This window comes from Mesorhizobium sp. M1088 (assembly GCF_040318575.1).
Taxonomy (GTDB): Bacteria; Pseudomonadota; Alphaproteobacteria; order Rhizobiales; family Rhizobiaceae; genus Mesorhizobium.
The window spans coordinates 163,018-219,523 of record NZ_JAMYMO010000001.1 but is presented as its reverse complement, the minus strand read 5'-3'; the positions used below and the strand labels follow the sequence as shown (position 1 = coordinate 219,523).

The 56,506-nt window shown below is 63.2% G+C and carries 54 protein-coding genes and 1 riboswitch (2 of these 55 running past the window's edge); of the genes, 30 read left to right on the top strand and 24 right to left on the bottom strand.

Annotation, left to right across the window (positions count from 1 at the left end):
- The 3 genes from NKH49_RS01200 to NKH49_RS01190 form a co-directional block, all read left to right on the top strand.
- A protein-coding gene (locus NKH49_RS01200; protein WP_352612271.1) for a bifunctional aldolase/short-chain dehydrogenase crosses the window boundary here: on the top strand, nucleotides 1-1,732 show its 3' portion. 323 nt of this gene lie to the left of the window's left edge; 1,732 of the gene's 2,055 nt are visible here — the last part of the coding sequence; its start codon lies beyond the left edge, outside the window; it ends in the stop codon at nucleotides 1,730-1,732.
- Between the two features lie 72 nt (nucleotides 1,733-1,804).
- Nucleotides 1,805-2,062, top strand: a complete 258-nt coding sequence (locus NKH49_RS01195) for a type II toxin-antitoxin system RelB/DinJ family antitoxin (RefSeq protein ID WP_352472285.1) — start codon at nucleotides 1,805-1,807, stop codon at nucleotides 2,060-2,062.
- 1 nt (nucleotide 2,063) lies between these two features.
- Nucleotides 2,064-2,336 (top strand): type II toxin-antitoxin system YafQ family toxin, encoded by a 273-nt coding sequence (locus NKH49_RS01190; RefSeq protein ID WP_352502059.1) that lies wholly within the window; start codon nucleotides 2,064-2,066, stop codon nucleotides 2,334-2,336.
- An 18-nt stretch (nucleotides 2,337-2,354) separates the two neighbouring features.
- Here the strand turns inward: NKH49_RS01190 and NKH49_RS01185 are convergent, their stop codons facing one another.
- From NKH49_RS01185 to NKH49_RS01160, 6 genes are all read right to left on the bottom strand, one after another.
- Entirely contained in the window at nucleotides 2,355-2,804 is a 450-nt protein-coding gene (locus NKH49_RS01185) for a GNAT family N-acetyltransferase (RefSeq protein WP_352612268.1), read from the bottom strand.
- The gene (locus tag NKH49_RS01180) at nucleotides 2,801-3,076 is read right to left on the bottom strand and encodes a DUF4440 domain-containing protein (protein ID WP_352472318.1); all 276 of its coding nucleotides are present in this window, start codon (nucleotides 3,074-3,076) and stop codon (nucleotides 2,801-2,803) included. Before NKH49_RS01180 ends, NKH49_RS01185 begins: the two co-directional genes overlap by 4 nt.
- 10 nt (nucleotides 3,077-3,086) lie before the next feature.
- Entirely contained in the window at nucleotides 3,087-3,233 is a 147-nt protein-coding gene (locus tag NKH49_RS01175; protein ID WP_352472319.1) for a hypothetical protein, read from the bottom strand.
- A 240-nt stretch (nucleotides 3,234-3,473) separates the two neighbouring features.
- Entirely contained in the window at nucleotides 3,474-4,529 is a 1,056-nt protein-coding gene (locus tag NKH49_RS01170; protein ID WP_352472282.1) for a substrate-binding domain-containing protein, read from the bottom strand.
- Nucleotides 4,530-4,575: 46 nt separating this feature from the next.
- Complete coding sequence (locus NKH49_RS01165) at nucleotides 4,576-5,571, bottom strand: ABC transporter permease (RefSeq protein WP_352472281.1); 996 nt, start codon at nucleotides 5,569-5,571, stop codon at nucleotides 4,576-4,578.
- Between the two features lie 83 nt (nucleotides 5,572-5,654).
- Nucleotides 5,655-7,166: a sugar ABC transporter ATP-binding protein gene (locus NKH49_RS01160; RefSeq protein ID WP_352472280.1), complete on the bottom strand. Its 1,512-nt coding sequence runs from the start codon at nucleotides 7,164-7,166 to the stop codon at nucleotides 5,655-5,657.
- Between the two features lie 135 nt (nucleotides 7,167-7,301).
- On the opposite strand from NKH49_RS01160, the gene mtnK reads away from it, so the two are divergent.
- The 10 genes from mtnK (at nucleotide 7,302) to dhaL (ending at nucleotide 18,001) form a co-directional block, all read left to right on the top strand.
- Nucleotides 7,302-8,573 carry an S-methyl-5-thioribose kinase gene (gene mtnK, locus NKH49_RS01155; protein ID WP_352472279.1) on the top strand — a complete coding sequence of 424 codons (1,272 nt, stop codon included), beginning with the start codon at nucleotides 7,302-7,304 and terminating at the stop codon, nucleotides 8,571-8,573.
- A complete protein-coding gene (gene mtnA / locus NKH49_RS01150; protein WP_352612266.1) occupies nucleotides 8,570-9,664 on the top strand; it encodes an S-methyl-5-thioribose-1-phosphate isomerase in 1,095 nt (364 codons plus the stop codon). Before mtnK ends, mtnA begins: the two co-directional genes overlap by 4 nt.
- A 181-nt stretch (nucleotides 9,665-9,845) precedes the next feature.
- Complete coding sequence (locus tag NKH49_RS01145) at nucleotides 9,846-10,730, top strand: helix-turn-helix domain-containing protein (protein ID WP_352612264.1); 885 nt, start codon at nucleotides 9,846-9,848, stop codon at nucleotides 10,728-10,730.
- Between the two features lie 130 nt (nucleotides 10,731-10,860).
- Entirely contained in the window at nucleotides 10,861-11,523 is a 663-nt protein-coding gene (locus tag NKH49_RS01140) for a 2Fe-2S iron-sulfur cluster-binding protein (RefSeq protein WP_352612262.1), read from the top strand.
- A gap of 3 nt (nucleotides 11,524-11,526) precedes the next feature.
- Nucleotides 11,527-12,513 carry an FAD binding domain-containing protein gene (locus NKH49_RS01135; protein WP_352612260.1) on the top strand — a complete coding sequence of 329 codons (987 nt, stop codon included), beginning with the start codon at nucleotides 11,527-11,529 and terminating at the stop codon, nucleotides 12,511-12,513.
- A 71-nt stretch (nucleotides 12,514-12,584) separates the two neighbouring features.
- A complete protein-coding gene (locus NKH49_RS01130) occupies nucleotides 12,585-13,055 on the top strand; it encodes a nuclear transport factor 2 family protein (protein WP_352503006.1) in 471 nt (156 codons plus the stop codon).
- 98 nt (nucleotides 13,056-13,153) lie between these two features.
- Nucleotides 13,154-15,463: a xanthine dehydrogenase family protein molybdopterin-binding subunit gene (locus tag NKH49_RS01125; protein ID WP_352612256.1), complete on the top strand. Its 2,310-nt coding sequence runs from the start codon at nucleotides 13,154-13,156 to the stop codon at nucleotides 15,461-15,463.
- Between the two features lie 116 nt (nucleotides 15,464-15,579).
- Nucleotides 15,580-15,726: riboswitch (FMN riboswitch) on the top strand.
- Between the two features lie 77 nt (nucleotides 15,727-15,803).
- On the top strand, nucleotides 15,804-16,277 hold the full coding sequence (locus tag NKH49_RS01120; protein ID WP_352612254.1) for a 6,7-dimethyl-8-ribityllumazine synthase: 474 nt from the start codon (nucleotides 15,804-15,806) through the stop codon (nucleotides 16,275-16,277).
- Between the two features lie 68 nt (nucleotides 16,278-16,345).
- Nucleotides 16,346-17,353 carry a dihydroxyacetone kinase subunit DhaK gene (locus tag NKH49_RS01115; RefSeq protein ID WP_352612252.1) on the top strand — a complete coding sequence of 336 codons (1,008 nt, stop codon included), beginning with the start codon at nucleotides 16,346-16,348 and terminating at the stop codon, nucleotides 17,351-17,353.
- Between the two features lie 9 nt (nucleotides 17,354-17,362).
- A complete protein-coding gene (dhaL, locus tag NKH49_RS01110) occupies nucleotides 17,363-18,001 on the top strand; it encodes a dihydroxyacetone kinase subunit DhaL (RefSeq protein ID WP_352472272.1) in 639 nt (212 codons plus the stop codon).
- Here the strand turns inward: dhaL and derI are convergent.
- The 3 genes from derI to NKH49_RS01095 are packed head-to-tail and all read right to left on the bottom strand — an operon-like array spanning nucleotide 17,998 to nucleotide 20,001.
- Nucleotides 17,998-18,441: a D-erythrulose-4-phosphate isomerase gene (derI, locus tag NKH49_RS01105; RefSeq protein ID WP_023676015.1), complete on the bottom strand. Its 444-nt coding sequence runs from the start codon at nucleotides 18,439-18,441 to the stop codon at nucleotides 17,998-18,000. The genes dhaL and derI overlap by 4 nt on opposite strands.
- A gap of 26 nt (nucleotides 18,442-18,467) precedes the next feature.
- Nucleotides 18,468-19,226, bottom strand: coding sequence for a triose-phosphate isomerase (locus NKH49_RS01100; protein WP_352472271.1), 759 nt, complete (start codon nucleotides 19,224-19,226; stop codon nucleotides 18,468-18,470).
- Nucleotides 19,227-19,236: 10 nt separating this feature from the next.
- Nucleotides 19,237-20,001, bottom strand: coding sequence for a DeoR/GlpR family DNA-binding transcription regulator (locus NKH49_RS01095; protein ID WP_023676017.1), 765 nt, complete (start codon nucleotides 19,999-20,001; stop codon nucleotides 19,237-19,239).
- A gap of 255 nt (nucleotides 20,002-20,256) precedes the next feature.
- Between NKH49_RS01095 and fba the strand changes: the two genes are divergently transcribed.
- Nucleotides 20,257-21,321: a class II fructose-bisphosphate aldolase gene (fba, locus tag NKH49_RS01090; protein WP_352612250.1), complete on the top strand. Its 1,065-nt coding sequence runs from the start codon at nucleotides 20,257-20,259 to the stop codon at nucleotides 21,319-21,321.
- Between the two features lie 47 nt (nucleotides 21,322-21,368).
- Here the strand turns inward: fba and NKH49_RS01085 are convergent, their stop codons facing one another.
- The 10 genes from NKH49_RS01085 to NKH49_RS01040 form a co-directional block, all read right to left on the bottom strand.
- Nucleotides 21,369-22,307 (bottom strand): sugar phosphate isomerase/epimerase family protein, encoded by a 939-nt coding sequence (locus NKH49_RS01085; RefSeq protein ID WP_352472317.1) that lies wholly within the window; start codon nucleotides 22,305-22,307, stop codon nucleotides 21,369-21,371.
- The gene (locus NKH49_RS01080; RefSeq protein ID WP_352872105.1) at nucleotides 22,307-23,824 is read right to left on the bottom strand and encodes a glycerol-3-phosphate dehydrogenase; all 1,518 of its coding nucleotides are present in this window, start codon (nucleotides 23,822-23,824) and stop codon (nucleotides 22,307-22,309) included. The genes NKH49_RS01085 and NKH49_RS01080 overlap by 1 nt, the downstream gene beginning before the upstream one ends.
- Before the next feature lie 19 nt (nucleotides 23,825-23,843).
- Complete coding sequence (locus NKH49_RS01075; RefSeq protein ID WP_352612246.1) at nucleotides 23,844-24,884, bottom strand: 2-hydroxyacid dehydrogenase; 1,041 nt, start codon at nucleotides 24,882-24,884, stop codon at nucleotides 23,844-23,846.
- Between the two features lie 7 nt (nucleotides 24,885-24,891).
- The gene (locus NKH49_RS01070; protein ID WP_352612244.1) at nucleotides 24,892-26,454 is read right to left on the bottom strand and encodes an FGGY-family carbohydrate kinase; all 1,563 of its coding nucleotides are present in this window, start codon (nucleotides 26,452-26,454) and stop codon (nucleotides 24,892-24,894) included.
- A complete protein-coding gene (locus NKH49_RS01065; RefSeq protein WP_352612242.1) occupies nucleotides 26,454-27,578 on the bottom strand; it encodes an ABC transporter ATP-binding protein in 1,125 nt (374 codons plus the stop codon). The genes NKH49_RS01070 and NKH49_RS01065 overlap by 1 nt, the downstream gene beginning before the upstream one ends.
- Complete coding sequence (locus NKH49_RS01060; RefSeq protein ID WP_352612240.1) at nucleotides 27,575-28,693, bottom strand: ABC transporter ATP-binding protein; 1,119 nt, start codon at nucleotides 28,691-28,693, stop codon at nucleotides 27,575-27,577. Before NKH49_RS01060 ends, NKH49_RS01065 begins: the two co-directional genes overlap by 4 nt.
- 4 nt (nucleotides 28,694-28,697) lie before the next feature.
- Nucleotides 28,698-29,555, bottom strand: coding sequence for a carbohydrate ABC transporter permease (locus NKH49_RS01055; RefSeq protein WP_023676025.1), 858 nt, complete (start codon nucleotides 29,553-29,555; stop codon nucleotides 28,698-28,700).
- A 9-nt stretch (nucleotides 29,556-29,564) separates the two neighbouring features.
- Nucleotides 29,565-30,488, bottom strand: a complete 924-nt coding sequence (locus NKH49_RS01050) for a carbohydrate ABC transporter permease (RefSeq protein WP_352452414.1) — start codon at nucleotides 30,486-30,488, stop codon at nucleotides 29,565-29,567.
- Between the two features lie 152 nt (nucleotides 30,489-30,640).
- Entirely contained in the window at nucleotides 30,641-32,086 is a 1,446-nt protein-coding gene (locus NKH49_RS01045) for an ABC transporter substrate-binding protein (RefSeq protein ID WP_352472259.1), read from the bottom strand.
- Between the two features lie 44 nt (nucleotides 32,087-32,130).
- A complete protein-coding gene (locus tag NKH49_RS01040) occupies nucleotides 32,131-33,105 on the bottom strand; it encodes a sugar-binding transcriptional regulator (protein WP_023676028.1) in 975 nt (324 codons plus the stop codon).
- Between the two features lie 226 nt (nucleotides 33,106-33,331).
- On the opposite strand from NKH49_RS01040, the gene NKH49_RS01035 reads away from it, so the two are divergent.
- The 7 genes from NKH49_RS01035 (at nucleotide 33,332) to NKH49_RS01005 (ending at nucleotide 41,812) form a co-directional block, all read left to right on the top strand.
- On the top strand, nucleotides 33,332-34,375 hold the full coding sequence (locus NKH49_RS01035; RefSeq protein ID WP_352612238.1) for a substrate-binding domain-containing protein: 1,044 nt from the start codon (nucleotides 33,332-33,334) through the stop codon (nucleotides 34,373-34,375).
- Nucleotides 34,376-34,411: 36 nt separating this feature from the next.
- Nucleotides 34,412-35,680, top strand: coding sequence for an ABC transporter substrate-binding protein (locus NKH49_RS01030; protein WP_352612236.1), 1,269 nt, complete (start codon nucleotides 34,412-34,414; stop codon nucleotides 35,678-35,680).
- A gap of 75 nt (nucleotides 35,681-35,755) precedes the next feature.
- Nucleotides 35,756-36,601, top strand: a complete 846-nt coding sequence (locus tag NKH49_RS01025) for a carbohydrate ABC transporter permease (RefSeq protein WP_352612234.1) — start codon at nucleotides 35,756-35,758, stop codon at nucleotides 36,599-36,601.
- A complete protein-coding gene (locus NKH49_RS01020) occupies nucleotides 36,598-37,440 on the top strand; it encodes a carbohydrate ABC transporter permease (RefSeq protein WP_352612232.1) in 843 nt (280 codons plus the stop codon). Before NKH49_RS01025 ends, NKH49_RS01020 begins: the two co-directional genes overlap by 4 nt.
- Before the next feature lie 21 nt (nucleotides 37,441-37,461).
- The gene (locus NKH49_RS01015; protein WP_352455248.1) at nucleotides 37,462-38,502 is read left to right on the top strand and encodes an ABC transporter ATP-binding protein; all 1,041 of its coding nucleotides are present in this window, start codon (nucleotides 37,462-37,464) and stop codon (nucleotides 38,500-38,502) included.
- 32 nt (nucleotides 38,503-38,534) lie between these two features.
- Complete coding sequence (locus NKH49_RS01010; protein WP_352612230.1) at nucleotides 38,535-39,815, top strand: amylo-alpha-1,6-glucosidase; 1,281 nt, start codon at nucleotides 38,535-38,537, stop codon at nucleotides 39,813-39,815.
- 605 nt (nucleotides 39,816-40,420) lie between these two features.
- Nucleotides 40,421-41,812 carry an FAD-binding oxidoreductase gene (locus NKH49_RS01005; RefSeq protein WP_352612228.1) on the top strand — a complete coding sequence of 464 codons (1,392 nt, stop codon included), beginning with the start codon at nucleotides 40,421-40,423 and terminating at the stop codon, nucleotides 41,810-41,812.
- A 35-nt stretch (nucleotides 41,813-41,847) separates the two neighbouring features.
- Here NKH49_RS01005 and NKH49_RS01000 read toward each other — a convergent pair whose 3' ends face one another.
- The 3 genes from NKH49_RS01000 to NKH49_RS00990 form a co-directional block, all read right to left on the bottom strand.
- The gene (locus NKH49_RS01000) at nucleotides 41,848-42,777 is read right to left on the bottom strand and encodes a pseudouridine-5'-phosphate glycosidase (protein WP_352502990.1); all 930 of its coding nucleotides are present in this window, start codon (nucleotides 42,775-42,777) and stop codon (nucleotides 41,848-41,850) included.
- A gap of 12 nt (nucleotides 42,778-42,789) precedes the next feature.
- Nucleotides 42,790-43,899, bottom strand: coding sequence for a carbohydrate kinase (locus NKH49_RS00995; protein WP_352502989.1), 1,110 nt, complete (start codon nucleotides 43,897-43,899; stop codon nucleotides 42,790-42,792).
- Between the two features lie 212 nt (nucleotides 43,900-44,111).
- The gene (locus tag NKH49_RS00990) at nucleotides 44,112-44,960 is read right to left on the bottom strand and encodes a MurR/RpiR family transcriptional regulator (protein ID WP_352472245.1); all 849 of its coding nucleotides are present in this window, start codon (nucleotides 44,958-44,960) and stop codon (nucleotides 44,112-44,114) included.
- A gap of 187 nt (nucleotides 44,961-45,147) precedes the next feature.
- Here NKH49_RS00990 and murA point away from each other — a divergent pair, with 187 nt between their 5' ends.
- The 9 genes from murA to NKH49_RS00945 all read left to right on the top strand — a co-directional run bounded on the left by murA (nucleotide 45,148) and on the right by NKH49_RS00945 (nucleotide 55,801).
- Nucleotides 45,148-46,404 (top strand): UDP-N-acetylglucosamine 1-carboxyvinyltransferase, encoded by a 1,257-nt coding sequence (murA, locus tag NKH49_RS00985; RefSeq protein WP_352612225.1) that lies wholly within the window; start codon nucleotides 45,148-45,150, stop codon nucleotides 46,402-46,404.
- Nucleotides 46,401-47,291, top strand: a complete 891-nt coding sequence (locus tag NKH49_RS00980; protein ID WP_352472242.1) for a glucosamine kinase nucleotide-binding domain-containing protein — start codon at nucleotides 46,401-46,403, stop codon at nucleotides 47,289-47,291. The genes murA and NKH49_RS00980 overlap by 4 nt, the downstream gene beginning before the upstream one ends.
- Nucleotides 47,292-47,474: 183 nt before the next feature.
- On the top strand, nucleotides 47,475-48,398 hold the full coding sequence (gene murQ / locus NKH49_RS00975) for an N-acetylmuramic acid 6-phosphate etherase (RefSeq protein WP_352542256.1): 924 nt from the start codon (nucleotides 47,475-47,477) through the stop codon (nucleotides 48,396-48,398).
- A gap of 99 nt (nucleotides 48,399-48,497) precedes the next feature.
- Nucleotides 48,498-50,018, top strand: a complete 1,521-nt coding sequence (locus tag NKH49_RS00970; RefSeq protein ID WP_352472241.1) for an ABC transporter substrate-binding protein — start codon at nucleotides 48,498-48,500, stop codon at nucleotides 50,016-50,018.
- Nucleotides 50,019-50,050: 32 nt separating this feature from the next.
- Nucleotides 50,051-51,010 (top strand): ABC transporter permease, encoded by a 960-nt coding sequence (locus tag NKH49_RS00965; RefSeq protein ID WP_352472240.1) that lies wholly within the window; start codon nucleotides 50,051-50,053, stop codon nucleotides 51,008-51,010.
- Entirely contained in the window at nucleotides 51,010-51,849 is an 840-nt protein-coding gene (locus NKH49_RS00960) for an ABC transporter permease (RefSeq protein WP_352472238.1), read from the top strand. Before NKH49_RS00965 ends, NKH49_RS00960 begins: the two co-directional genes overlap by 1 nt.
- The gene (locus tag NKH49_RS00955) at nucleotides 51,846-53,594 is read left to right on the top strand and encodes an ABC transporter ATP-binding protein (RefSeq protein WP_352472237.1); all 1,749 of its coding nucleotides are present in this window, start codon (nucleotides 51,846-51,848) and stop codon (nucleotides 53,592-53,594) included. The genes NKH49_RS00960 and NKH49_RS00955 overlap by 4 nt, the downstream gene beginning before the upstream one ends.
- A 69-nt stretch (nucleotides 53,595-53,663) precedes the next feature.
- Complete coding sequence (locus tag NKH49_RS00950) at nucleotides 53,664-54,665, top strand: serine hydrolase domain-containing protein (protein WP_352612221.1); 1,002 nt, start codon at nucleotides 53,664-53,666, stop codon at nucleotides 54,663-54,665.
- 5 nt (nucleotides 54,666-54,670) lie between these two features.
- Nucleotides 54,671-55,801: an anhydro-N-acetylmuramic acid kinase gene (locus NKH49_RS00945; RefSeq protein ID WP_352612219.1), complete on the top strand. Its 1,131-nt coding sequence runs from the start codon at nucleotides 54,671-54,673 to the stop codon at nucleotides 55,799-55,801.
- Here NKH49_RS00945 and NKH49_RS00940 read toward each other — a convergent pair whose 3' ends face one another.
- A complete protein-coding gene (locus NKH49_RS00940) occupies nucleotides 55,802-56,230 on the bottom strand; it encodes a GNAT family N-acetyltransferase (protein ID WP_352612217.1) in 429 nt (142 codons plus the stop codon).
- Nucleotides 56,231-56,279: 49 nt separating this feature from the next.
- Nucleotides 56,280-56,506, bottom strand: the end of a protein-coding gene (locus NKH49_RS00935) for an MFS transporter (RefSeq protein ID WP_352612215.1). Its footprint extends 955 nt past the window's final position; 227 of the gene's 1,182 nt are visible here — the last part of the coding sequence; its start codon lies beyond the right edge, outside the window; the stop codon is at nucleotides 56,280-56,282.

Here is a 56,506-nt window from a genome sequence, read left to right as displayed (position 1 = left end):
GCTGCAGCGGGCGAACCTCATCGACCCGTCCTCGCCCAACCCTTCGGTCGAGACGCTGCTGCACGCCTTCCTGCCGCACAAATTCGTCGACCACACCCATTCGACGGCGATCCTGGCCATCGTCGACCAGGAGGACAGCGAGGCGCTGAGCCGGAAGGTGTTCGGCGAGAAAATGGGATTCGTGCCTTACATCATGCCGGGCTTCGATCTGGCCAAGGCGGCCGCCGATGTATTCGACGCCGATCCGACGGTCGAAGGCCTGATCCTCGACAAGCACGGCATCTTCACCTTCGGCGACGATGCCAGGCAGGCCTATGACAGGATGATCCATTATGTGAACGTCGCCGAGGATTTCATCGCTGGGAACGGCAAGCCGCGCACCGAAAAGGTGGCACTGCCGGCCAGGCTGGCGAAGCCCGCGGAGATTGCGCCGATGCTGCGCGGCGCAGCGGCGGTGGCACGCGGCGAAGGCCGCTTCGACCGCATGATCAGCGATTTCCGCACCTCGGATGCGATCGTCGATTTCACCAATTCGGCAAAAATTGCCGACTATGCCGGACGCGGCGTGTCGACACCCGACCTGTCGATCCGCATCAAGACCGGACCGATGGCACTGCCGGCGCCCAACGCGGACAAGGTCGGCGACTACAAATCCGTCATCCGCCAGCATGTCGAGAAATTCGCCAAGGACTATCGCGCCTATTTCGAAACCAATGATGCACTCGACGACGTGAAGCGCACCATGCTCGACCCGATGCCGCGGCTGACGCTGGTGCCCGGCCTCGGCATGTTCGGCCACGGTCGCACGCTCAAGGATGCGAAGATCGCCTCCGACGTCGGCGAAATGTGGATCGAGGCGGTACGCGGCGCCGAAGCCGTCGGCGATTTCCGCCCGCTCTCCAAAGCCGACCTGTTCCCGCTCGAATACTGGTCGCTGGAACAGGCCAAGCTCGCCGCCAACAAGCCGAAGCCGCTGACCGGCCAGGTGATGCTGGTCACCGGCGGCGCCGGCGCGATCGGTGCTGCCACGGCAAAGCTGTTCGCCGACAACGGTGCCCATGCCGTCGTCGTCGATCTCGATGGGTCAAGGGCTGCCGAGGCGGCAAAAAAGGCCGGTAACGGTTCGATCGGCATTGGCGCCGACATCACCGATCCGGTGCAGATGCGCGCCGCCTTCGACAAAGCGGTCGACGTCTACGGCGGCCTCGACATTCTCGTCTCCAATGCCGGTGCTGCCTGGGAGGGCCGGATCGGCGAACTCGACGACGCCACCTTGCGCAAGAGTTTCGAACTCAATTTCTTCGCCCACCAGTCGGCGGCGCAGAATGCCGTGCGCATCATGCTGGAACAGGGCACCGGCGGCGTGCTGTTGTTCAATACCTCCAAGCAGGCGGTCAATCCGGGGCCGAAATTCGGCGCCTATGGCATTCCCAAGGCGGCAACGCTGTTTTTGTCCAGGCAATATGCCCTCGACTACGGCGCGCATGGCATCCGCTCCAATGCCGTCAACGCCGACCGCATCCGTTCGGGGCTGTTGACCGACGCCATGATCGCCAGCCGCTCGGGCGCGCGCGGCGTGTCGGAGAAGGAGTACATGTCGGGCAACCTGCTCGGGCAGGAAGTGACGGCAGAAGACGTGGCCCAGGCCTTCCTGCATCAGGCGCTGGCCGAGCGGACCACCGCCGATGTGACGACGGTCGATGGCGGCAACATCGCGGCGGCGTTGAGGTAGGCGCGATCGGGGATCACACTTGCGTAATTGGTATTTTGTAGCTACATTGTGGCTCTCTTAAGGAGTCACAACATGGCAACGGATACCGTGGTCCGCGCTCGGATCGATACGGCGACAAAGGATCAGGCAACGGAGGCCTTGGCGGCAATGGGATTGTCCGTTTCCGACGCCATTCGCCTGCTGCTGGTCCGCGTCGCCGCCGACAAGGAATTTCCCTTCCCGGTGAAAGTGCCGAACGCAACGACTCGAAAGGCCATGACCGAATTGGAACGTGGCAAGGGCAAGCCTTTCGCCTCGGCCGATGAGTTGTTCAAGGATTTGGGAATGTGACGTGCTGACGCCCGTTCGCTCTGGGCAATTCCGTCGCGACGTGAAACGTGCGGAGAAGCGGGGCAAAGATCTTGGCAAGTTGCGCGAACTGCTAGGCCTCCTGCTCGCCGGAGATGAGCTACCGGCGAGCTATAAGGACCACTCGCTGAAAGGCGATTGGAAAGGCTTTCGTGACGCTCACATAGAACCGGACTGGCTCTTGATCTACCGAGTTGCCGGCGATGAACTCCAGCTAGCTCGCACCGGCTCCCATTCCGATCTGTTCAACGAATAGCCGAAGCTGTCGCGAAACTTAGGAATTCTGCGACTGGAAAGGGAACGAGAAGCGATACACGTTGCTCTCCCGCCGCTCGAAACCAAGTTTCTGATATAAGGCGTTGGCAGCCTTTCGCGACGGGCGGGAAGTTAAGTCCACTGTTCTTGCGCCAGCCTCTTGTGCCTGCCTCAGCGCTTCTCGTGTCAGGGCTTCCGCGAAGCCCTGACCTCGATGACCAGCGTCAACAACGACATCTTCAATTATAGCCCTGATCCCCGTAGGGATTTCGAAGAGCACGAGCGTCAACATGCCAACGTAGGCACCCTCTTCCGAACGGGCTACGAGAAGAATAGTAGCAGGCGATTTTACGACCCTAGTGATGCTGTCGAATGTTGGGGTGGCTGCCTTCGTTGATAGTTGAGACACCAATTGGGAGATCGCTTCCGTCACGGTCGGAGTTGCCTCTGTCAAAACCTCAATCTTCACAAGCTACCTCTCCGAGGTTCGCAAATATCCGAAACTGACGACACATACGGAACAATCGTTCCTTGATGGAAGAGCATCTGCCATCGCCCATCAAAAAGCTTCCAGATCGAACTCCGAAGAGTCCTCCTCTCAGGCGTCCCCCCATCTGATCGGCGGATACTACGATATAGAACCAAGACAGCATCCGCCGCGATGGGCTTGACGGCGAAATCACGGATTTCAGGTAGAGTGGCTCTGCCCGAGTGCGTTTCTTGGAACAGAGAATCAATCACTACAGCTTTGTCATAAACCCGCCAGAACTGCCAAAATCCAAGAAATTTCCCCCAAAAATGGGGAGACGGCGTCCCGGGAAGAACGAACCTCTGGCCAGTGCAATTGCTGTTCGATCTGCTTAAAGACTTCAACATCAATCTCATTCGCTGACATCATCAGCCTTTCGCAAAACTCCCGATAAACCGATACTTTCGCGCATGATTTTTGCAACGTTGCAAAATCGGAACTGGCGACAATTAAATCCGGCAAACCCGCGGTGAAAACATCTTCGGCAAGACAAGAAGAGCCGCCTGCAACACCCTGCAGCAGGCGGCTCTTGGTTCCGAGTACGCGTCTAGTTCCACATGTCCGCCAAAGGCTTATAGCCTTGTCCGCTCTTTCCTTTTGCTTGAAACGCTACTTCGCGTTCGGGTTCGGCATCCAGGTCGGCATCGCGACATCGGCATGGGCGAATTGCGGCAGCTTGGCCGAGAGGTCCTCCATGTTCTTGATGTCCTTGTCGAGCAGATCCTTCTGGGTGATCAGCGTCGGCGGCACGATGACGTTGTGGCCGGGATCCTCGCCGGCCAGGAGCTGCGCCAGCGCACGCACCGAGACCTGGCCGACGACGGCCGGGTTGGTGGCGGCGGTTGCCGCCCAGGCGCTGTCCGGCTCGCGCATCGCGGCGATATCCGAGGTCGAGATGTCGGCCGAATAGATCTTGATGTCCTTGTTCAGCCCGGCCTCGTCGACCGCGATCTTCACGCCCTTGGCGAATTCGTCATAGGGCGCGAACATCACCTTGATGTCGGGATGGGCCGATAGCACCGAACGGGCCTGGTTGGCGACCGAATTGGCGATCGGATTGTCGAGCGTGCCGAACATGGCGGCTTCGTTGATGCCCGAATATTTCTTCTTGAATTCGACCCAGGTCTCGTTGCGGCGGTCGAGCGGCGCGATGCCGGCGACATAGACATAGCCGGCCTTCCAGCTCTCGCCATTGTCCTTGACCGCCTGTTCGAGCGCCAGGCGCGCGAGGTCGCGGTCGGACTGTTCGATCTGCGGGATCTTGGGGTTTTCGACATTGACGTCGAAGGCGACAACCTTGATGCCGGCGTCGACCGCACGCTGGGCGGCGTCCTTCATCGATTCCGTCAGTCCGTGCTGGATGATGATGCCCTGGACGCCGAGCGCGATAGCCTGGTCGACCATGTCCGCCTGAAGCGCCGCGTCCTGGCGGCTATCGAGCACGCGCAGGTCGACACCGAGCGCCTTGGCCTGCGCCTCGACGCCGGAAAGGTAGGCCTGGAAGAAGTCGCCGGTCGAGAGATAGCGGACCAGCGCTATCTTGACGGCACCCGGCTTGTCGAACGGCGCCGGCCTGTCCTGCGCTATTGCCGGCATCTGCATCAGCAATGTTGCGCCGGCAAGCCCGAGCGCTGCCTTCCCCAAAAGCCTTCTTGTGATGTTCACGTCGTTTCCTCCACTTGTTGAACCCAAAATATGACCCGGTCGAACCCTATCTCCTGCCCCTGCCGGAAAGGGCGAAGGTAAAGACAAGGGCGACCACGAGAACCACGCCCTTGACGAAATCCTGCGTGTAGTAAGGCGCGTTCATCATCGTCAGGCCTTGCAGCAGCACGCCGACAAACACCGCGCCGACAGCCGTGCCGAAGGCGTTCGGCTTGGCGGCGCCGAGAACCGCGTAACCGATGAGTGCCGCAGCCACCGCGTCGAGCAACAGATTATTACCCGAGGCGATGTCGCCGCGTCCAAGCCGGGCAGCGAGCAAAATGCCGCCGATCGAGGCAAAAACTCCCGAAATAACGTAGGCCCAGATTTTGTATGCCTTGACAGGCGCGCCGGCGAGTTCTGCGGCGCGTTCGTTGCTGCCGACCGCATACATCATGCGCCCGAAACGCGTGTATTCGAGAAAAAACCAGATCAGCACCGCCAGCACGAGCAGAACGACGACCGACACCGGAATGAGGTTCGGGATGAAGAAATCGAAGCGATGGCGGCCAAGCGCCAGGAACGCGGCGCCGAAGCTGCCGTTGGCGACCGAGCCGTCGGGCATGGTCATGCCGGTGGCGATCGAACGGCCTTCGGTCGGGATGCGCTGCAGGCCGACAAGCAGGAACATCATGCCGAGCGTCGCCAAAAGGTCCGGAACCCGCATATAGACGATCAGCCAGCCATTGATCAGGCCGACGACGGCGCCGATCACAAGACAGACGACGACCGCCACGACGGCGTTCTGCCCCAGCACCACCATGACATAGGCAGCCGCCATCATGGCGCTGGTGGCGACAGAGCCGATCGACAGGTCGAAGCCGCCGACGACCAGCGTGGCGGTGACGCCGAGCGCCAGAACGCCGGTGATGGCGACCGACTGGAAGATGAAGACAGCACTTTGCGGCGAGACGAAACCATCGGCAGCGACGGCGAAATAGCCGATCAGCCCGAACAACAGAACGATGAAGCCGTAGCGAATAGCATTGTCGCGCAGGATCATTCAGCGCTCCCGCACGCCGGCACCGTCTTTATCCAACCCGAATTCATGCCCTCTCCATTCCAATTCTCATCGTCATCCCGCCGTCAGGCTGCGCTGTGCAACGGCCCGCCCGCCACTTCGGCCAGCAGACGCTCGAGATCGACATCGGTATTGCGGTGCTCGCCGACGATCGTCTGCTCCGACATCACCAGGATGCGATCGGCCGTCTCCAGGGCTTCGTCGAGTTCGGTGACGAACAGCAGCGTCGCGCGGCCGTGGGCGCTGGCCCGCAGCTTGGCGGCGATGTCGCGCCTAGCCGAAATGTCGACGCCCTGAAAGGGCTCGTCGAGGATGAAAAGCCTTGCCGCCTGCGACATCCAGCGGGCGACCATCACCTTCTGCTGATTGCCGCCGGAAAGCGACGCCATCTCGTCCCTCTCCGAGCGGCAGACGATGCCGAGCTCCTGGATCTGCTGGCGGGCAATGGCGCGTTCGATACGGCGTTTGAGAACACCGAGACGCGACATGCGGCTGTGGAACGGCAGGCTGATATTCTCCTGGATGTTGAAGTCGCCGACGATGCCGTTTTCGCCTCGGTCCTTGGCGACGAGAAACACACCGGCGGCAATCGCTTCGCCGGTCGATGCCGGAGCATAAGGTTTCCCGTTCAGCACCATGGTCCCGGCCAGCGGCTGGCGCAGGCCGAACAGCGTCTCGGCGAGCACGGTCTTGCCGACACCGACAAGGCCGGTGATGGCAACGACCTCGCCATCGCCGAGGGTCAGCGAGATCGGCCTGGCGCCTTCAGCAATCCGCAGCGCGTCGGCAGTGAAAATTGCTTTGGCCGAATTCCTGGCGACGATCCGCTCGAGCTGGATCTTGCGGCCGAGCATGGCGTTGACCGCACCTTCGTAATCCAGCGGCTTCTTGTCGAAGATACCTGAGATAACCCCATCGCGCATCGAAATGATGCGATCGGCAAGCCGTCTGATATCCGACATACGGTGCGAGATGTAGAGGATGGCCACGCCTTGCTGGCGAAGCCGGTCGAGCAGCGCGAATAGCCGGTCGGCTTCGGCGCTGGACAGCGAGGAGGTCGGCTCGTCGAGGATCAGCACTTTCGGCCGATGCGCCATGGCGCGGGCGATCGCCACCATCTGGCGGTCGGCCAGAGAGAGATCGCTGATCCGGGCCTTGAGGTCGATGGCCAGTCCCATGCGGTGGGCCACCGCCTTTGCCTCGCGACGCACCCGGCCTGGATTGAACAGGGTCGGCACGCCGCTGCCGCTCAACCTGTCGAGGGTAAGGTTGGTGGCGACGTCGAGGTCGGCGACGACACCGTCATTGATGTTCTGGTGGACGGTAACGACGCCGGCGCGGATCGCCTCCGCCGGCGTTTTCGGGTCGAACACGTGACCGGCAAGCGACATCGTGCCGCCGCCATGGTCGTAGACACCACTGATGATCTTGACGAGGGTGGATTTGCCGGCGCCGTTGGCGCCCATCAGCACGGTCACTTCGCCGGCACGCAATTCGAGCGAGACGCCGCCAAGCACCTCGATATGGCCAAAGGATTTCCTCAGGCCGTCGACGCGGAACACGGCATCATTGCCCATTCGTTCCTCCCTGAACATGACGCTATGGGCTATATCGGCAATTGTCAACACGATTGACAATTGCCAGCAGGCTTCCTAGCTTGGCCCGACCGCGTTGGCTCCGCTATCATCGGAGCACATGAGCGGGAGGTGAGGATGACTGGGAAATCGCCGTTCGAAGCACTGTCGGTCGAGACACTGGCGGGCCGTCTCGGTGCCAACGAGGCCCTGTGTTCGCAGATCGGCAAGGATACGAGCCAGTGGAAGGTTCGTGAAGTCGGCGACGGCAATCTGAACCTGGTGTTCATCGTCGAGGGTGCTGAGGGTGCGGCCGTCGTCAAGCAGGCCCTGCCCTACGTCCGGCTGGTCGGCGACAGCTGGCCGCTGCCGCTAAAACGCTCCTTCTTCGAATACCATGCGCTGACGCGGCAACAGGCGCGGGCGCCGGGTTCGGTGCCCTATATCTATCACTTCGACGAAGGCCAGGCGCTGATCATCATGGAGTATCTGTCGCCGCACATTATCCTGCGGCGGGCGCTGATCGAAGGCCGGCAATTGCCCAACATCGCGACAGACATCGGCTTGTTCATGGCCCGCACGCTGTTTCGCGGCTCCGACCTGCATATGGCGACCAAGGACCGCAAGGCCGATCTGGCGCTGTTCGCCGACAATGTCGAACTCTGCGACATCACCGAGAACCTGGTTTTCTCGGATCCATATTTCGATGCCAAGATGAACCGGCACACCAGCCCGCAGCTCGACGGCATTGTCGCCGAGCTGCGCGCCGACCGCGACCTCAAGGTCGAGGCGCAGCGCATGAAGCACATCTTCGCTGCCAATGCCGAGACGCTGCTGCATGGCGACCTGCATTCCGGCTCGATCATGGTCACCGACACCGAAACGAGGATGATCGACCCCGAATTCGCCTTCTACGGGCCGATCGCCTTCGACGTCGGCATGCTGCTCGCCAACTTCTGGATGGCGTTCTTCTCGCAGCGCGGCCATGAACAGGACGGAAGCCGCGACGCCATGCGTGACTATCTGATCGGCGTTACGGTCGAGACATGGTCGGTGTTTCGCGCCGAGTTCTCGCATCTGTGGCGAACCGAGCGTACCGGCATGCTCTACCAGAAGAGCCTGTTCGAAGATCAGGGCGACAGGCTTGGCGCCGAGCAGGCGCTAGACCACATGCTGCATTCGATCTGGACCGATCTGCTCGGCTTTGCCGGCGTCGAGGTTCACCGGCGAATTCTCGGCCTTGCCCACAATGCCGATTTCGAGACCATTGCCGATCCGGATCTGCGCGCCAGATGTGAGGCAAAGGCGCTGAAATTCGGCCGTCATCTCGCCGTCAACCGGCGCCAGATCCACAGCATCGACGAGGTCAACCGGTTGGCCGCGCTGATCGAACGGGAGAGCAGGATTTGAACGTCGGCGACCGCCACTACCGCACCATCTGGCCGAGTGACGACGGGCGTTCGGTGGAGATCATCGACCAGCGCTGGCTGCCGCATGATTTCCGTATCGAAAAGATCGATACCGTCGCCGGCATCGCCACGGCAATCCGCGACATGTGGGTTCGCGGGGCGCCGCTGATCGGCGTCACCGCGGCCTATGGCGTCGCCATGCAGATGGCCGACGATCCGTCGGATGCAGCACTCGACGCCGTCTGGGCAACCTTGCACGAAACGCGCCCGACGGCGATCAATTTGCGCTGGGCGCTGAACGAAATGCAGCGCTTCCTGCTGACGCTTCCCCTGGCAGAACGTGCCGCGGCTGCCTATCGGCGTGCCGGCGAGATCGCCGACGAGGATGTCGGCCTCAACCGCGCCATCGGCGCCCATGGGCTCGAAATCATCAAGGCGATCGCGGCGCGCAAGCAGCCGGGCGAACCAGTCAATATCCTGACCCACTGCAATGCCGGCTGGCTGGCCACCGTCGACTACGGCACCGCCACCGCGCCGATCTATCTGGCGACGGAAGCCGGTATTCCAGTCCATGTCTATGTCGACGAAACGCGACCCCGCAACCAGGGTGCCCAATTGACCGCCTGGGAGATGGCCGGCCACGGCGTGCCGCATACGCTCATCGTCGACAACGCCGGCGGCCATCTGATGCAGCGCGGCCAGATCGACATGGTCGTCGTCGGCACCGACAGGACCACCGCCGACGGCGATGTGTGCAACAAGATCGGTACCTATCTCAAGGCACTGGCCGCCGCCGACAACGACGTGCCGTTCTATGTCGCGCTGCCGTCGCCGACGATCGACTGGACCGTGGGCGACGGGCTGGCCGACATCCCGATCGAACAGCGCTCGCCCGACGAGGTCTCACTGGTCTGGGGCAAGACCGCTTCCGGCGAGATCGCCCAGGTCCGCGTATCCCCGGAAGGCACGCCGGCGGCCAATCCGGCCTTCGACGTGACGCCGGCGCGGCTGGTCACCGGCTTGATCACCGAACGCGGTGTCGCTACGGCCTCGCGCGAAGGCCTGAGGGTGATGTTTCCCGAGCGCGGATGATCGGCTTTTCCGGGAGGGCGCTCCGGATTTGCCTAATCTCACGATTTCTTGAACACGGCACGGTTAAAAACGCCCGTTGCCTGTCCCACATGGACGGCCGTATGCGTAGCGGCGGGGCGGCGCCCAACGCTCGAAGCCGGGGCTGCCCACGGCTCGGCGAGTGAACCAGCGGGATACCGCGATGTCATTCAGACCGTTGCTTGGTGACGGACGGGTTCGGAGCCAGGACGAGAAGTCGGAGCCCCTGCAAACCGCGTCATGGGTCAGCTCCTCGATCATCTTCGACAACCGGCGGTGGGCGTGCCGGGAGGCGGAGCTCCGCTGGACAGCCCCTCATCATCTGATCGTGCTGACCGAAGAAGGCGGCACGTCCCATACATCCATCCGGCACGAGGCACGATCCCTTTACGACGGAATGGACCGTCCCGGAGCCCTCACCTTCGTCCCGGCAGGCGCGGAACGACAGGGCTTCTATCGCGATGTAAACCTCTCCTATTCAGCCCTGTGGATCGATCCCGATATCGGGCTTCCCGGATGCGAACGCCTGAGGAACCTGCCTATATTGGTAAACAAGAAAGACGCGGTCGTCGCCACGCTCTTGAGTTCGCTTCGTGACGAGATGGCACTCGGCCACAAGCCAGACACTGCCTATGTCGAGCATCTGGTCGCCCTCGTCAGTCTCCGCGTGGCCAACCTGAGCGGGGAGCAACCGCGGTTTGTACGTCACGGCTGTCTCAGCCGCCGGGCGCTTGGTCGCGTTCGGGATTACATCGATGCGCATATGAATTCCGACATTTCGCTAAGCGAGCTGGCAGCCGCCGCGGGCATGGCCGTCGACAGTTTTGCGCGTCGCTTCAAGGCGACGACCGGCCTTGCACCCTACGCCTATGTGATCGAGGAACGGGTGCGGCGAGCGGAGGCGCTGCTGCGCGAAACGGGTTTGTCGATCGGTGTCATTGCCTTTCGGCTCGGCTTCTCAAGCCAGAGCCACTTCACCACGACCTTCCGACGTCTGAGGGGCATGACGCCTCGTGCCTATCGGGTGAATTCTTCTCCAGAATCCTGATAGTGCCGCCGGTTTCTTGAAAGAAAGCCGCCGCCCGCACTCCCACCTCCAGTGTCGTTGGGTGACAGAACTCGAGGGTTCGCTCGGGTCAAGTTGCCGTCTGGGCTTCATTGCGACTGGGAGATCATGCATGGCCAAAACGGACAACAGGAGCGGGCCGACGCGTCGGATGGTATTGGAAGGCGGTGTTGCGACCGGGGTGCTCCTGGCTACCGGACTACCGGTTGACGCCGAGCCGGCCGAGACCGTCACGGCTGCGTCGTCCTCGTCCTCACCGCTACCGACGATGACGATGTCGTTACGGATCAACGCGAAGGATCTTGCCATCGAGCTCGACCCGCGGACGACGCTGCTCGACGCCCTGCGCAACCATCTCGGCCTCACCGGCTCGAAGAAGGGCTGCGACCACGGCCAGTGCGGCGCATGCACGGTGCTCGTCGATGGGCGCCGGATCAATTCCTGCCTGACGCTTGCCGCAATGCATGAAGGCGACGAGATCACCACGGTCGAGGGCCTTGCCGAGGGTGACCGGCTGCATCCGGTCCAGGCCGCCTTCGTCGCCCGCGACGGTTTCCAGTGCGGCTACTGTACGCCAGGCCAGATCTGCTCGGCGGTTGGCATGCTGGGCGAGGCGCGGGCCGGCTGGCCAAGCCATGCGAGCGCCGACGTGGCAGCGGCTTCCGTCGCTCCCACCGATGCCGAGATCCGCGAGCGGATGAGCGGCAACATCTGCCGTTGCGCCGCCTATCCGAACATTGTCGCTGCAATCCGCGACGCGGCAGAGGAGGCATGAGCAATGCAGTCCTTCACTTATGAACGTGCGGCGAGTGCTGAGCAGGCGGCGGCCGCGGTTGCGGCCCGGCCGGACGCCAAGTTCATCAGCGGCGGCACCAACCTGCTCGACCTGATGAAGCTCGAGATCGAGCGCCCAGCGCATCTCGTCGACATCAGCCGGCTGCCGCTTGATCGGATCGAGCAGACGGCGGAAGGCGGGCTTCGGATCGGTGCCCAGGTCCGCAATAGCGATCTTGCCGCCGACCCGCGGGTAAGGTCGCGTTATCCGATGCTCACGCAAGCGCTGCTGGCGGGAGCGTCCGGACAGATACGCAACAAGGCCTCGACCAGCGGCAATCTCCTGCAGCGCACGCGCTGTCCCTATTTCTACGACCGCAACATGCCCTGCAACAAGCGCCAGCCGGGTTCGGGCTGCGCGGCACTTCAGGGCTTCAATCGCATGCACGCCGTACTCGGCGCGAGCGAAGCCTGCATTGCGGTCCATCCCTCCGACATGGCGGTCGCCATGTCCGGGCTCGACGCCAGGATTGAGACCGTCTCGCCCGGCGGCGAGACCCGCACGATCCCGATCGGCGATTTCCATCGGTTGCCCGAGGCGACGCCCCAGGTGGAGACCGTGCTCGGCCACGGCGAAATAGTCGTCTCGGTTGCCCTGCCGCCGCCGCCACCCGGCCGACAGGTTTACCGCAAGGTGCGCGACCGTGCTTCCTACGCCTTCGCGCTGGTGTCGGTGGCAGCAATCGTCGAGAAAAGCGGCGACCGTATCCGAAGCACTCGGATCGCCATGGGCGGCGTGGCAGCGAAACCCTGGCGCGCGACGGAGGCGGAGCGCGCGCTGGCAGGCGCGGCGGCATCCGACGGTGCCTTTAGCGACGCGGCCGAAGCCGCGCTCGCCGGAGCCGTCGGTCATGGCGCCAATGGTTTCAAGATCCCGCTGGCGAAACGGACGATACGGCACACGCTGGCTGCTGCCGCCGAGAGTGCATGAGGCGATGCGATGACAGAGACGACGACCCCGAACCGCTGTTCCCAGATGCCGGCGCCGAGCAGGAGATCGATATGAAACTCACGCGACGCGCCGTTGCCGCCGCGGGTGGCGGCCTTCTCGTCTCTGCCGCCACAGCCTGGGGCGCCACATCCGACCCGGGAGCTCGTCACGGGCTCGAGGCCGCCGTAGACGCCTTCTTTGCCGGCTGGGCCTCTGGCGACTGGACGGCATTCCTTGACTGTTGCGATGAGACGATGACCTTCCAATTCCCTGTCGGCGAGCAACGAGGCCGACACGGACCGCCAGAGGGCAAACGGGCACTCGCAGCCTGGACCGCCGCGCATCAAGCGCAGGGGAACAGGATCACGAAATCGACCGTCGATCTCAAGCTCTTCGCCGCCGACTGGGTCATCGTCTGCGATCGCGGGAGCGGGACAATCGGTGGCGCGCCCTACACTGGCCTGCATGCGATCTTCATGCGAGCCGGCCCAACAGGGAGGCTGGTCGAGTTTCGCGAGTATTTCGGCGAGATCGCCGCGTGAGCTCCGGCCGCCGCGCGACGAACATAAAGGTGCGAGGAAGCGGCGTCGTCGCGGCCTCGATGTTTCCGAACTCCAGATGAAAAATCTTTAGGTGACTTATGAACGAGACCATACCCGGACTGCCCGGCTCCGCCACCCATTCAAGGGTGAAACCTCGTGCCGATGCTGGCATCATCGGGAGGCCGATCGACCGCATCGACGGTCCGCTCAAAGTGACGGGCGGCGCCACATACGCTTACGAGAATGAGCTGGATGGTACAGCCTATGGCTACATTCTCGGCGCCTCCGTCGCCAAGGGCCGCATCGCCGAGATCGACACGACCGAAGCCGAACGGGCGCCGGCAGTGCTGCTCGTCATGACGCACCGCAATGCGCCGGCCCAGCCGGATTTCGGCCCAACGGTCACGCCAACGGTGCCGGAGGTCTTCACGCGCCCCCGGCCCGCGCTCAACAGCGATCGGGTACGGTATTACGACGAGCCGGTCGCGCTGGTCGTTGCGGAGACGTTCGAGGCGGCGCGCGCTGCTGCGGGCCTCATCAGAGTACGTTACGACGAGGAGCCGGGCCTCTACGATCTACCGGGACATATCGCCGACGCCTACGCGCCAAAGCGGACCAATGCCGGCTTCGAGACCGACAGCGTGGTCGGCGACTTCGAGCGCGCCTTTGCGACGGCGCCGATCAAGATCGATTCCACTTACGGGACCCCCTTCGAACATCACAATCCGATGGAGCCGCATGCGACGCTTGCTGCCTGGTCAGGCAACGAGCTGACGATCCGTACATCGGCGCAGACCCTCGCGAACTTCCGGGCCGGGGTCGCCAGCACGCTTCGCATCCCGCTCGAGCGAGTGCGCATCGTCAGTCCCTTCATCGGCGGAGGCTTCGGCTCCAAGCTGATTGCCCATGCCGACACGATCCTGGCCGCACTTGCAGCGCAGGTGCTGCAGCGCCCCGTGAAGATCGCGCTGACGCGACAACAGATGTTCGCCAATGCCGGTCATCGCGCGGAGATGGTCCAACAGGTACGTCTCGGCGCGGACACTGACGGGCGGCTCACCGGGATCGCACACGATGTCTGGTCGGCAACGTCCAGCTTCGAGGAGTACTGCGAACAAACGGCAGTTTTTGCGCGCTCGCTCTACGCGGCGCCGAACCGTCTCACCCGCCATCGCCTGGTTCCGCTGGACATCAACCGCGGCGAATGGATGCGCTCGCCCGGCGAAGCGCCCGGCATGCTGGCTTTCGAATGCGCCATGGATGAGCTCGCCGAGCGCGCCGGTCTGGACCCGATCGAACTCAGGATCCGCAACGAACCGGCACAGGATCCCGAGCGCGGCGTGCCGTTCTCCACCCGCAATCTCGTCGCCTGCATGGAGGAAGGCGCCCGCCGTTTCGGCTGGGAGCGGAGAAACCCGACACCGGGCCGAACTCGGGAGGGCCGCAAGCTTATCGGCCACGGCATGGCGGCGGCGATCCGTCCGAACTATATCGGCGCGGCGACGGCGCGGGTTGCGATCGACCGGGACGGTCGGGTGACGGCGCGGCTCGACATGACCGATATTGGGACCGGCACCTATACGATCCTGACCCAGATTGCCGCCGAGAGCCTCGGCCTGCCGATCTCGTCCGTCAAGGTGGAGCTCGGTGACAGCCGCTTCCCGCGTACCGCCGGCTCCGGCGGGTCCTGGGGCGCAGCAAGCGCGGGTTCGGCCTTGTATAATGCGTGCAACGTCCTCAAGGAACGGATCCTGGAGGCGGCGCAGTCGAACGAAGCCTCGCCGTTGCGCGGCGCGAACGCCACCGAGGCAAGCTTTGCCGACGGCGAGGTCAGGGTCGGCCAGCGATCGGCGAGCCTGACCGATCTTATCCGAGGGATCTCTCCCGATGGACTCGAAGCCGAAGGCTCCGTAGCCGCGGGCGCCACCACCCAGTCATACAAGACCTATTCGCAGCATTCCTATGGCGCGCATTTCGCAGAGGTCGCTGTCGATTGCGATACCGGTGAAATCCGCATGCGCCGGATGCTGGCTGTGATCGGCGCGGGCCGTATCCTCAACGCCAAGACCGCGCGCTCGCAAATCATCGGCGGCATGACCTGGGGGATCGGTGCAGCGCTGATGGAGCAGACGGTGCTCGACCCGCGCTACGGCCACTTCGTCAATCACGATCTTGCCGAGTATCATGTGCCGGTCAATGGCGATGTCCCCGATATGGAGGTCGCCTTCCTCGAGGAAGACGACGACAAGGCCAACCCGCTTGGCGCAAAGGGTCTCGGCGAGCTCGGCGTGTGCGGTGCGGGGGCTGCTGTCGCCAACGCCGTTTACAACGCGGCCGGCGTGCGAGTGCGTGAATTTCCCATCACCTTGGACAAGGTGCTGCCTGCCTTACCTGTGATCGCTATTTGACGCTCTCCTCCCTCGCCCTCAACGGTGACCAGGTCGAAACGGATCGCTATTTCTGCGCCATCGACGACGACGACGGTGGTTGACAGCGCTTTCCGACCCTTCCATACAAACGCCGTCAATGTTCTCAGGGCGGGGTGAAAGTCCCCACCGGCGGTAAGGGTCTCGGCCCAAGCCCGCGAGCGCTTTCCGGTTAGCCGGAGAGGTCAGCAGATCCGGTGTGATTCCGGAGCCGACGGTCACAGTCCGGATGGAAGAGAACGAAATGGAAGACGGTCCGCTTTCGCGGTTCGGACTCCGTATCGTGCGTCCTGATTCTGGTTCGAAACGGAAGGATGGACCCATGAATCAGCATTCCCACAACGACTATGAAGCGATCCGCGTTGCCGTCATTCGCGCGCGTTGGCATGCCGATATCGTCGACCAATGCGTTGAAGCATTCGAGGCGGAACTGGCGGTTCTCGGAGAGAAACGCTTTGCCGTCGATGTCTTCGATGTGCCTGGCGCTTATGAGATTCCCCTGCATGCAAAGACGCTTGCCGTGACCGGCCGCTATGCCGCTATCCTCGGCGCCGCGTTCGTCGTCAATGGCGGCATCTACCGGCACGAGTTTGTTGCAAGCGCGGTCATCGACGGCATGATGAATGTGCAATTGTCGACTGGCGTGCCGGTGCTTTCGGCGGTGCTGACGCCGCACAACTATCATGACAGCGCGGACCATCACCGCTTCTTCTTCGAGCATTTCAGGGTCAAAGGCAAAGAGGCGGCCAGTGCCTGCGTGCAACTGCTGGCAGCACGCGAACGCATCGCGGCGTGAAATCTCCGTCGCGGGTGGAAATCCCGGTAAGGCGCTGTAGTATCTCACGAAAACCAGGGAGGATGCCGGTGCAGACCAAGAAGATCATCAATGACGGTAACCGCTCCGTCGATGAGATGCTGGAGGGCATCCTGGCCGCGCATCCGCGCCATCTCAGAAGTGCGGACGGCAGCCGGCGCTCCATCATCGCCCGCGACGGCCCACGCCCAGGCAAGGTCGGTCTCGTCATCGGTGGCGGCTCGGGCCACGAGCCGACCTTCCTCGGCTTCGTCGGCAAGGGGCTGGCCGACGCCGCCGCGATCGGCAATGTCTTCGCCTCGCCGCCGCCGGACCCGATCCTCGAATGCGCCAAGGCGGCCAGCGGTGGCGCCGGCGTGCTGTTCATGTACGGCAACTATGCCGGCGACGTGATGAACTTCGACATGGCCGCCGAAATGGCGGCAATGGACGACATCGAGGTGCGCACCGTGCTGACCACCGACGATGTCGCCTCGGCGCCGCGCGACCAGAGGCAGAAGCGGCGCGGCGTCGCCGGCAATTTCTTCATCTTCAAGGCCGCCGGTGCCGCATGCGACCAGATGCTGTCATTCGATGAATGCGAGCGTATCGCCAGGAAGGCCAACGATCACACCTTCACCATGGGCGTGGCGCTGTCGCCCTGCTCGCTGCCGCAGACCCGCCGGCCCAATTTCGAGATCGGCCCGGACGAAATGGAGATCGGCATGGGCATCCACGGCGAGCCAGGCACCGCGCGTGGAAAGTTGAAAACGGCCGACGAGATCACCGACGAAATGCTGGACAAGGTCCTCGACGAGATGGCGCCGGCGCGCGGCGATAAGGTCGCCGTTCTGGTCAATTCGCTCGGCTCAACGCCGTTGATGGAGCTCTACATCATGAACCGACGCGTCAAGCAGAGGCTGGATGACGTCGGTATTTCCGTCCATGCGACCTGGGTCGGCAATTACTGCACCTCGCTCGAAATGGCCGGTGCCTCGGTGACGCTGATGCATCTCGACGGCGAGTTGCAGGCGATGCTCGACCATCCTTGCGACGGCGCCATGTTCCGCGCCGGCTGAGAAAGCATCATGACCTCGATCGATTCAGTCGGCTTGAAAAGAATGTTCGATGAGATCGCGGCGGCGATCGACGCCGACAAGGACAGGCTCTGCCAACTCGACGGCGTCATCGGCGACGCCGACCATGGCATCGCCATGGCACTAGGCTTCACAGCTGCGCGCGATGCACTAGCGCAACTCGACCTCGCGGCGACCGAGCCGACGGCGCTGCTCAACACTGCGGCGAAATCCTTCCTCAACGCGGTCGGCGCCTCGTCAGGCCCGCTCTATGCGACCGCCTTCATGCGCGGTGCCGCCGCCGTCAAAGGCAAGGCAATTCTGGAGGACGCTGACACCATCGCCATGCTCCGGGCGATGGCGCAAGGCATCCAGGATCGCGGCAAGGCCGAGCTCGGCGAAAAGACCATGGTCGACGCCTGGCTGCCGGCTGCGCAAGCAGCGGGTGCCGCGCAGGAAGCCGGCAAGAGCCTGTCCGAGAGCCTGGAGGCTGCACTTGCAGCGGCCGAACGAGGTGCCGAGGCGACCAAGGACATGATCGCCGCCAAGGGCCGCTCATCGCGGCTCGGCGAGCGCTCGCTCGGGCATATGGACCCCGGCGCCGCATCGGCCGTGACGATTATCAGAGCGATGTGGAACAGTCTGGCTTAACCCCGCTTCGCCGCGTCGAGCCTGTCGATCGCCTGGACATTGCCGGCCGACGGTCCCTTCTCATCGAATTCCGATGCAAGCCATGCATCGACGATCGACTTGGCCAGTTCCGGGCCGATGACGCGGGCGCCCATGGTGATGATCTGGGCGTTGTTGGATTTTGCCGCGCGCTCGGCCGAATAGGTGTCGTGGGTGAGTGCGGCGCGAATGCCGGGCACCTTGTTGGCGGATATGGATACGCCGATGCCGGTGCCGCAAAACAGGATGCCGCGATCGTTTTCGCCGTCCAGGATGGTCTGGGCGAGCTTCTGTGACAGGTCGGCATAGTAGCCCGACTGGCTGAGGTCGCTAACCGTGAGGCCGGGCTTGGTAGCGAGGTGAGCGGCAATGACGTCGAGCAGCGGCTTACCGGCGCTATCAGCTCCAATGGCAATTTTCATGTTCCGTTTCCTTCCTGTTTGGTGATTCAGATCGCCGCCGAGGCGCGCTTGAGGATGTCGATATAGCCGTCCGCCTGCCAGGCCGAGCGGCCGATGAACAAGCCGTCGATGTTGGGCTGGCCGACCAGTTCGGCGGCATTTTGCGGATTGACGCTGCCGCCATAAAGCACCGGCGGCACCACCGGCAGCAGGTCGCGTGCGATTTTCTTGATTAGCGCCTGCTGCCTGTCGGCATAGTCCGAACTGGCCGGCACGCCCTTGTCGCCGATCGCCCAGACGGGCTCATAGGCAAACAGGATCGTCGCCGCCTTCGCCGCGCCTTCGAGAAACTGCAGCGCGCCGTGCACCTGCAAGGCCAGCACCGCAGCGGCCTGCCCGCTGTCGCGTTGAGCCAGGGTCTCGCCGACGCAGATGAGTGGCACGAGACCATGCTTCACCGCCGCCGCAGTCTTCAGACCGACGGCGTTGTCGGTCTCGCCGAAATGCTCGCGCCGTTCGCTGTGGCCGAGCTCGACCATGTCGAGGCCGCAGTCTTTCAGCATGACCGGCGAGATCTCGCCGGTCCAGGCGCCGGCGTCGGCCCAATGCATGTTCTGCGCGCCGACCTTGATGCGCGTCGGCGACAGCGCTTTCTTGACCTCGCGGATCGCCGTGAAGGGCGGGATGACGAAAGGCTGGATGCGCTCGTCGAAACCGGGGACGAACTCCGCCAGCGCCTCGGCGAAAGCCATCGCCTCGGCGAGCGTCTTGTTCATTTTCCAGCTGGTGCCGACCCAATAAACCATACGTGCCCTCCTATTCTGCGATCACTGTCAGCGAAACGCCGGCACCATCCAGCGCGGCGCGCATCTGCGGCTGCGGCTCGCGGCCGGTGAAGACCGTGTCAAAGGCCTTGAGATCTGTCAGGAAGTGCAAGGCAGTGCGGCCGAATTTCCCATGATCGACCAGCAGATATTTGCGCGCTGCTGCGGCCATCATCAGCCGTTTGGTCTGGACCACTTCCTGATCCTGGTGAAAGGCAGAGGCACCATGGATGGCCGATGACGACAGGAACGCGACATCGGCGCGCAATGATTTCAGCGTGTCCTCGGCGAGCAGGCCGAAGAAGCCGTGAAACTTCTTGTTGTATTGGCCGCCGAGCGCAATCAGGTTGATGCCGGCAACGCCCGCCAAATCCTGGATGACGGCCAGATTGTTCGAGATCACCGTCAGCGGACGCAGATCGGCAAGATGCCGAGCAACGCCGCCCGCGGTTGAGCCATCGTCGATGATCACCGTCTGACCCGGTTCGATCATCGTCACGGCAGCGGCGGCGATGCGCTTCTTCTCGTCGCCGGCCAGCCGCTGGCGGTAGCGGAAATCGCTCTCGAAAAGGCTGCTCGGCTGGATCGAGGCGCCGCCGCGCACCTTGCGCAGGAAGCCGCTTTCCTCGAGCTCGTCGAGGTCGCGGTGGACAGTCATCTTTGACACGCCGAAGCGTGAGGCAAGATCGTCGACACTGGCGGTGCCGATGTCCATCAGAAAATCCATGATGCCTTGCCGACGGCCGTCGCTCTTCATTTCCGCGGCTTCCTCGTGCAATCCGGTTCCGAGATATAACACCAAACGTCGCACAAGCCACCAAATTTTTGTGATAATGTTATATCTCTATGGGATATCATGACGCTTCTGGTCGCGTCCTGTAACAAGAATTGCTGCCGGCCGAGCGCCCAGCGGTTGCGGTGCCGCGGAAATCCGGCCAGAAGCATCAGGGGCTCGACGACAACCGAACGGCCCGCAAACACTGGCTCGAAACCGGATACGGGAGACTACTGAGTGGCTCGCATCACACTGAGACAATTGCTCGATCATGCCGCCGAATTCGGCTATGGCGTGCCTGCCTTCAACATGAACAATATGGAACAGGGCCTCGCCATCATGGAGGCAGCCGAGGAGACCAAATCGCCGGTTATCCTGCAGGCGAGCCGCGGCGCCCGAGCCTACGCCAACGACGTGGTGCTAGCCAAGCTGATCGACGCGCTGGTCGAAATCCATCCCGATATCCCGGTCTGCATGCATCTCGACCATGGCAACAACGAAGCCACCTGCGTCACCGCGATCCAGCACGGCTTCACTTCGGTGATGATGGACGGATCGCTGAAGGAAGACGGCAAGACGCCGGCCGACTACGCCTATAATTCCGGCATCACCCGCCGCGTCGTCGACATGGCGCATTGGGGCGGCGTCTCGGTGGAAGGCGAGATCGGCGTCCTTGGATCGCTTGAGATGGGCGGCGGCGAGCAGGAAGACGGCCATGGCGTCGAGGGCGTCATCAGCCACGACCAGCTGCTGACCGATCCCGTGCAGGCCGAACAGTTCGTGCGCGACACCCGTGTCGATGCGCTGGCAGTCGCCATGGGCACCAGCCACGGCGCCTACAAGTTCAGCCGCAAGCCGGACGGCGCTGTACTGGCCATGAACGTCATCGAGGAAATCCACCGCCGTCTGCCGAGTATGCATCTCGTCATGCACGGCTCGTCCTCGGTGCCGGAGGAGTTGCAGGAGATCATCAACAAATATGGCGGCCAGATGAAGCCGACATGGGGCGTGCCGGTCGAAGAGATCCAGCGCGGCATCAAGCACGGGGTGCGCAAGATCAATATCGATACCGACAACCGCATGGCGCTGACCGGCGCAATCCGCAAGGTGCTGACCGAGAACCCGAGCGAATTCGATCCGCGCAAATATCTGACGCCGGCAATGGCCGCGATGCGGAAGCTGTGCAAGGAGCGCTTCGAGCAATTCGGCACCGCCGGCAACGCACCGAAGATCAAGCCGCTGCCGCTGTCGGAAATGGCCAAGCGCTACAAGTCCGGAAGCCTCGATCCGAAATTTGGCTGACGTATTCCGGCTCTGAGCAGGAGCTGCCTCAGCTCCTGCTCATCCGATCATGCTCGCGGCAAGAGATCGGCCCTGCCGGTCTCGATAAAGGGTGCCCAGTAGTCGACCGACTCGCGGATCATGGCGATGACCTGGTGGTCGACGGGCTCGCGCTCGCGGAACGACAATTCGAGGCAGATCTCGTTGTCGACGCCGCCGCCACGGCGAACCGTCTCCAGCAGCTTTTCCGGCGTGATGCGGCCGTCCTTGTTGTGAGCGGCAATGAACGGCCAGTGACCACCCTTATTCATCGACGACTGCTTGACGTGGATGATCGGCGATTGCCTGGGAAAGGCTTCGGCCCAGGCATAAGGGTCGGTGTCCGCCGGATTGCTCGAGGTCACGTCGCCATGGTCGATGTCGACCATCATCTTGAACGGGACGGCCATGCCGGCCGCTTCGATCTCGCGCTGCAGTGCCCGGCAGCTTTCGATCGTATGGCCGAATTCGCGGCCGACCGACATCGGCTCCCAGAACAGGTAGGTCAAGCCGGCTGCTTTGGCATGCTCGGCGACCTCGCGCCAGCATTCCAGCGCGATGTCGAAAAGCCGCGCGCGACGTTCAGGATTGTCGTAATCCCGGTGAGTGAAGATCGCGAATTGCGTGCCCATGCCTGCGGCGCCGAGCTCGGCCGAAACTTCTGAAAAGGTCTTGAACCAGTCGACGTAGTAGCGCCGCACGTCGGCATCGGGATGGCCGAAATGATTGAGCCGGCCGTAAGGGCCGGTCATCGCGGAGGTCACGCGCACACCGGTGCGGTCGAGCGCGGAGCGGAACAGGCGGACGAATTTGGCGATCGTCGCCGCCGGCCAGCCGGGATTGACGAATTCATGGGTGAGTTGGACGTCCCTGATACCGATCTGATAGGCGATCGCGTCGATCAGGTCGTCCGGCTCCGCAAAGCGGTTGACCAGCGGATTGGTGTTGAGCGAAAGCGTAAAGGCCATCAGCCGGCCTTTGCCAGCCGGCTCGAGCACCAGTCCTCGAAGGCGGTTCTTTCCGCGGCGGACAGATGCAGGCCGTGCTTGGTGCGCCTTTCGAGAATATCGGCGGCGGTCTCGGCCCATTCATGCTCGAACAGGTAATTGGCTTCGCGCTCGAAAAAATCCTTGCCGAAGCGCCGGCCCAGTTCGGCGAGCGAGGTGGCCGCGCCGACCAGATCGCGCGTCCTTGTGCCGTAGAGCCTGCCGTAATGCTTGACCAGCGATGCCGGCATCCAGGGAAATTCATGGCCGAGGTCGCCCAGAAACTGCTCGAAATCGGCATTGGCGATATCGCCGCCCGGCAGGTGCCCTTTCGAGGTCCACGGCTTGCCCATTTTCGGACAGAACGGGGCGATACGGTCGAGCGCGTGCTCGGCCAATTTGCGGAAGGTGGTGATCTTGCCGCCGAAGACCGAAAGCAGCGGCGCCTGCCCAGCCGGTGCGTCGAGTTCGAATATGTAATCGCGGGTCACCGCGCTCGGATTGTCGGCATTGTCGTCATAGAGCGGCCTGACGCCGGAAAACGAGTAGACTACGTCGCTGCGCGCAAGCTGGCGCTTGAAGTAGCGATTGACTGCCTTGATCAGGTAATCGATCTCGCTGGCATCGGCGGTCACGTCCTCCGGCCGCCCGTCATAGGGAATGTCAGTGGTGCCGATCAGCGCCAGATCGTCCTGATAGGGATTGATGAAGATCACCCGCTTGTCGCTGTTCTGAACGAGATAGGCCTGCCGCCCTTCCCAGAATTTCGGCACAACGATGTGGCTGCCCTTGACCAGGCGCACGTTGCGCCTGGAATTCTGGCCGGCGACGCGGTTGATGACGTCGTTGACCCAGGGTCCGGCGGCGTTGATCAGCGCCCGTGCCCGGACTGTGGTCCTGACGCCGGTTCGACCGTCGCGCATCTCCACCGACCACAGGCCGTTTTCGCGGCGGGCGGCGGTGCAGGCAGTGCGGGTGAATATCCTGGCCCCACGCTCCGCGGCGTCGAGCGCATTGATGACGACCAGGCGGGCGTCGTCGACCCAGCAGTCGGAATATTCGAAGCCGCGCTTGAAGCTGTCCTTGATCGGCGCGCCTTCTGGCGCGGTGCGCAGGTCGAGCGTGCGGGTGGCCGGCAGTCGCTTGCGGCCGCCAAGATGGTCGTAGAGGAACAGGCCGAGCCGCACCAGCCAGGCCGGCCGATCATCGGGGCTGTGTGGCAGCACGAAGCGCATCGGCCAGATGATGTGTGGCGCGGATTCGAGCAGCACCTCGCGCTCGATCAGCGCCTCCCGCACCAGGCGGAACTCGTAATATTCGAGATAGCGCAAACCGCCATGAACGAGCTTTCCCGATCGCGAACTGGTGCCCTCGGCAAGATCGTCCTTTTCGCAAAGAATGACCGACAGACCCCGGCCCGCCGCATCGCGCGCGATTCCGGCGCCATTGACACCGCCGCCGATGACGAAGAGGTCAACGATTTCGGTTTCACCGTTCATTTCGCTCTATGCCCTGTCGTCAGCATGGATTGACCGGAGGCAGCCCGGCGATGTAGCGGCGCACTTCCTCGGCCGCCTGCTCGGCCGCGTAGGTCACGGTGCGTACCGACGCGCCGGCGATATGCGGCGTCAGCGTCACGTTCGGCAGTTGCAACAGCGGCCAGTCGGCAGGCACCGGCTCGATGGCGAACGTCTCCAGCATAGCGCTGCCGATCTGCCCCGAGACGAGCGCATCGTAGAGCGCATCGTAGTCGACCAGCGGTCCGCGCGCGGTATTGACGAAGATTACGCCGGGTTTCATCCGGGCGATGGCGTTCTTGCCGATCAGGCCGCGCGTCTCCTCGGTGACCCGGGAATGCAGCGTGACCACATCGGAGCGCGACAGCAGATCGTCCAGCGCAACCAGTTCGACGCCGGCATTGCGGTCCTCGGCGCTCAATTGCACATAGGGATCGCAAACCAAGATGCGGCAGCCGAAGGCGCGCAGCAGGCGAACCAGCCTGGTGCCGATATTGCCGTAGCCGATGACGCCGACGGTCATTTCGTTGAGCTCGCGGCCGGTGCGATCGGCGCGGTAGAGATCGCCGCGCCATTCGCCCTTGCGCAAGGCTTCGTGACCGACGCGGATCAGCCGCGTTTCAGCGAGAATGGCGCCGATGGTGAACTCGGCCACGGCGCTGGCGTTGCGGCCGGGCACATTGACCACGGTGATGCCGTGGGCCTTGGCGGCGGCCATGTCGATGTTGATCGGTCCGCCGCGCGAGACCGCAACCAGCTTGAGCGTGGGCAGGCGCTGCATCATGCTTTCGGAGAGCGGCGCAAGCTGAGTGACGAAGATTTCGGCGTCGCCGATGAAATCCACCACCTCGTCGGGATCGCCGAAATACTCCTTGACCTTGTCCAGACCAAGTGCGGCATTGCCGAATTGCATCGGCTCGTCGGGCCAAGCGGTCTCAATGCTGCGGATGTCGAGATTGTCGCCGCAGGCCGCCTCGATTTTCTCGCGAAACACTTCCGGAAGCATGAAGCGGTCGCCGATGATCGCAATTTTCTTGGGCATGCTCTTCTCAATTCACGTCGGTTTGCCTGGACGCGGCCATCGAGCGCCAGACCGGCCGCAACGCCTCATGCGCCAATGTGTAGGACGGAGCCATCGCCTCATAGGCAGCGGCAAGTTTCCGGTCGCTGGGTTCGGCCGTACGGAGCAAAGGCGTGACCCATTCGCTGACGCAATCATCCATCGATGCGTATTGGCCGACGCAGACCGCAGCAATCATTGCGGCGCCCGCAGCACCGGCCTCCTCGCGCTCGCTGGTGCGAATGTCGGCGCCGACCGCAGCACCCAGGATCTTGCGCAGAGCCGGGCTCCTGGCCGCTCCGCCGGTCAGGCGGATTTCCTTGGGCAGGGGGCCCATGGCGGCGTAGCAATCGCGTGCCGCGAAAGCCAGCCCCTCGAACACCGCGCGGACTATGTCGGCATAGCCGTGCCTGGACGAAATGCCGATGAAGCCGGCCCTGGCATTGGCATCGACGAACGGCCCGCGCTCGCCGGCCTCCGAGACATAGGGCTGGTAGAGCAGCGAGCCTGGCTCGGACGACGATATCCACTGGTCGACCAGCGCGATCATCTCGCCATTGGTCCGCGTAATACCTTGCGAGGCGAGAATGCCGGAGGCGAGGCCAAGGACCCAGTCGATATTGAGCGTTGCCGCCATGTTCGACTGCATCTGCGCAAAGACGCCGGGTGCCGGCATCGTCATCGTGTAGCCGGTTGCAGCCTCGTTGAGCAGAACCTGGTCCGGCGTTTCGGCAAGCCGCATATGCATTCCGGTGGAGCCGATGATCGAGCATCCCGGCTTGCGTTCGCGATCGAACAGGCCGGCGCCGAGCGCCGTGCAGGCGACATCGACATAGGCCAGAACGACCGGTGTGCCGGCGAGCAGGCCGGTCGCATCGGCTGCTGCCGCCGACAGCGAGGTGCTTTGCCTGGTGCCATCGACGATGGGCGGCAACAGATGCCGGAGATCGGTGACGCCGAGTACCTCGAGCACATCATCGCAATAGCCGCGCGTGCGGAAGTCGCCGAAGGTGAAGGTGCCCTCGGACGGGTCGGTGGCGCGGTGGCCGGTCAGCTTGAAATAGAGCCAGTCCTTGCAGTGGAACGCCGTCGCTGCATTGGCAAGCATCGCGGGCATGTGGCGCTTCATGAACACGAACTGCGATCCCTGCTGGCAGGCAGCGAGCCCGCTGCCGGTCTTTTCGAAGCGCAGCCGGTCCTCCGGCCGCGCGCGGATCTCCTCGACGACCGCGGCAGCGCGCGCGTCGAGCCACAGCCAGCCCTTGGCAACCGGCTCGCCATCCTTGTCGATCAGCCAGGTACCGTCGCCCTGCCCAGTCACGGCGATGGCAATGGTCCGGCTGGCGAGATCCGGCACCTTGTCGGCAAGCTCGCACAAGGTCGTCGCGGTATCGGCCCAGGTGCGTGTCAGGTCCTGCTCGGCGCCGCCGCCCGGCAGTGTCTCGTATTTATTGGGCAGCGCGGCGGACGCGATCTGCCTGCCCGCCGTGTCAAAGGCGACGGATTTTATGACAGACGTGCCGGCGTCGATGCCGATCAGCACATCCTGCATCAAGCCAGCTCCGTGCCGTGCGAAATGGCATTGCCGCTCGCCTGATCGAAGACGTGAAGGTTTTTCGGATCGATGCTGATCTTGATCGGCGCGCCAAGCTCCAAGCGGGTTCGGTCATGTTCGACCAGGACCAGCGAACCGCCGGCGAAATCGGCGGCGATATGGGTCTGGTCGCCGAGCCATTGATTGGCCGAAACCGTCGCCGGCACACCATCCTTCGAGCGGCGGACCGCATAGGGCCTGACGCCGATGACGACGCGCTGCCGGTTGAGCAATTCGTCGCGAACCGGGCCGCTGAACGCATCCTTGTCGTAGTCGAGCGAAAGCCCGTCGGGCAGCTTGAGACTGATCTTGCCGGCGGCCGTGCCGACATAGGCCTCGAAGACATTCATCGGCGGCTCGCCAACGAAGGTGCCGGTGAACAGGTTTGCCGGCCGCTCCTTGAGCCTGTCAGGCGTATCGAACTGCTGCAGCACGCCGCCCTCCATGACGGCAATGCGGTCGGCAAGCGCGTTGGCCTCGGTCTGGTCGTGGGTGACCAGGATCGCGGTCAGGCCGCGCTCCTTGATGAAATGCTTGATGCGGCCGCGCAGCACGGCGCGAAGCTGCGGCTCGAGCTGGCCCATCGGCTCGTCCAGCAGATGCAGGTCGGCCTCGCGGATCAGCGCCCGGCCAAGGCTGGCGCGCTGCTGCTGGCCGCCGGAGATCGAGCTCGGATAGCGCTCGAGAATGTCCTCGATCTCGAGCAGCTTGGCGATGTTGGCAACCTTTGCATCGACTGCACTCTTCGCCAGCCTGGCGGCCTTGAGGGCGAAGGCCATGTTCTCGCGCACGGTCAGCGGCGGGTAGAGCGAATAGCCCTCGAAGGCCATTGCGACGTTGCGCCTGACCGGCGGCAACGTGTGCACTTTGCGGCCGGCAACCGCGATGGCGCCGCGCGAGACCTCTTCGAAGCCTGCGATCATGCGCAATGTCGAGGTCTTGCCGCAGCCGGAGGAGCCGAGCAGCGCCACGATCTCGCCCTTGACGATTTCCATCGTCAGGTTCTTGACGGCGTGTACGCCACGGTCAATCGGACCGTAGAACTTGTCGACGCCCGAAATGGTGATTGCGGTCGGGCTCATGCCGCTTCTCCGCTGCGCAAATTGACGACGTTTTTCGAGCCGATGCGCTCGCCGCTTGTGCGATCGAACAAAAGGGCGCTTTTACTGTCGACGGCAATGTAGACCTTGCCCTCGGATTGGCCCGGTGTCCCGGAAGGACGCGAAACCAGGATTTCACGGCCGCGCACGGTGCGCACCAGCGTGACGATCTTCTCGTTGAGCGGCGTCTCAGCCTCGACCGTCACCGGGATGGCGCCGAGCGTGCGTTCATCGACAAACGCCAGCGCCTCCGGCCGCAAACCGATCACGCAGTCGCGGCCGACCGCCGTCTCATGAGCGCCGGCAAGATGGACCTGGACGTTGGACAGGCCGACATAGATGCCCTTGGCGTCCCGCGCCGGCTTGACGTCCAGAAGGTTGATGGTCGGGTCGCCGAACAGCCGGGCAATCTCGACGTTGGCCGGCTCGCGATAGATCTGTTCGGGCGTGCCGAGCTGTTTCACGACGCCCTGCGACATCACTGCGATGCGATCGCCAAGCGCCATCGCTTCCTTGTAGTCCTGGGTGACGTAGACAACGGTTGCGCCACGATCGGCGAGCAGCCTTGGCAGCTCGAGCCGCATTTCGAAGCGCAATTTGGCATCGACGTTGCGCAAGGGATCGTCGAGCAGCAGAAGCGGCGGCGAGCCGACCAGGGCGCGGGCAAGCGCGGTGCGCTGCTTCTGGCCGTTGGACAGAGCCCGCGGCTTGTGGCTGAGCACATGGCCGATCTTCAACAGCTTGCCGACGCTCTCGACGCCGGCCTTGATCGCGCCCTGCGACGAATGCTTCGCCTGCAGCGGCGTGGCGATGTTGTCGAACGCCGTCATATGCGGGAATAGCGCGAAGTTCTGGAATGCCATGCCGACGCCGCGGAACTCGGCGTCGACGTCGGTCATGTCCTCGCCGCCGATGAGGATCTTTCCCTCGTCGGGGTCGATGACGCCGGCGACCAGCCGCAATAGCACCGTCTTGCCGGCGCCGGACGGCCCGAACAGGACCAGCGTTTCGCCGTCGGCGACGGTCAGCGACAGATTGTCGAGAACGGTCTGGCTTTTGTAGCGCTTGACGATGTTTCGCAGTTCGAGGCTTGCCATCGGACTATCCTTTCACCGCGCCAAGCGACAGGCCTTCGACGAGATAGCGCTGCGCATAAAGCGCGAGCGCCAGCGTCGGCGTGATCGACAGCACGATCGCCGCCGATATCTGGCCATACTGGATGCCCGAGGAGGTGATGAAGGCGAGCGCGCCGACCGTCACCGGCTGCTTGTCGGCCGAGGCAAGCACCAGCGCAAAAACGAAATTGTTCCAGGCAAAGATGAAGGCGAGCAGACCGGCAGCGGCAATGCCTGGGCCGGCGAGCGGCAGCGCGATCTTGCGGAAGGTGGCAAACCAGGAATGTCCGGCAATGCGGTAGGCGTATTCGATGTCGGCGGGAATGTCTTCGAAATAGCCGCGCACGATCCACAGGATCAACGGCAGGCAGATCAACTGATAGACCCAGATCAGCCCGATATAGGTGTTGGCCAGCCCGAGCTTCTGGAAATAGAGGGTGAGCGGCAGGAGCACCAGCAGCGCCGGCGCGAACCGGAACGACAGCAGCGTGAAGGCAATGTCCTCCGAGCCGCGGAATTTGTGCCGCGCAAAGGCGTAGGCCGCCGGAACGCCGAGCAGCAACGCGACGGCAACCGAGGTGACCGACAGGAAGACGGAATTCCAGAGGTTGCGCATGAAGGCGATGTCGAGCGTGCCGGCCGCCGTCATCAGCTTGCCGGTGATCAAGGCAGTGTAGTTGGCGAGCGTCGGCTCGAAGACAAGCTGCGGCGGAATCCGCAGGATTGTCTCGTTGGTCTGGAACGACATCATCAGGATCCAGACGATCGGGAACATGAAGAAGATCACGACCAGCGCCAGGGCAATGCCGCGCAGGATGCGTTCGAGAAGCGAGGTGTGTTCCACGCCAGCCTCCTATGCCTGGCCGCGGGCGCGTTCGCGCAGCCGCAGCCAGTTCTTGATGAAAATGTTCGAGAGGAAATAGGTGATCGCCCACAGGATGATCATCAGTGCCGCCGAGCGGCCGACATTGGTCGACTGGAAGAAGTTGAGGTAGGCCTCGACCTGGAACACGGTCAGCGTGTCGCCCGGACCGCCCTGCGTCATGGCGTAGATGATGTCGAACTGCTGGATGGAATCAAGCAGGCGGAACAGGGTCGCCGTCAGGATGTAGGGGGTCAGCATCGGCAGTGTGATGCGGAAGAAGACGAAGCTGCGTGGCACGCCGTCGAGTGCTGCCGCCTCGAAGGGCTGCGTCGGCAGGCTGCGCAGGCCTGCAAGCAGCAGGATCATGATGAAGGGGGTGTAGACCCAAATGTCGACGAGCACGACGGTGAGCAGCGCCGTCGACGGAGACGAGGCCCAGCGGAAATCCTGCAACCCGATCAGGCTGGCGAGATAGCTGAGCACGCCGAAACCGGGATTGGTCATCAGCTTCCACATCAGCGCGGCGAGCGCCGGCGCCGTCATCAGCGGCATCAGCAGCATGATCGAGATGAAGTTGTTCAGCGTCGAGCGCTTTTGCAGCAGCATGGCGATGCCGAGACCGAGAAGCAGTTCAAGCACAACGGTGATGCCGGCGTAGAGCAGCGAGATCTCCAGGGTGTTCCAGAACTTCGGGTCGGTGAAGAAGGAGATATAGTTGTCGCCCCAGTTGAACTGCCGCGCCCAGGGTTGGCTCAACCGGTAGCGCTGGAACGAATAGACCACCGACGTCAGGAACGGGATCAGGATGCCGATGCAGACCAGCAGAGCCGGCAGGCTGAGGAGATAGGGCAGCACCCGCTTGCTGATCCTGAAGCCCGACGGCCTGTTTCTTTGTATTGTCGCCGCAGTCATCGGCTGCTCCGTCATCCTGTTGCTTCGCCGTCCCGGCCGCCCAAGGGAGCAAGGCGGCCGGTCGGGCGAGCAGGCGGCACCTTTCGGGACCGCGTCGCAAACGTATCACATCTCAAAGGCTGGCCCGCGGACGGGCCAGCCTTGGCCGCGGCTTAGCCGAGCCCGGCTTCCTTGAGCTGGCTGTTGATGCTCTCGGCCAGCTTGTCGAGGCCCTCGTCGACCGGCACTTCCTTGGCCACCATCTTCTGCAGCGTCGCCGCCCATTCGGTGGTGAGATCGAAGAACAGCGGCTGCGGGGTGAACTTGATGCTGGCGCCCGGCGCCGAGACGTCGAACATCTCGACATAACCCGGATAGCTCTTGTTCAGCTTCTCGCGGAACATCTCGTCGTTCCAGACCGACTGACGAACCGGATTGACGAAGTCCATCTTGGTCGCACCGAACAATGCATGCTCGGGTCCGGATGCCCATTGCATGAAGTACCAGGTGGCGTCCTTGTCCTTGGAGAAGTTGGACATCGACAGCGACCAGATCCAGATATTGGGCGTCGGCGCCTTGGCGGCAGGATTGGCCTTGAATGCCGAAAAGGCGAGCTTGCCGGCCATCTTGTTGTCGCCGCCATTCATGAAGTAGCCAAGGATATCGGCGTCGTAAATCATCGCCGAAGCACCTGCACCGAGATCGGTGCCGACCTGGTACCAGGTGTAGGTCGACCAGTCCTTCGGGCCGCTCTCCTGGATCATCTGGACCCACTGCTTGTGGAAAGCCTTGGATTCGGCGGTGTTCATCGCGGCCGACAGCTTGCCGTCAGCCGAGACGTTCAGGTCCTTCTGGTCGAAATTGGCGTAGGCCGACAGGAAGCCCGGGTGGATCGTTGCCCAGGAGCGCGAGCCGCGCACGCCGATGCCGTAGACGCCACCGCCGACGTCCTTGGTGAGCTTCGCCGCCGTAGCGACCATCTCATCCATATTGCCGGGAACGCTGACGCCGACCTTGTCGAACATGCCCTTGTTGTAAGTGATGTTGTTCTGTTCGAAGCCCCACGGAATGCACCATTGCTTGGCGTCTTCCGAACCGAGCGCGCCGCCCGGCTGGCCGTTCCAGGCGCAGGAATTCTTGACGCCCGGCAGGAAGTCGTCCCAGGCATATTTCGGGTTGGTCTTGGCCGGATCCTTGATCCATTCGTTGAGGTCGGTGATCCAGCCGGCCGGGCCGTAGGTCCAGGTCATGTAGGCGCCGGTCATGAAGGCATCGTATTCGGGCGAGCTGGCCGACAGCGCGGCGGTAACCTTGTCGAAATAGACGTCTTCGGGGAACACGTCATAGACGACTTCCATGCCGGTCAGCTTCTTGAAATTGTCGAGGTTGGCAATCATCGCATCGGCGTAAGGATGCTTGTTGAGCAGCAGCTTGATGGTCTTGCCCTTATGCGCCTGCCAGTCGAAATCAGCCGCCAGGGCGCGGGTCTGCCCGAAATTGAGCAGTGTGCCGGCGGTGCTGGCGGCAAGGCCCATTGCACCGAGGCCCTTGATCAGCCCACGGCGGTCGACTTGTCCACGCAGGAATGCGTCGATGAGGTCTTTCTCTTTCTCATGCATTTCTCTTCTCCTCCACAGGGTAGTTTCAACGAAATGGTTGCCGGCTACCCGACCGGCGTCTGTTCCACGAGCGATCGCGCCGTCCGCTCGTCGGTTATCAAGCCTTTGAGATAACGGCCCTCCAGCACTGACTTGATGGCGCGAACCTTCACCTTGCCGCCGGCGACGGCGACAATCCTGCGGTTGCTGATGTCTTCGCGCGCCAGTGCCAGCGCCCGGTCGGAAAGCGTCGTCGCAACGGCCTTTCCGGCATCGTCGAAGAAATGGCCGAGCAGTTCGCCGACACCGCCGTTGCGGCGGATCTCCTCCATCTCGCCCTTCTCGATCATGCCGGTGGCGACAAGCGAGGCCTCACGTTCGGCGGTGCCGATGCCGGCGATGAGCAAGTCGGCGGACTTGGCGAGGTCGAAGACATCGCTGACGCCTTTCTGCCCGAGCAATACTGTTCGATCCTCGACCGTGTTGGCGAACATCGGTACGGGCATCACATAGGCCTCCGCGCCGGTGCGTTCGGCGACACGGTGGATGACGTCATGCGGATTGGCGGAGAACTTGCGCGTCAGGCCGCCAAGCAGCGAAACGAAACGGATCCTGCCGGCCGATATGCGCGGCAGATATTCGACGCATGCGGCAAGCGTGCGGCCGTGGCCGACGCCGATCAGCGCCTCTTCGCCGCGTTCGATCTCGCGCTTGAGAAACTGCGCGCCAGCAATGCCGAGCGCCTTGAGCGGCAGGTCTTCGGCATCGAAGTCCGGAACCACCTCGCAGTAGTCGAGGCCGTACCGGCCGGACAACTCATCCTCAAGCTCCACGCATTCTGAGACTTCGCCGTCGATGTAGACTTTGACCAGGCCTTCCTGATTGGCCTTGGTGATCAGGCGATGCGCCTTGAGACTGGTTAGGCCGAGCCGCTTGGCGACCTCCGACTGGGTCAGGCCGCCGGCATAGTGAAGCCAGGCGGCACGGGCGGCCATCCCGGTCTCATCGTCGCGCAGCAGGCCGTTGCCAAAACCAACCATTTCCGCCCTTTGATATTTTTATCAGTTGCTGCAAAATTTTTCACAAGGCGTCGCCCGAGTCAAGCAACCGCTGCGTTTAAATCTCCGGCCAGGAGCTTGCCGGCCGGGGCCGAATTGGGCCGCGCTAACCAACGGGCAAGAAACAACACCGACCATGCGCATTTAAAACGTTTGCAATTTGGATTGGACGCATTACAAACGTTTCAAACTTCGTTCGGGAGAAACGATGCCGGCCCGCGTTACCACCCTCAAGGAACTTGCTGCGCAGCTCGGCCTGTCGATTACCACCGTTTCGCGCGCCCTTGCCGGCCACGTGCAGATCGCCTTGAAAACGCGCCAACGTGTCGCCGAGGCTGCGCATCAGGCCGGCTATGTGCCGAACACCGCAGCCCGCACGCTGGTCTCCGGCCGCAGCGGCTTTGTCGGCATGGTGCTTCCGATCCGCGGCCCCAATCTGGTCGACTCCTTCCTCGGTGAATTCGTCACAGGGCTCGGCGAAGGGCTGGTTTCGCACGGCTCCGACCTGATCCTGGCCGCAGCGGCGCAGGGCCAGTCGGAACTTTCCGTGCTTCGCCATGTCGTCGAATCGGGCCGCGCCGACGGGGTCGTCGTCACCCGCATCGCCGAGGTCGACGAGCGGCTTGCCTATCTGCGCCAGCGCAATTTCCCGTTCGTCGCGCATGGCCGGCTGCTCGACGGCGACTTTGCCTACCATTGGCTCGATACCGATGGCGCGCATGCTTTCGGCGAGGCCTTCGACATGCTCTACGATCTCGGACACCGCCATTTCGGCCTGGTGACGATTTCGGAGCCGATGACATTTCGCCATCTCAGGCAGGACGGGCTCGCCGCCGCGATCGCCCGCCGGGGCGATCCGTCCGTCAGTCTCGATGTGGCGACGGCGCCGCGTTTCGATCGCGGTGCCCGCATCCAGGCAATCAACCGGCTTCTGCACGCCACCGAGCGGCCGACGGCGATTGTCGCACTGTTCGACGAGCTGGCGCTGACTGTGATGGAAGAGGCGGGGCGCGCCGGACTTGCCATTCCTCGCGACCTTTCGGTGATCGGCTTCGACAACATAGCCGCCTCCGCCTATGCGCCGCCGGGGCTGACCACTTTCGACGCCTCGATCCGCCAGTGCGCGCGCGAGATCGGCGAGATGCTGCTGACCGTCATCGGCGACAGGCCGGACGCGCCACTGACGCGGCTGGTCCGGCCGACACTTGTCTTGCGGGCAAGCCATGGCCCGGCACCCACAGGACGGAACTGACGCCTTAGCGGCGCACAACCAGGGAGGAAGACGACGATGAATGCGTTGAGGACATTGGCAGGTGCGGTGCTGGCGTTGTCGCTTGCTGCCGGCGCAGCACAAGCCCAGCAGGTGTTGTTCTGGTCGACACAGGCGCGACCAGTGGAAGAGACACAGAAGATGCGCAGCGAAGTGCTGAAGGGGTTTGACGGCCAGGTCGACTATCAGGTCGCCGAGGACGGGCCCTGGCTCACCCGCCTTCAGGCCGAACTGCAGGCCGGCGCCGGCACCATAGGCGTGCTCGGCGGCCTGCACGGAGACTTCTCCACCGTCGGCGCGAACCTTGTCGATCTCTCTGGCGTCGATCTCGGTGGCGTCAAGGTCAACGAGACCTACAAGAAGCTCGGCATGCTCGGCACCGGCGAGCAGAAGTACCTTCCATGGATGCAGGCCACCTTTCTGATGGCGGCCAACAAACAGGCGCTGCAATATCTGCCGGCCGGCACCGATCTCAACACCATCACTTATGACCAACTGATCGAGTGGGCGAAAAACATCGCTGAAAAGACCGGTTCGCCCAAATTCGGTTTTCCGGCCGGCCCGAAAGGGCTGAAGCACCGTTTCTTCGAGGGTTTTCTCCTTCCATCGTATACCGGCTCGATGGTGACGAAGTTCCGCTCGGCGGAGGCCGAAACGGCGTGGAACAAGTTCAAGGAATTGTGGCAATACACCAACCCGAATTCGACCAACTATGCCTTCATGCAGGAGCCGCTGCTGACCGGCGAAGTCTGGGTGGCATTCGATCACGTGGCGCGCCTCGCCGACGCCTTCAACCAGAAACCCGATGACTTCGTCGCCTTCCCGGCGCCGGCTGGCCCGTCAGGCCGCGGCTACATGCCGGTGGTGGCCGGCGTCGCTATCCCGAAGACCTCGCCCGACATGGACAAGGCCAAGGCGCTGGTCGCCTATATGCTGAAACCGGAAACCCAGATCGCGACGCTGAAGGCGACAAACTTCTTCCCCATCGTCGACGTCAAGCTGCCCGACGACATGCCGGCCTCGGTGAAGGCCTTCAGCCCAGTGATCGCCACCATGACCGGAGCTCCCGATGCATTGCCGGCGCTGCTGCCGATGGGACTTGGCGGCCTCGGCGGCAAGTTCAATCAGATCTACACCGACAGCTTCGAGCGCATCGTGCTCGGCGGCGAGGATGTGCACGGCGTGCTCGACGAACAGGCGACGGCGCTGAAAGCGATCATCGAACAGGCGAAGGCGCCGTGCTGGGCGCCCGACAAGCCCTCGCAAGGCGCCTGCCCGGTCGATTAAGAATCCTCCCGGGCGTCCGGATTTCCAGCGCGCCGGGCGCCCACCCCTTTTGAAGCTTCGAATAGAGAGCGCTCCATGCACAGCAAGGCCCTGCCCTATCTGCTGCTGACACCGGCGACGCTGTTCCTCTGCGTCTTCTTCCTCTACCCGTTCGTGTTGGTCGCCTTCGAGGCGTTAACCCGCGACGGCGGCTTTACGCTCGACAATTTCCGCACCATGGCGGGCAGCTGGAAGTTTCCGGTCACTGTCCGCAATACGCTACTGCTGAGCGTCGTCGTCGTGCCGATTCAGTTGGTCATGGCACTGCTGATGGCAACCGCGGTGTCGCGGCTCGAAACGGGACGCAGCGCCGCGCTTTATATCTTCGCCATTCCGCTCGGCATCTCCGATCTGGCCGCCGGGCTGATCTGGCTCGCCATCTTCGACCAGTCCGGCTTCCTGAACACCTTGCTCTCCAATCTCGGCGTCATCGACAGCCCGGTCATGTTCCTCGGCTACCAGAGCAAGCTGACGATCTTCATCGCCGTGGCGCTGGCCGAGATCTGGCGCGCGACCGCCATCATGATGGTCATTCTGGTCGCCGGCATGGGGCTGATCCCCCGGGAATACTACGAGGCGGCGGAGGTTTTTGGCGCTAGCCCGTGGAAGCGCTTCATCAAGATCACGCTGCCTCTGCTGCGCCCAAGCCTGCAGACGGCGATCATCCTGCGCGTCATCCTTGCCTTTGAGGTCTTTGCCGTGGTTGCAGCACTCGGCGGCACCAATCTGCCGGTGCTGATGGGCGAGACCTACAATTGGCAGTTCACGCTGCAGGACCACAATGTCGCCGCCGCCATGGCGCTGTTCATCCTCGCCATCTCGATCGGTTTCACACTGTTCTTCCTGCGTGTGCTGCGTGTGCCGAAGGAGGCGCGGATATGAGCACCGTCGCGGAGATCTCGATCGCCGCGCCTGAGGCCCGCAAAGCCGGCAATTGGTTGCTGGTCGCAACGGTCATCCTGCTTTGCGTCTGGGTGCTGCTGCCGATCTATCTGCTGATCGTCAACGCGCTGTCGTCGCCGGAAGAGGTGACCGCCTTTCCCAAGCGCTTCTTCCCGTCATTCGATTTCGGCAGCCTTTCTTTCTTCATCAATTTCGCCGGCGTCGCCAAGGCGCTGTGGAACTCCGTTCTCGTCGCTACGCTGACGATGATCCTCTCGATCGGCTTCGGCGCACCCGCGGGCTACGCACTGTCGCGCTTCGATTTCCCAGGCAAGGAAACGTTCCGTTTCCTCGTGCTGATGACCCGCGCCTTCCCGCTGCCGCTGCTGGCGCTGCCGCTGGCGGTGATGTTCATCCGCACCGGCCTCGACGACACCGCGATCGGGCTGGCGCTGGTCCACACCACGCTGGCGCTGCCGTTTGCGGTGCTGATCACTTTCTCGCTGTTCTCCGGCATTCCCGTCGAGTTGGAGGAGGCGGCCTGGACGCTCGGCTGCACGAGATTGCAGGCATTCCGAAAAGTCATTCTGCCGCTGGCGCTGCCGGGCATCGCGGCGTCCGCGGTGTTTGCCTTCACCATCTCCTGGAACGAGGTGTTTGCCGCCGCCGTGCTCACCATCGAGAACCGGACGCTGACCGCCTTCCTGCTGCAGAGCCTTGGCGAATCGCCGCTCTACCTCAAATTCACCGGCGGTGCTGCCTTGGTTATCCCGGCACTGATCTTCATTTTTGCCGTCCGCAAATATCTGTTCGCCATGTGGGGGATCGCCAATCGATGACGCGCACAAAAGAGAACGCCGATGGCTGAGATCGTCATCAAGCAGGTGGCAAAACGTTTCGGCGGCTTCACCGCGCTGCATTCGATCGACCTGACCATCGCCGACCAGGAATTCATGGTGCTGCTCGGCGCCTCGGGTTGCGGCAAGACCACGCTGCTGAGGATCGTCGCCGGGCTGGAAACGCCAAGCCAGGGCGAGGTCTGGATCGGCGGCCGTCGCGTCGACCATCTGCCGCCGCGCGAACGCGGCATCGCTATGGTGTTCCAGAATTACGCCGTGTTTCCGCACCTGACGGTATTCGAGAATATCGCCTTCGGCCTGCGCATGAAGAAGCTGCCGCAGCAGGAGGTCGACGGGCGCGTCAACCGCACCGCCGAGCTAATGCATATCGAACAGCTTTTGAAGCGCTATTCGGGCCAGCTTTCCGGCGGTCAGCGCCAACGCGTGGCTGTGGCCCGGGCCCTGGCGATGGAGCCTGACGTGATCTTGATGGACGAGCCGCTGTCCAACCTAGACGCGCTGCTGCGGCTCGAAATGCGCGCCGAGCTCAAAGGTGTGCTCGCGGCGTCCAAGACCACCACCATCTACGTTACCCACGACCAGGTCGAGGCGATGAGCCTTGCCGACCGCATCGCCGTCATGCATCAGGGCCGTATCGTCCAGGCCGCCTCGCCGGTAGAGGTCTACCGCAATCCGGCGGCCCGCTTCGTCGGCTCCTTCATCGGCAACCCGCCGATGAATTTCATCCCGGCGACGAAGACGGCCGACGGCAGTTGGACCGTCGCCGGGCTGACGCTGCCCGGCCCCAAATCGGACAAGCAGACGATAGAATTCGCCATTCGCCCCGAGGATGTGGACGCCGGCAACGAAGGTATTAACGCCACCGTGCGCGTTGTCGAGCCGCTCGGACCGCACACGCTGGTCACCTGCGACGTCGAGGGCGGCCTGTTCCGCGCCATCCTCGAATCGAATGCCACGGTCGCCGTCGGCGATCACTTGCGGCTTTCGCCCAAACCCGATCGCATCCGCTGGTTCGATCCCGAAACCACCAACGCCCTTTGATCCCCTTCGATTCTGAAAGTACGAACGCCCCGATGATATCTCTTGCTGTCGACGAAACCATCGCCCGCGCCGTCGAGGTGCTCAGGGAAAATGACCAAGGCACCTACACCATACCGACCAAGGGCCTCTACCCGTTTCAGTGGAACTGGGATTCCTGCCTGACCGCGCTCGGCCTTGCCCACTATGACGAGGCGCGCGCCTGGACCGAGATCGACACGCTGTTCGCCCACCAATGGCCAGACGGCATGGTGCCGCACATCGTCTTCCATGTCTGGAGCGACGGCTATTTCCCCGGGCCGGAGGTCTGGCGAACCAATCGCCCGACTGCCACCTCCGGCATCACCCAGCCGGCGGTCGCCGGCTTTGCCGTGCGCCGCTTGTTCGACCAGGCCAAGGACAAGACCCTGGCGGCCGAGCGCGCCCGCGCGCTGTTGCCGAAAATCGATGCCTGGCACCGCTGGTTCTACGAAAATCGCGACCCGGACGGCGAAGGGCTGGTCGCCATAATCCACCCATGGGAGTCCGGTCGCGACAACTCGATCGACTGGGACGAGGCGTTCGAGCGCGTGCCGACCGAAGGCGTCGAGCCCTACACCCGCCGCGACATCCTGCACGCCGATCCGGCGCATCGTCCAACCAAGGCACAGTATGACCGCTATGTCTGGCTGTTGCAGCATTTCCGCGGGCTTGGCTGGGACAATGCCCGGCTGCACGATGCCTCGCCATTCCAGGTCGTCGATCCCGGCTTCAACGCCATCCTGATCCGTTCCGCCGCCGACCTTGCCGATCTCGCCGAGGCACTTGGCGAAACCGAAATCGCAGAAGCCAATCGCGCCCGTGCCGAAAAGGGGCTTTCGGCAATGGAACGGCTGTGGAGCGACGCGCATGGCCAGTACATTTGTTTCGACCGAGTGGCCGGAAAGCATGTTGACAGCGCGTCGGTCGGCGGCATTCTGTCGGTATTTTCGGCCATCCCGGAAAGCCGGGCAGCGACCATCGCTGCAACGATCGAGCGCATCGCCGGCAAAACGCGTTGCATCGTCCCGTCGCACGATCCTGAGGATGGGCGCTTCGACCCAAAGCGCTACTGGCGCGGCCCGGTCTGGCTGGTGGTCAACTACATGATCGCCGACGGCCTTGCCGTCGCCGGCCACAGCCAAATCGCACAACGCATCACGCAATCCAGTCTCGAGCTGATCGCCGAGAGCGGTTTTGCCGAATATTACGATCCCCTCAACGGCGAGCCGCTCGGCGGCAATCGCTTCACCTGGACCGCGGCAATGGTGATCGAGTTCCTGAAGGGCAGAGCCTGAACGCTTCCGCCAAGGCCGCCGGCTACCAAAGCCCGTTCTGTCCGCCGAATAACAGTCGATACTATTTGCGTCTGAGGCACGTCCTGGTCCATCAAAACAGGGCCAAGGCATGCCAATCTTCACCATGCCAGAGCTATAATAATTCTTCACAAACCGCTATCTATACTGCGTCGAGGCGGGGAGAAGCGCGGCTCGCGGCACTTGGCATTCCGGTCTTCGCCTGCACCCCGGATCTGTTTCCGGACATGATGGCGGCGGCACTGCGGCGGGAGGATATCGGCGCCTGGGCGGCGGGAGCCGACATCAAGCTCATTTGCGCCGAGGCTGAGGCGCCTGGGACGCGTGAGTGAGCGTTTGCCTCGGTCCAGAATACTGGGCCGCCCGCAGGTAAGCGCTTGCGGTCAAAGGTTTGACAAATAGCCGGCCGCGCCTATGGTCGACCTGTTACAGGAGCGACGCATGGCGAAGACAACCGGCTGTATTCTTGGCGGGTTTTCCGCACATTTGCTGAACAGTAGAAATCAGCCACGGCCGCTTTCACAGCCCTCGCCCTTCCCTCTCCCGGCCGCGTCGATGCGCCCGGGCCGTTCATGTCCTTGAGCCACATGTCGCAGAAAATTACCGAGCTTCTGTCGCGGCTGGAAAAGCGGCTGGACAGGTCAGCGATTGTCTCGGCTGAGGAGGCCGGACCACGCTACCGGGAAGACCCCGACGGCAAGGACGGCGCGCCGCCGGCGATCGTCTTGCGTCCACGCACGACCGGCGAGGTGTCGGACGTTCTGCGCCTGTGCAACGAGGTCGGGCAAAGGCTCGTCGTCCAGGGTGGCCGCACCGGTCTTGCGGGCGCGGCGCGCATCCAGCGCGGCGAAGCGGTGCTGTCGCTGGAGCGCATGACTTCCGTTGAGGCTATCGACCGCGAGGCGGCGACCATCATCGCCGAGGCCGGCGCGCCGCTGCAAGCGGTGCAGGAAGCCGCCGATGCGGCCGGCTTGCTGTTCGGCGTCGACATCGGAGCGCGCGGCACGGCCACCGTCGGCGGCAATGTCGCCACCAATGCCGGCGGCATCCGTGTGCTGCGCTACGGCATGTACCGGGCGCAGGTGCTTGGGCTGGAAGCGGTGCTTGCCGACGGCAGTATCCTGACCTCGCTCAAGGGTTTGGCGAAGGACAACTCCGGCTACGACCTCAGCCAATTGTTCATCGGCAGCGAAGGCACGCTCGGCGTGGTCACGCGCGCATGCCTGCGGCTGCATCCGAAGCCGGCCACCGAGATCAATGCCTTCTGCGCGCTTGCTTCGCTGGACGCGGCGATCACGTTGCTTGCGCTGCTCAGGCGGAAGCTCGGGCCCTTGCTATCGGCCTATGAGGTGAATTTCGCACCGCTCTATGGCGCCATGATCGCCGGCATGGAGGCGCCGGCGCCGCTGCCGGTCGGCTCGCCCGTCTATGTGCTTGCCGAGATACAGGGCAGCGAGCCCGACCGCGACCGCGAACGTTTTGCCGCGGTGCTGATGCAGGCGGTTGAAGATGGCGTGATCGACGACGTGGTCGTCTCGCAATCGCCGCGCGAATTCCGGGCGCTCTGGGCGGTGCGCGAGGAGGCCAACCGTTTCCTGTTTTCGATGGCAGGCCTGATCGGCGTCGATATCAGCATCCCACTGGCGAGAATGGCGACTTTCCTGGGCGAAACAGAAGCCGTCATCAAGGCCGTCGACCGCAGCGCCGACATCTACGTCTTCGGCCATCTTGGCGATGGCAATCTGCATTATCAGGTTCGCACCGGGGATCCGGCGGCCGCATACGACATCGTCTACCGGCGCGTGGCCGCGGCTGGCGGCGGCGTCTCGGCCGAGCATGGCATCGGCCTGGACAAGAAGGAATGGCTGCACCTTGTGCGCAGCGACGCCGAGATCGCGGCCATGCGGCGCCTGAAAGCAGCCTTCGACCCGAACAACATCCTCAATGCCGGGCGCATCTTCGACCTCGCGCCGGGCTGAAATCGAAGGTGCGTAGCGCTGGCCGGGCGCTGTCTCTATCTGGTCGCGCCCTTCAATTCCGCATGCGCAACCGCGATGCGGGCAGCAAGCGCGGCGTTGTTGCGGACCAGCGCGATGTTGGCCTTCAGGCTGCGGCCTTGCGAAAGCTCATTGATGCGTGCGAGCAGAAACGGCGTCAGTTCCTTGCGCCCGATGCCGCGCTTCTCGGCCTCAGCCACGGCCGCTGCGATCGTGCCGTCGATGAACGCCGGATCGAGCGCGTCCGCTTCGGGAATAGGGTTGGCGACGAGAATGCCGGTGCCGGATTCCATCTCGTCATGCAGCAGCATGGCTCGCGCGATCTCGTCGGGCGTGTCGAGGCGATGATCGGCCTTGAGCCCGCTGGAGCGGGTGTAGAAAGCCGGAAAATCATCGCTCCCATAGGCGATCACCGGGACGCGCTGAGTTTCCAGATATTCCAGCGTCTTCGCAATATCGAGGATCGACTTAACTCCGGCGCAGACCACGGTCGTGCCGGTTTGGCCGAGTTCGGTCAGGTCGGCGGAGATATCGAAAGTGGCTTCGGCGCCGCGATGCACGCCGCCCACGCCGCCGGTCGCAAAAATGCCGATCCCGGCTAACGCGGCGATCCGCATCGTCGCCGAGACGGTGGTTCCGGCCGAGCCGCCGCGCACCATGATGGCGGCGAGATCGCGCCCGGAAGCCTTGACCACGCCCTTTGCCGCTGCCAGCTCTTCCAGCTCACGGTCGTCGAGGCCAACCTTGATCTTGCCGGCGACCACTGCGATTGTGGCGGGCACGGCGCCGTTTTCACGCACCACGGTCTCGACACCACGGGCAGTTTCCAGATTGGCCGGATAGGGCATGCCGTGGGTGATGATCGTCGATTCCAATGCCACCACCGCGCGGCCTTCATCAAGCGCAGCAGCGACTTCATCGTTCAGGTGGACAAGGAAAGGTTTCATATCATCTCGCTTTCAGGCAGGAATGCGGTACATGCCGGCGGCAAGGAAGCGCGGCGACAGATCGGGATGGACGCTGGCTTCGCTCTCGGTGGTCAGTGTGGCAAGCAGCGCGCCGGTGCGCACGGCATGAGCGACCGGCTCACCCGAAAGCACCTTGTACAGTGTGCCGGCGATCATCGCGTCACCGGCGCCGGTGATATCGACGGGCTGCGCCGGGACGGAGTGCATGGTCGTCACACCGCTCTCAGTCGCAACGGCAAATCCATGCGCGCCCACGGTCACGATCACCTCGCCGGCGCCGGCCGCGCGCAGCGCTGCCGCTGCTTCCTCCGGCGTCAGCCGCCTGTCGGCATCCGTCATGCCGAGCATCGTATTGGCCTCGTCATGATTGGTGAACAGAAGATCGATGCCGGTCAGGTCCTTCGGCAGGCGCGCTGATTTCGGCGCCGATACCGTGTCGACGGCGAGCTTGAAGCGCGCACCCTGCTTGCGCGACATCAGTGCCGCGAGGGTCGCGGCCGGCAGATTGCAGTCGATGAACACCCATGTCGCCGAAGCCAGATGCGGCCAGAAGCGGTCGAGATAGGACGACGAAAACAGATCGAATATCTCCATGTCGGCAATGCCGAGCACGAGGTCGTTGTTGCGGTCGAGGATGGCCGCGTATTCCGCCGTCGGCCGTTCCGTGGTGGTGATGATCTGGCTGACATCGGCGCCGAGGTCGCGCAGATGCCGGACCAGTGAGCGGCCGGTTTCATCGTCGCCGACGATCGAGACGAAGCTTATGTCGACGCCGAGGCGGGCAAGGTTTTCGGCGACGTTGCGGGCAACCCCGCCGAAGCTGCGATAGCCGTCGACCGGGTTCGACGTCTCGAAAATCAGATCCTTCTTGGCGTGGTATTTGCGGTCGAGCACCGCGCCGCCGACGCAGACCATGCGCTTGGACGTCGGCAAGACGTAACCACGGCCGAGAATGTATCCCTTGTTGACGAGTTGCACGATGTGGGCCGCAACCGTCGAGCGGGCGATGCCGAGCACCGTTGCTATGTCCTGCTGGCCGGCGAATGGGTTCGCGGCAATGAGGTCGAGAACCGCTTGTTCCTGTGCTCCAAGGTCGTCCATTGTCTCACCCGGCCGGTCGAATTCGAGGCTGAATGTTGATATAACAACAGATGCTGTTGTCAACAGTTGTTTGGACCTGGGCATTTCCGGTCGGGTGCCCACATTTGGTCAGGCCACTTGTGTCGACCTATCGGACGCGCTCGCGCTGAAGGCCCTACGGCGCGGGCATTTCTCCGAGAACAGGGAGCCTTAACGCGAGACTGCGAACACCACTAAGCCTTCAGCACCGAGACGGCCAATTCGCTGTTGTGGACGTATTCGTTGGCGTCAGGCTGCTTCTGCACGAGCAGGATGAACAGCAGGTCGGTCAGCGTCAGTTGTGCATCACGCGCAGTTATCGATGACGAGCGCGCGCGCTCTTCATCGGCGATCGTGTGGAGGCGAATGTCGGCAACCCGGCTCAGCGGATTGTCGCGAAGTCCGGTGACGGCGATCACGGTGGTGCCACGTTTGCGGGCAAGTTCAGCTATCCGCAGGGTTTCGATGCTCGCCCCGGAATAGGAGAGCGCGAACAGCACGTCACCTCTTCCAAGCGTCGAGACATTGGCCATTTGCACATGGCTGTCGCTGTCGTGCAGCACGTTGCGGCCGAGTTTCATCAGCTTGTAGGAAAAATCGCGCGCCACCAGCGAGGATGCGCCGACGCCGGCCAAATGAATGCGGCGCGCACCATTCAATGCTTCGAGGGCCTTGCCGATTTCCTGCTCGGTGTTGGCCGCGACGGTCTGCTGCATCGACAAAAGCTTGCTGCCGATCAGCTTGCGCAGGATGACCAGATAGCTGTCGCCGACCTCGATCGAACCGTGGATCATGCCGGCCGGCACGTGCCATTCCTGCGACTTGGCCTCGCTGACGGCGAGCTTAAGCTCCTGATAGCTGGAATAGCCGAGCTTCTGGCTGAACTTGACGACGCTCGACTGGCTGCGGCCGATCTCGGCGGCAAGCGCCGCCGTCGACAGGCGGAGCATCTGGTCGGGATTATCGACGATATACTGACCGATCTCGCGGTCGCCGGGCGCCATGACTTCGAGCTTGGCCTCGATCTTCTTCAGGACGGACATGCGTTCCCCCATTACCTGTCATAGACAACGCCAAGCCAAGGAATAAATTATTCCGCCTCTGATTGACAGCCAAGAATGAACCATCAAATCTCGACTGGTGCGGTTGCGGCCCAGCCTTCGGGCATGTCGACGATTCGGACATGAAAAGATCGTAGACTCGCCGACAGCTCGGGATTAGGTCAGAGCCATGGACAAATTGCGGATCGTCGGCGGGCACAGGCTTGAGGGCGCGGTGACGATCTCCGGCGCCAAGAACGCGGCCTTGCCGCAAATAGCGGCGGCGTTGCTCAGCCCCTATCCGCTGCAGCTGACCAACCTGCCTGAGGTGACGGATATCGACAACATGCTTGGCGTCGTCGGCCTTCATGGGGCCGTAGTCACCAGATCGGCGCATGCCGCCACAATCGATACCAGTGCTGCCGCTTCCAGGGAGACAAGCTACGATACCGTCAGGCGCATGCGCGCGACGGTGCTGGTTCTCGGTCCACTGCTTGCCCGCTTCGGCCATGCCCGGGTCTCGCTGCCTGGCGGCTGCGCGATCGGCGCACGGCCGGTCGACATGCATGTCGCCGCACTTGCCGCACTTGGCGCCGATACCGCGATCGAAAACGGACTGATCGTCGCGTCTGCGCCGGGCGGACTGAAAGGCGCGCGCATCGTTTTGAGCTCGCCGTCGGTCGGCGCGACCGAAACGGCGATGATGGCGGCGACGACGGCAAACGGCGAGACCGAGATCCTCAACGCGGCCCGCGAGCCGGAGGTGGCCGATCTTGCCGCCTGCCTGAACGACATGGGCGCGCGGATCGAGGGCGCCGGCACGCACCGCATCCTGATCGGGGGCAGCACAGACTGGCGCGCCGCCACGCACGACATCATCCCGGACCGGATAGAGGCCGGCACCTATGCCGTCGCAGCGGCCGTCACCGGCGGTCAGCTCGAGCTGACCCACGCGCGGCTCGAGCACATGGCATCCGTCGTCCAGCTGCTCGAAGCAGCCGGTGTGAAAATATGGCCGGGCGACCGCGGGCTGATCGTATCGAGAGACGGGCCGCTCAAGGCGGTCGACGTGACGACGGAGCCCTATCCGGGCTTTCCGACCGATCTCCAGGCGCAGTTCATGGCGTTGATGTGCTGTGCCGAGGGCGCTTCGCTGTTGCGCGAGACGATCTTCGAGAACCGCTTCATGCATGTGCCTGAACTAATGCGGCTCGGCGCCAATATCAAGCTGCAAGGCACCATGGCGCTGGTGCGCGGAGGCGAGAAGCTGAAGGGCGCGCAAGTGATGGCGACCGACCTGCGCGCCTCCGTCTCGCTGGTGCTAGCAGCGCTGGTGTCGGAGGGCGAGACGACGATCAATCGCGTCTATCATCTCGACCGCGGGTACGAGCAGTTGGACCGCAAGCTCCGGCTGTGCGGCGCCCAGATCGAACGAATAAGGCAATGAGTGCCGGTCGGGCGTCTCCGCATTATTTCCTGGGCGTCGATGGCGGCGGAACCGGCTGCCGGGCGCGTATCGAAGACGAGGCAGGAACCGTGCTCGGGCAAGGCCTGTCGGGCCCGGCGACAACGCGACTCGGTATAGAGGTGGCCTGGGCCTCGATTGCCAAAGCCTTTGGCGCGGCGATCGAAGAGGGAGGGTTCACGGCGGCGGAAATCGCCAGGATCCGCGCGGGTATCGGTGTTGCCGGCATCGGCCGTAAGGGTGCGCTCGAGGCGTTTCATGGCATCGAACAACCCTTTGCGAGCATCGACTTCGTCAGCGACGGCGTCGCGGCTTGCCTTGGCGCGCATTCGGGTCAAGACGGCGCCATCGTCATAGCCGGGACCGGTTCGATCGGGCTCGGCTTTGTCGAAGGGCGCGACCTGCGCGTCGGCGGCTACGGTTTTCCGATTTCCGATGAGGGCAGCGGCGCCGATCTCGGACTGAAGGCAGTGCAGCTTGCCTTGCGAGCCCATGACGGTCGGCATGAGCGGACGGCGCTGCTGGCCGAGGTGATGCAGCGCTTCAAGGACGATCCGTTCGAGGCGGTGGCCTGGATGGACCGCGCCAGTGCGACGGACTATGCCGCCCTGGCGCCGATGGTGATCCGCCATGCCGATCAGGGCGATCCGGCCGGTCGGCGGATCGTGCAAGGCGCTGCCGAGCAGATCGACACCTTCGTGCGGGTGCTGTTCGAAAAAGGCGCGCCGCGGGTTACGCTGCTCGGAGGGTTGTCCAGCCCGCTTGAGCCATGGCTCGCTCCCGACGTCCGCCGACGGCTGAAGCCGGCCGACGGCGACGCGGTTTCGGGGGCCATAATCCTGGCCAGAAAATCCCTCTGCCGCCAGTGATGCCTTGCTCGCAGGAATATAATATTCCTACTTTCCGTTGACACAGGGAATATCGAATTCTAAAAAGTTAACGAAACAGAACCGGCGCAGCCGGTACGGAGCCGACGGCCAGGTGCAGGCACTGGACGCCGCTTGCTGTGGGCATCACAGTCCTGCTCGCAGTCGCACTTGAAAGTAAGCGAAGTGGTCGAACAAGGGTTGATGTCGGAGCTGGAGCGGCTGGTTTCCGAGGACCGGAACCCGAAAACCATGGACATCGATCTGTTGCCGACCCTCGAGGTGCTGCGCAAGATCAATGACGAGGACAAAGGCGTTGCGGCAGCCGTCGAGAAGGTCATCCCCGATATTGCTGCGGCCGTGGACCGGATCGTGAGCGCGTTCCAGGACGGTGCACGCCTTGTCTATATGGGGGCTGGCACCAGCGGCCGGCTCGGCGTCCTTGACGCCTCGGAATGCCCGCCGACCTTCGGCGTACCCGAGGACATGGTGGTGGGCCTGATCGCCGGCGGCGTCGACGCGCTGGTGCACTCTGCGGAAGGCGCCGAGGACGATCCGAAACAGGGAATAAAGGCGCTGCAGGACATCAAGCTGACCGCCGACGACGTGGTGGTCGGCATCGCTGTCAGCGGACGCACACCTTATGTCATCGGCGGCCTGACCTATGCCAAGGAGGTGGGAGCCACCACCGTGGCGTTGTCCTGCAATCCTCGATCGACCATTGCCGGCATTGCCGATATTGCCATCTCTCCGGTGGTTGGCCCGGAGGTCCTCACCGGCTCGACCCGGCTGAAATCGGGAACCGCGCAAAAGCTGGTGCTCAATATGCTGTCTACCGCCAGCATGATCCGCATCGGCAAGAGCTATCAGAACCTGATGGTTGACCTCAATCCAAGCAACAAGAAGCTTGTCGCAAGGGCGGTCAGGATCGTGATGCAGACGACCGGCTGCGCGGCACAGCAGGCACGACAGGCACTCGACCAGACCGGCAATGATGTAAAACTGGCAATCCTGGTGACGATCACCGGCATGGGTGTCGAAGAAGCACGTAAGGCGCTTGCCAACGCGGGAGGTTTCCTGCGCAAAGCGATAGGCGAAAAGACGGTGTAAAACCGCATGGATACTGGGCCGATGTTCCGGGGCGTGTGTCCCTTTGAAGCGGTCCGGGGAACTGCAAGGCATCTGGTTTAACAATAATGGGAGACGACAATGGTACGGCACATTGGCAAGAAACTGCTTTCCGGCATGACGCTCGCGGCAATGGTTGGCATCGCCGCGCTACCGGTGCAGGCGAGTGCGGCGACGCTGCATATGGCGTGGTCGCAGGACGCCACCGGTCTTGATCCGCACAAGCAGACGGCATTCTCCTCACTGCGGCTGCTGGAGCTGATCTACGAACCGCTGGTGCGGCTCGACGCAAACCTGCAAATCACGCCCGCGATTGCCGATTCATGGCAGTTCTCGCCGGACGGCAAGGAGCTGAGCTTCAAGCTCAATCCGAAAGCAAAATTCCAGAACGGCGCCGCCGTGACCTCGGCCGACGTCAAGGCATCGTTCGAGCGCATACTCGACGAGAAGACGGGTGCTGCGGCGCGCGCCAACTTTCTCTCGATCGCCAGCATCGACACGCCCGATCCCGCCACCGTCGTGTTCCACCTCTCGCAGCCGGACGTGCCGATCCTGACGGCGATGAGCGACGTCAATGCGGCGATCGTCCCGGCAAGCGAAATCGCGGCCGGCTCGATCGGCACGACAACGATCGGCTCGGGTCCGTTCAAGCTCGAAAAATGGGATCCGAATTCCAAGGAAGTGCTTGTCGCCAACAAGGACTGGGCAGGCGGCGCGACCGGCGTCGACGGCATCGAAATCAGCGTGCTGCCGGACGAGACGGCGATCCTGGCGGCGATGCGCACCAAGCAGATCGATTTTGCCCTGCTCAACGATCCGCTTGTCGCCACGCTGGTGCCCAAGGAAGCCAGCCTGCAGTTGAACCGCGTGCCGGTGCTTGCCTATCACGTGCTGCAGCTCAATCCCTCCCGCAAGCCGATGACCGAACTCAAGGTGCGTCAGGCGATTTCCTGCGCCATCGACCGGCAGGAAGTGCTGGACACCGCCTCGCTCGGCGAAGGCAAGGTCACCGGCCCGCTGACCATCCCGGCACTGGCGACCGATCCGAAGCAGTTGTTCTGCTATAAGCGCGACATTGAGAAGGCCAAGCAGTTGATGGCCGAAGCCGGCTATGCCGACGGCTTTTCGGCGACAGTGATCGGCGCCACCGGCGAGCCGCCGACGGCAGCGGCGGAAGCCCAGGTCATCCAGTCGCAACTCGCAGAAATCGGCGTCAAGCTCGACATCAAGATGATGGAGCTCAACGTCTATGTCGACGCCTGGCTGAAGGGCGATTTCGACATGGCCGTCGCGCTGAACGGCGGCAGGGCCGATCCCTACACTATGTACAACCGCTACTGGACCAAGACGGGCAATCTGCAGAAGGTGGCGAACTATATCGACGACACGCTGGACAGTCTTATGCAGAAGGGCCGCACCGAGACCGACCCGGCAGCGCGCAAAGCGATCTTCGCCGACTTCGAGAAGCACATCACTGAGATGTCGCCCTGGATCTGGCTCTACACGTCCTACAGCTACACGGCACAGCAGAAGAATATCGCAGGATTCGAACCGGTGCCGACAGGTTCGCTGTTCAGCCTCGCCAAGGTGACGATCCAGTAGCTGCTTTGTGCCGGACGAGAGGAATTCTTCGCGTGAACTATCTGATGCGGCGACTGGCGACCTTCCCTCTCGTCCTGCTTGGCGTATCCATCGTGGTGTTCCTGGCGATCCGGATGGTTCCGGGCGATTCGATCACGGCAATGCTGGGGACCGAAGCCGGCCTGCTGACGCCGCAGCAGCGCGATGCGCTTGCAGCTTATTTCGGCATCGACCAGCCCTGGTTCATCCAGTACTGGCGCTGGCTGCTTGGTCTTTTCCAAGGTAATCTCGGCATTTCGTCCACCTATGGCAGGCCGGTGCTCGACGTCATCCTCGAGCGTTTCCCGCTAACGTTGGAACTCGCCTTGCTGTCGATGGTCATCGCCCTGCTTGTCGGCATGCCGGCGGGGATCTTTGCCGCCACCCATAACGAAAGGCTGTCCGACCTCGGCGTGCGCGTTGTCGCAATGATCGGGCAGTCGACGCCGAACTTCGTCCTTGCCCTGCTGATCATCTACACGCTGTCGGCGGGGTTTGGCGTTTTGCCGGCGATGGGCGAGTTTTCGCCGCTGTGGCAGGATCCGCTGCGCAATCTCGGCCAGCTGTTGCTGCCTGCGGTCACGCTTGGATTTGCCTTCGCGGCTTCGGTGACCCGCATATCGCGTTCGGCGATGCTCGATGTGCTCAGCGACGACTATGTCAGGACGGCGCGTAGCAAGGGCGTTTCGGCGCGCGGCGTCATCTGGCGGCATGCTTTGCCCAACGCGCTCATCCCGGTCGTGACGCTGAGCGGCATAGAGTTCGGCTACCTCCTGGGCGGAGCTGTCATCGTCGAGCAGATCTATGCGCTGCCCGGTCTCGGCCGCATGGTGCTGGATGCCATCCTGCAGCGCGACTACGCGCTGGTGCAGGGAAGCGTGCTATTCATCGCCTTCAACTTCATGATCGTCAATCTCCTCGTCGACCTCGCCTATGTCGCGCTCGACCCGCGTATCCGGTTAAGCGAGCACTGATGGCGACATTGCGGGCTATATTTGCGCATCCCAGCGGCCGGATCGGCGGTGCCATCGTTGCGCTTTATCTGCTGCTTGCCGTGCTTGGCATGCTGGGGCTGACGCCGCACAATCCGCTGACGCAGCACCGGGTCGAGCGACTGCATGCGCCTGACGGCATCTACTGGATGGGCACGGACCTGTTCGGCCGCGATGTCGCAAGTCGGCTGATGACCGGGATCGGCCAGTCCTTCATCGTGGCCTTCTTTTCGGTCGCCTTTGCGACACTGGCCGGCACCGTGCTCGGGCTGGCGGCAGCCTGGTTCGGGCGCCGCTGGGACGGCATGGTGATGCGCATCATGGACGTTGTGCTGGCGTTCCCGGCGATCCTGCTGGCGCTGCTGATCGTCGCGGTTGCGGGACCGGGAACCTCGACCAGCGTCATTGCCATCGCCGTCGTCTACACACCGATCTTCACGCGCGTCGTGCGAGGTCCGGCTCTGTCGCTCAAGGCGCGCGAGTTCGTCGACGCGGCCCGCACGTTCGGCAGCAGTGCGGGCTATATCGTAACACGGCATCTGCTGCTCAATCTGGTGGCGCCACTGACGGTTCAGGTGACGCTGGCGCTGGCCTGGGCACTGCTGACCGAAGCCGGCTTAAGCTTCCTCGGGCTCGGCACGCAGCCGCCCGCCGCGTCGCTCGGCCTGATGCTGAGCGACAGCCGCAATCTGATGGAGACAGCTCCCTGGCTGATGATCTTCCCGGGCGTGGCGATCATGATCGGCATCCTCGGTTTCAACCTGCTCGGCGATGCGTTGCGTGATGTCCTCGACCCGAAGATGCGGAGATCGATCGCATGATCCCGCTGCTGTCCGTCAGCGGATTGCGCGTCGGCTTCGGCCGCAACCCGCAAGCCAATGAGGTCGTGCGCGGCGTCAGTTTCGATCTCGCCGACGGCGAGACGCTCGCAATCGTCGGCGAAAGCGGCTCGGGCAAGTCGGTCACGGCGCTGTCGATCAATCGCCTCGTCGATTATGGCGGCGGCCGCATCACCGGCGGGTCGATCAAGCTGAGGCGGGCCGACGGCAGCACCTTCGACCTGACAGCCGCAGCCGAGCCGCAATTGACGAAGATCCGCGGCGGCGAAATCGGCATGATCTTCCAGGAGCCGATGACCTCGCTCAATCCGGTGCTGACCATCGGCAGGCAGATCGAGGAATCGTTTCGCCTGCATCGCGGCCTGACCGGCCGGCGAGCGACGGCGGCGGCCAAGGACGCGCTCGACCGCGTGCGTATTCCCGACGCTGCACGGCGGCTGAAATACACGCCCAACCAGCTTTCGGGCGGCATGCTGCAGCGGGTGATGATCGCCATGGCGATTGCGTGCAACCCGCGCCTGCTCATTGCCGACGAGCCAACGACGGCGCTGGATGTTACGGTGCAGGCGCAGATCATGGCGCTGCTCGCCGAATTAAAGCAGGAAACCGGGATGTCGATGATCTTCATCACCCACGACATCGGTCTGGTTGCAGGCATCGCCGACAAGGTGATGGTGATGCAAGGCGGAGAAGCTGTCGAGCAGGGCGCATTGAACCAGATATTGGACGATCCGCGGCATCCCTATACGCGGCATCTGCTTCATGCGGTGCCGCATTTCGCCGGCGGCAGTGCCGCACGCAAGGACGTGCAACGCGAAACGCAAAAAGCTGCCGAGCCGGCGCTGAAGGTCGATGGCCTCGTAGTGCGGTTTCCGGTCAAGGCTGGGTTTTTCAGCCGTACCAGCGGTGCCGTCCATGCCGTGGACGGTGTGGATTTCGAGCTAATGCCGGGCGAGACATTGGCGGTCGTCGGCGAGAGCGGTTCCGGAAAGTCCACCACCGCCCGCGCGATTCTGGGGCTGGTGCGCTCGACGCGCGGCACGATCTCGGCCAGCGCGCGCAAGGCCGCCGCCGGGCAGAGCGCCCTTCCCGTGCAGATGGTGTTCCAGAATCCCTATGGCTCGCTTAATCCCAGACTCACCGTCGAAAACCTCCTCGCGGAGCCGGTGATCGCTACCGGCGGACGGATAACTGCTGAAACGCGGGCGAAAATGGCCGCGCTGCTGAGACGCGTCGGCCTTCCGGAAAACAGCCTGCGGCGCTATCCGCACGAATTCTCCGGCGGCCAGCGGCAACGCCTGTGCATCGCTCGCGCGCTGATGCTCAATCCTTCGGTTGTCGTCCTCGACGAAGCGGTTTCGGCGCTCGATGTGTCGGTGCAGGCCAGGGTGTTGGAGCTTTTGATCGAGCTGCAGCGTGAATTCGGGCTGGCCTATCTGTTCATCTCGCATGACATGGCTGTCGTCGAGCGGATCGCCCATCGCATCGCGGTCATCTATGCCGGCCAGATCGTCGAGATCGGCGATGCCAGATCGGTGCTCTCGGAGCCGAAGCACTCCTATACCAAACAGCTTATCGCCGCCGTTCCTACTATAGACCGGCGGCATGAACGTTTCGAGCTGGACACGCGCCAGGTCCCCTCGCTCGTGCGTCCGCTGGGGTTTGAGCCGGGGCCGGCTAATTGGCAGCAATTCGGGCCGGATCATAGAGCACGGGTGGAAGTGTGATGATTGTCGCCCAAGGATACGAAAGGCCGGAGGGACAGCCCCCTCGCTGCCTTCCAAACGGAGGCGTAGTTGATCGGCCATGATTTCTTCTCCCGCGCATTCGCCCCGCTCGAAGCGGCCGTGGCCGCATCGCGCATTCCGGGCGGCGTGCTCGGCATAGTTGACGGGGACGGCGAACGCATCGTCCGGGCAATCGGCTCAGCCCAAGTCGTGCCCAAGGTACGGCCGATGCATGTCGGGACATGGTTCGACCTCGCATCCTTGACCAAAGTCATCTTCACCACGTCGCGTATCCTGGCACTGGCGGAAGAAGGCTTCATCGACCTCGACGCGCCGCTGATTTCCGTCCTGCCCGACCTTCGCCAATATGACGAAAAAGCCTGGGAACGGAACGTAACGTTTCGCCAGTGTCTCGGCCATCAGACACCGTTTCCCGCCGTCGCACCGATCTACACCTATGGCCATGATCCGGACCTGCTGCGCGCCTTCATCCTGCAGCGCGAATGGCAGGCTGGCGAGCCGGTCTATTCCGATATCAACTTCATCCTGCTCGGCTTCGTCCTGGAGCGCCTGTCTGGCAAGACCATTCGCGACATAGATCCCGGTCCGGGCTTCGCGTTCTCCGCCGAACCGGATCAAGCGGCGGCGACCGAAGACTGCACATGGCGCCATCGCGTGCTCTGCGGCGAAGTCCACGACGACAATTGCTCGGCCTTGCAAGGTGCCGGTCACGCCGGCCTGTTCGGAACGGCGGCTTCGGTCCTCGACTTTGCGCAAGGGCTGCTGGACGGGACCGGCGCGTCGCAGCGTTCGATCGCGCTAATGCGCACCCCCTTGTCGGCGACCCGCACCCATGGCTGGGAGCGACCCTACGAAGGCTGGTCCGGCGGCCGGTTATGCAGCCCCGAAACCATCGGGCATACCGGCTTTACCGGTGTCGGGCTGTGGGTCGACTTCGACAAAGGCAGAGCCTGGACCTTGCTCACCAACCGGATCCATCCGACACGTCATTTCAACAGCGGGATCGCAGCGCTTCGCCAAGCGGTCGGCGATCTCGTCAACGGAGCCTGACAACCATGAATCCGAAAAATGGCGAACCCATGTGGGCCGTCGGCCTGATGACCGGCACCGTGCTGGACGGCAATATCGATGTCGCGCTGATCAAGACCGACGGCGAACGGATTGACGACTTCGGCATCTACACGCTGGCCCCCTACCCGCAGTCGATCCGGACCTTGCTGGAAGAGACGCTGCGGCAGGCAAGGAGCTGGAATTTCACCGGACCGGAACCGGCAATCTTCCACGAGGCAGAGGAAGCGCTGACGCGCGCCCAGTCCGCGGCAGTCAAGGATCTGGTCGAAAGCCACGGGCTGACGATGGCCGATATAGGGGTCGTCGGCTTCCACGGCCAGACCGTGCTGCACCGTGCCCCGCAAGTGGGCCGACTGGGCCAGACCCGCCAGCTTGGCGACGGCGAGCTGATGCATGCCATCCTTGGCACCAGGGTCGCCTATGACTTCCGCTCGGCCGACATGCGCGCCGGCGGCCAGGGCGCGCCGCTGTCGGCCGCCTATCACGCCGCGCTGCTGCGCGAAGCCGACGCCACCGGCGACACGGCGGTGCTCAATCTCGGCGGCGTCGCCAACATCACCTGGTGGGACGGCACGGGCAATGTTGTTGCCTTCGACACCGGGCCCGCCAACGCACCGCTGAACGATTTCATCAAATCGAAGGGGCTCGGCGAAATGGACCGCGACGGCGCCCTTGCCCGCGCCGGCACGGTCGACGAGGCACGGCTGGCCAAGCTCCTGCAGCATCCGTATTTGACCAAACCCTATCCGAAATCGCTGGACCGTTTCGATTTCGGCGCCTCGATGGCGGACGGAATGAACACCGAGGATGGCGCAGCCCTGCTGACGGCCTTCACCGCGGCCGCCGTCGGCAAGGCGCTCGATCTTCTGCCGCGCCGGCCGAAGCGGCTGGTGGTCAGCGGTGGCGGTCGACACAACCCAACGATCATGGCCATGCTTGCCAGCCGCGCTGGCGTGGAAGCGGTTCCGGCCGAGGCGCTTGGCTGGAAGGGCGATGCGGTGGAGGCGGAGTGTTTTGCGTTCCTGGCAGTGCGCGTGCTCAGGGGCTTGCCGATCAGCTTTCCCAGTACGACCGGCGTGCCCCAGCCGATGCGCGGCGGACGCCTTGCCGGCTAACTAAGCCAACAATTTCTTCTGCAGGAAGATACGGCTGCGGCCAATGGGGAAATCGGCAAGCACGCCGAAGGGCAAATAGCCCTGGCGCTCATAGGCCTTGGCGGCCTTGGGATTGAACGTGTCGATCCAGGCGCCGTGACAGTCGCGGGCGATCGCCTCCCTCTCGGCCGCCTGGAGCATCCTGCCGGCCATGCGGTGACCGCGCAGTTTTTCATCGACCCAGAGCCATTGCACATAGAGCCAGCCCCAGGCTGTATATCCCGAGATGCCGGCGACAATAGCGCCGTGCTCATCGCGCACGAACACGGCCAATGCCTTCCTGCAGGAGGCGCCGACATCACTGTCGTTGAACGCCGCAAGCCGCTCTCCGAGAAAAGCCAGCTCGTGCGGCAAGGGGTCGGCGGTTGTCTCAAGCGTTGTATTGTTCATCCGCCAAGCATCTATCGAAGGACGGGCCCGAGAAGCAAGCCTTGCTGCGCTATAGCTTCGGCGAACGCCACGCCGCTGCCGCAGCAGCGATCAGCATGAGCAAAGCTGCAATCACCGCCGATGCTGCAAAACCGAACGTGGAATAGAGCGGTCCGAACGCCGTGGTGCCGACGAACACCGCAAGATAGGTCACCGCGCTGTTCAAACCCATGATCGTGCCGCGACGCGCAGGGTCGAGCGCCGACAGGCGCATCACCAGGACGTTCAGCCCGAAAT

What these genes read in the sequence shown, in the direction of transcription:
- NKH49_RS01120 (WP_352612254.1), top strand. Translation starts at nt 15,804, where the DNA reads ATGAATCAGCATTCCCACAACGACTATGAAGCGATCCGCGTTGCCGTC.
- NKH49_RS00945 (WP_352612219.1), top strand. Translation starts at nt 54,671, where the DNA reads ATGAATCCGAAAAATGGCGAACCCATGTGGGCCGTCGGCCTGATGACC.
- NKH49_RS00995 (WP_352502989.1), bottom strand. Translation starts at nt 43,899, where the DNA reads ATGGACGACCTTGGAGCACAGGAACAAGCGGTTCTCGACCTCATTGCC.
- NKH49_RS00940 (WP_352612217.1), bottom strand. Translation starts at nt 56,230, where the DNA reads ATGAACAATACAACGCTTGAGACAACCGCCGACCCCTTGCCGCACGAG.
- NKH49_RS01020 (WP_352612232.1), top strand. Translation starts at nt 36,598, where the DNA reads ATGAGCACCGTCGCGGAGATCTCGATCGCCGCGCCTGAGGCCCGCAAA.
- NKH49_RS00955 (WP_352472237.1), top strand. Translation starts at nt 51,846, where the DNA reads ATGATCCCGCTGCTGTCCGTCAGCGGATTGCGCGTCGGCTTCGGCCGC.
- NKH49_RS01000 (WP_352502990.1), bottom strand. Translation starts at nt 42,777, where the DNA reads ATGAAACCTTTCCTTGTCCACCTGAACGATGAAGTCGCTGCTGCGCTT.
- NKH49_RS01195 (WP_352472285.1), top strand. Translation starts at nt 1,805, where the DNA reads ATGGCAACGGATACCGTGGTCCGCGCTCGGATCGATACGGCGACAAAG.
- murA (WP_352612225.1), top strand. Translation starts at nt 45,148, where the DNA reads ATGGACAAATTGCGGATCGTCGGCGGGCACAGGCTTGAGGGCGCGGTG.
- dhaL (WP_352472272.1), top strand. Translation starts at nt 17,363, where the DNA reads ATGACCTCGATCGATTCAGTCGGCTTGAAAAGAATGTTCGATGAGATC.
- NKH49_RS01125 (WP_352612256.1), top strand. Translation starts at nt 13,154, where the DNA reads ATGAACGAGACCATACCCGGACTGCCCGGCTCCGCCACCCATTCAAGG.
- NKH49_RS01140 (WP_352612262.1), top strand. Translation starts at nt 10,861, where the DNA reads ATGGCCAAAACGGACAACAGGAGCGGGCCGACGCGTCGGATGGTATTG.
- NKH49_RS01160 (WP_352472280.1), bottom strand. Translation starts at nt 7,166, where the DNA reads ATGGGCAATGATGCCGTGTTCCGCGTCGACGGCCTGAGGAAATCCTTT.
- NKH49_RS01050 (WP_352452414.1), bottom strand. Translation starts at nt 30,488, where the DNA reads ATGACTGCGGCGACAATACAAAGAAACAGGCCGTCGGGCTTCAGGATC.
- NKH49_RS01075 (WP_352612246.1), bottom strand. Translation starts at nt 24,884, where the DNA reads ATGCCCAAGAAAATTGCGATCATCGGCGACCGCTTCATGCTTCCGGAA.
- NKH49_RS01130 (WP_352503006.1), top strand. Translation starts at nt 12,585, where the DNA reads ATGAAACTCACGCGACGCGCCGTTGCCGCCGCGGGTGGCGGCCTTCTC.
- NKH49_RS01030 (WP_352612236.1), top strand. Translation starts at nt 34,412, where the DNA reads ATGAATGCGTTGAGGACATTGGCAGGTGCGGTGCTGGCGTTGTCGCTT.
- NKH49_RS01035 (WP_352612238.1), top strand. Translation starts at nt 33,332, where the DNA reads ATGCCGGCCCGCGTTACCACCCTCAAGGAACTTGCTGCGCAGCTCGGC.
- NKH49_RS01045 (WP_352472259.1), bottom strand. Translation starts at nt 32,086, where the DNA reads ATGCATGAGAAAGAGAAAGACCTCATCGACGCATTCCTGCGTGGACAA.
- derI (WP_023676015.1), bottom strand. Translation starts at nt 18,441, where the DNA reads ATGAAAATTGCCATTGGAGCTGATAGCGCCGGTAAGCCGCTGCTCGAC.
- NKH49_RS00980 (WP_352472242.1), top strand. Translation starts at nt 46,401, where the DNA reads ATGAGTGCCGGTCGGGCGTCTCCGCATTATTTCCTGGGCGTCGATGGC.
- NKH49_RS01060 (WP_352612240.1), bottom strand. Translation starts at nt 28,693, where the DNA reads ATGGCAAGCCTCGAACTGCGAAACATCGTCAAGCGCTACAAAAGCCAG.
- NKH49_RS01040 (WP_023676028.1), bottom strand. Translation starts at nt 33,105, where the DNA reads ATGGTTGGTTTTGGCAACGGCCTGCTGCGCGACGATGAGACCGGGATG.
- NKH49_RS01005 (WP_352612228.1), top strand. Translation starts at nt 40,421, where the DNA reads ATGTCGCAGAAAATTACCGAGCTTCTGTCGCGGCTGGAAAAGCGGCTG.
- mtnK (WP_352472279.1), top strand. Translation starts at nt 7,302, where the DNA reads ATGACTGGGAAATCGCCGTTCGAAGCACTGTCGGTCGAGACACTGGCG.
- NKH49_RS01065 (WP_352612242.1), bottom strand. Translation starts at nt 27,578, where the DNA reads ATGAGCCCGACCGCAATCACCATTTCGGGCGTCGACAAGTTCTACGGT.
- NKH49_RS01015 (WP_352455248.1), top strand. Translation starts at nt 37,462, where the DNA reads ATGGCTGAGATCGTCATCAAGCAGGTGGCAAAACGTTTCGGCGGCTTC.
- NKH49_RS01025 (WP_352612234.1), top strand. Translation starts at nt 35,756, where the DNA reads ATGCACAGCAAGGCCCTGCCCTATCTGCTGCTGACACCGGCGACGCTG.
- NKH49_RS01080 (WP_352872105.1), bottom strand. Translation starts at nt 23,824, where the DNA reads ATGAACGGTGAAACCGAAATCGTTGACCTCTTCGTCATCGGCGGCGGT.
- NKH49_RS01070 (WP_352612244.1), bottom strand. Translation starts at nt 26,454, where the DNA reads ATGCAGGATGTGCTGATCGGCATCGACGCCGGCACGTCTGTCATAAAA.
- NKH49_RS01100 (WP_352472271.1), bottom strand. Translation starts at nt 19,226, where the DNA reads ATGGTTTATTGGGTCGGCACCAGCTGGAAAATGAACAAGACGCTCGCC.
- NKH49_RS01085 (WP_352472317.1), bottom strand. Translation starts at nt 22,307, where the DNA reads ATGGCCTTTACGCTTTCGCTCAACACCAATCCGCTGGTCAACCGCTTT.
- NKH49_RS01145 (WP_352612264.1), top strand. Translation starts at nt 9,846, where the DNA reads ATGTCATTCAGACCGTTGCTTGGTGACGGACGGGTTCGGAGCCAGGAC.
- NKH49_RS00990 (WP_352472245.1), bottom strand. Translation starts at nt 44,960, where the DNA reads ATGTCCGTCCTGAAGAAGATCGAGGCCAAGCTCGAAGTCATGGCGCCC.
- NKH49_RS00970 (WP_352472241.1), top strand. Translation starts at nt 48,498, where the DNA reads ATGGTACGGCACATTGGCAAGAAACTGCTTTCCGGCATGACGCTCGCG.
- NKH49_RS01175 (WP_352472319.1), bottom strand. Translation starts at nt 3,233, where the DNA reads ATGATGTCAGCGAATGAGATTGATGTTGAAGTCTTTAAGCAGATCGAA.
- NKH49_RS01165 (WP_352472281.1), bottom strand. Translation starts at nt 5,571, where the DNA reads ATGATCCTGCGCGACAATGCTATTCGCTACGGCTTCATCGTTCTGTTG.
- NKH49_RS00960 (WP_352472238.1), top strand. Translation starts at nt 51,010, where the DNA reads ATGGCGACATTGCGGGCTATATTTGCGCATCCCAGCGGCCGGATCGGC.
- NKH49_RS01095 (WP_023676017.1), bottom strand. Translation starts at nt 20,001, where the DNA reads ATGAAGAGCGACGGCCGTCGGCAAGGCATCATGGATTTTCTGATGGAC.
- NKH49_RS01010 (WP_352612230.1), top strand. Translation starts at nt 38,535, where the DNA reads ATGATATCTCTTGCTGTCGACGAAACCATCGCCCGCGCCGTCGAGGTG.
- NKH49_RS01135 (WP_352612260.1), top strand. Translation starts at nt 11,527, where the DNA reads ATGCAGTCCTTCACTTATGAACGTGCGGCGAGTGCTGAGCAGGCGGCG.